Origin of the sequence: Bacillus sp. BD48 (assembly GCF_046566805.1) — a bacterium.
Lineage (GTDB): Bacteria > Bacillota > Bacilli > Bacillales > Bacillaceae > Bacillus > Bacillus safensis.
The window spans coordinates 225,536-283,002 of record NZ_JANGFM010000006.1; the positions used below are offsets into that span (position 1 = coordinate 225,536).

General features: G+C 40.9%; 58 protein-coding genes and 2 other annotated features (2 of these 60 running past the window's edge). Of the genes, 41 read left to right on the forward strand and 17 right to left on the reverse strand.

What is annotated here, in order from left to right:
* Positions 1–3,608, reverse strand: the 5' portion of a protein-coding gene (locus ACLGGR_RS17640; RefSeq protein ID WP_410973597.1) for a multifunctional 2',3'-cyclic-nucleotide 2'-phosphodiesterase/3'-nucleotidase/5'-nucleotidase. It extends 685 nt beyond the left edge of the window; the window shows 3,608 of its 4,293 coding nt (coding positions 1–3,608); the start codon lies at positions 3,606–3,608; its stop codon lies off the left edge, out of view.
* 254 nt (positions 3,609–3,862) lie between these two features.
* Here ACLGGR_RS17640 and ACLGGR_RS17645 point away from each other — a divergent pair, with 254 nt between their 5' ends.
* Complete coding sequence (locus ACLGGR_RS17645) at positions 3,863–4,381, forward strand: type 1 glutamine amidotransferase domain-containing protein (protein ID WP_024425275.1); 519 nt, start codon at positions 3,863–3,865, stop codon at positions 4,379–4,381.
* 96 nt (positions 4,382–4,477) lie between these two features.
* On the opposite strand, the gene ACLGGR_RS17650 is transcribed toward ACLGGR_RS17645, so the two are convergent.
* Positions 4,478–4,693, reverse strand: a complete 216-nt coding sequence (locus tag ACLGGR_RS17650) for a DUF1128 domain-containing protein (RefSeq protein ID WP_034323493.1) — start codon at positions 4,691–4,693, stop codon at positions 4,478–4,480.
* Positions 4,694–4,770: 77 nt separating this feature from the next.
* On the reverse strand, positions 4,771–6,126 hold the full coding sequence (locus ACLGGR_RS17655) for an alanine/glycine:cation symporter family protein (protein ID WP_251217077.1): 1,356 nt from the start codon (positions 6,124–6,126) through the stop codon (positions 4,771–4,773).
* A gap of 173 nt (positions 6,127–6,299) precedes the next feature.
* On the opposite strand from ACLGGR_RS17655, the gene ACLGGR_RS17660 reads away from it, so the two are divergent.
* From ACLGGR_RS17660 to ACLGGR_RS17670, 3 genes are read left to right on the forward strand one after another with little or no spacing between them, the layout of a single operon-like run.
* The gene (locus ACLGGR_RS17660; RefSeq protein ID WP_048240118.1) at positions 6,300–6,770 is read left to right on the forward strand and encodes a low molecular weight protein-tyrosine-phosphatase; all 471 of its coding nucleotides are present in this window, start codon (positions 6,300–6,302) and stop codon (positions 6,768–6,770) included.
* Between the two features lie 20 nt (positions 6,771–6,790).
* The gene (locus ACLGGR_RS17665; RefSeq protein ID WP_267587990.1) at positions 6,791–7,114 is read left to right on the forward strand and encodes a YtxH domain-containing protein; all 324 of its coding nucleotides are present in this window, start codon (positions 6,791–6,793) and stop codon (positions 7,112–7,114) included.
* A 27-nt stretch (positions 7,115–7,141) separates the two neighbouring features.
* Positions 7,142–7,960, forward strand: coding sequence for a YihY/virulence factor BrkB family protein (locus ACLGGR_RS17670; RefSeq protein ID WP_269773007.1), 819 nt, complete (start codon positions 7,142–7,144; stop codon positions 7,958–7,960).
* 207 nt (positions 7,961–8,167) lie between these two features.
* On the opposite strand, the gene ACLGGR_RS17675 is transcribed toward ACLGGR_RS17670, so the two are convergent.
* Entirely contained in the window at positions 8,168–8,674 is a 507-nt protein-coding gene (locus tag ACLGGR_RS17675; protein WP_410973598.1) for a GNAT family N-acetyltransferase, read from the reverse strand.
* Between the two features lie 16 nt (positions 8,675–8,690).
* A complete protein-coding gene (locus ACLGGR_RS17680) occupies positions 8,691–9,854 on the reverse strand; it encodes an MFS transporter (RefSeq protein WP_268464828.1) in 1,164 nt (387 codons plus the stop codon).
* 75 nt (positions 9,855–9,929) lie between these two features.
* On the opposite strand from ACLGGR_RS17680, the gene ACLGGR_RS17685 reads away from it, so the two are divergent.
* The 3 genes from ACLGGR_RS17685 to ACLGGR_RS17695 all read left to right on the forward strand — a co-directional run bounded on the left by ACLGGR_RS17685 (position 9,930) and on the right by ACLGGR_RS17695 (position 12,290).
* The gene (locus tag ACLGGR_RS17685) at positions 9,930–10,307 is read left to right on the forward strand and encodes an OsmC family protein (RefSeq protein ID WP_323649703.1); all 378 of its coding nucleotides are present in this window, start codon (positions 9,930–9,932) and stop codon (positions 10,305–10,307) included.
* 65 nt (positions 10,308–10,372) lie between these two features.
* On the forward strand, positions 10,373–11,440 hold the full coding sequence (gene cax, locus ACLGGR_RS17690) for a calcium/proton exchanger (protein ID WP_142946347.1): 1,068 nt from the start codon (positions 10,373–10,375) through the stop codon (positions 11,438–11,440).
* Positions 11,441–11,507: 67 nt separating this feature from the next.
* On the forward strand, positions 11,508–12,290 hold the full coding sequence (locus tag ACLGGR_RS17695) for a YfkD family protein (RefSeq protein WP_410973599.1): 783 nt from the start codon (positions 11,508–11,510) through the stop codon (positions 12,288–12,290).
* Between the two features lie 357 nt (positions 12,291–12,647).
* Here ACLGGR_RS17695 and ACLGGR_RS17700 read toward each other — a convergent pair whose 3' ends face one another.
* From ACLGGR_RS17700 to yfkAB, 3 genes are all read right to left on the reverse strand, one after another.
* Complete coding sequence (locus ACLGGR_RS17700; RefSeq protein ID WP_410973600.1) at positions 12,648–13,367, reverse strand: YebC/PmpR family DNA-binding transcriptional regulator; 720 nt, start codon at positions 13,365–13,367, stop codon at positions 12,648–12,650.
* A gap of 222 nt (positions 13,368–13,589) precedes the next feature.
* A complete protein-coding gene (locus ACLGGR_RS17705; protein WP_410973601.1) occupies positions 13,590–14,426 on the reverse strand; it encodes a mechanosensitive ion channel family protein in 837 nt (278 codons plus the stop codon).
* A 7-nt stretch (positions 14,427–14,433) separates the two neighbouring features.
* A complete protein-coding gene (yfkAB, locus tag ACLGGR_RS17710; RefSeq protein ID WP_251217084.1) occupies positions 14,434–15,555 on the reverse strand; it encodes a radical SAM/CxCxxxxC motif protein YfkAB in 1,122 nt (373 codons plus the stop codon).
* Positions 15,556–15,701: 146 nt separating this feature from the next.
* On the opposite strand from yfkAB, the gene ACLGGR_RS17715 reads away from it, so the two are divergent.
* Together ACLGGR_RS17715 and pdaA are read left to right on the forward strand one after the other, a co-directional pair.
* The gene (locus ACLGGR_RS17715) at positions 15,702–15,893 is read left to right on the forward strand and encodes an SE1561 family protein (protein ID WP_003218031.1); all 192 of its coding nucleotides are present in this window, start codon (positions 15,702–15,704) and stop codon (positions 15,891–15,893) included.
* 101 nt (positions 15,894–15,994) lie between these two features.
* A complete protein-coding gene (gene pdaA, locus ACLGGR_RS17720) occupies positions 15,995–16,786 on the forward strand; it encodes a delta-lactam-biosynthetic de-N-acetylase (protein WP_340867753.1) in 792 nt (263 codons plus the stop codon).
* A gap of 45 nt (positions 16,787–16,831) precedes the next feature.
* Here pdaA and corA read toward each other — a convergent pair whose 3' ends face one another.
* Both corA and ACLGGR_RS17730 read right to left on the reverse strand, forming a co-directional pair.
* Positions 16,832–17,791 (reverse strand): magnesium/cobalt transporter CorA, encoded by a 960-nt coding sequence (gene corA / locus ACLGGR_RS17725; protein ID WP_410973602.1) that lies wholly within the window; start codon positions 17,789–17,791, stop codon positions 16,832–16,834.
* A gap of 133 nt (positions 17,792–17,924) precedes the next feature.
* The gene (locus ACLGGR_RS17730) at positions 17,925–18,434 is read right to left on the reverse strand and encodes a stress protein (protein WP_410973603.1); all 510 of its coding nucleotides are present in this window, start codon (positions 18,432–18,434) and stop codon (positions 17,925–17,927) included.
* Between the two features lie 434 nt (positions 18,435–18,868).
* Between ACLGGR_RS17730 and ACLGGR_RS17735 the strand changes: the two genes are divergently transcribed.
* From ACLGGR_RS17735 to ACLGGR_RS17745, 3 genes are all read left to right on the forward strand, one after another.
* Positions 18,869–19,738, forward strand: a complete 870-nt coding sequence (locus ACLGGR_RS17735; RefSeq protein WP_410973604.1) for a DNA-3-methyladenine glycosylase family protein — start codon at positions 18,869–18,871, stop codon at positions 19,736–19,738.
* Positions 19,739–19,840: 102 nt separating this feature from the next.
* Entirely contained in the window at positions 19,841–21,226 is a 1,386-nt protein-coding gene (rlmD, locus tag ACLGGR_RS17740) for a 23S rRNA (uracil(1939)-C(5))-methyltransferase RlmD (RefSeq protein WP_410973605.1), read from the forward strand.
* Positions 21,227–21,361: 135 nt separating this feature from the next.
* Positions 21,362–21,775, forward strand: coding sequence for a DUF6508 domain-containing protein (locus tag ACLGGR_RS17745; RefSeq protein ID WP_410973606.1), 414 nt, complete (start codon positions 21,362–21,364; stop codon positions 21,773–21,775).
* Positions 21,776–21,804: 29 nt separating this feature from the next.
* Here ACLGGR_RS17745 and ACLGGR_RS17750 read toward each other — a convergent pair whose 3' ends face one another.
* Entirely contained in the window at positions 21,805–22,689 is an 885-nt protein-coding gene (locus ACLGGR_RS17750) for a LysR family transcriptional regulator (protein WP_410973607.1), read from the reverse strand.
* Between the two features lie 111 nt (positions 22,690–22,800).
* Here ACLGGR_RS17750 and ACLGGR_RS17755 point away from each other — a divergent pair, with 111 nt between their 5' ends.
* The 9 genes from ACLGGR_RS17755 to ACLGGR_RS17795 all read left to right on the forward strand — a co-directional run bounded on the left by ACLGGR_RS17755 (position 22,801) and on the right by ACLGGR_RS17795 (position 32,440).
* Positions 22,801–23,190 (forward strand): tautomerase family protein, encoded by a 390-nt coding sequence (locus tag ACLGGR_RS17755; protein WP_410973608.1) that lies wholly within the window; start codon positions 22,801–22,803, stop codon positions 23,188–23,190.
* A 26-nt stretch (positions 23,191–23,216) separates the two neighbouring features.
* Positions 23,217–23,540: a carboxymuconolactone decarboxylase family protein gene (locus ACLGGR_RS17760; protein WP_075622573.1), complete on the forward strand. Its 324-nt coding sequence runs from the start codon at positions 23,217–23,219 to the stop codon at positions 23,538–23,540.
* 138 nt (positions 23,541–23,678) lie between these two features.
* Positions 23,679–24,494, forward strand: a complete 816-nt coding sequence (locus ACLGGR_RS17765; protein ID WP_410973609.1) for a MerR family transcriptional regulator — start codon at positions 23,679–23,681, stop codon at positions 24,492–24,494.
* Positions 24,495–24,527: 33 nt separating this feature from the next.
* Complete coding sequence (locus ACLGGR_RS17770) at positions 24,528–25,715, forward strand: MFS transporter (protein ID WP_410973610.1); 1,188 nt, start codon at positions 24,528–24,530, stop codon at positions 25,713–25,715.
* 188 nt (positions 25,716–25,903) lie between these two features.
* On the forward strand, positions 25,904–26,734 hold the full coding sequence (locus tag ACLGGR_RS17775; protein ID WP_410973611.1) for a DNA alkylation repair protein: 831 nt from the start codon (positions 25,904–25,906) through the stop codon (positions 26,732–26,734).
* A 253-nt stretch (positions 26,735–26,987) separates the two neighbouring features.
* Complete coding sequence (locus tag ACLGGR_RS17780; RefSeq protein WP_410973612.1) at positions 26,988–27,746, forward strand: HNH endonuclease; 759 nt, start codon at positions 26,988–26,990, stop codon at positions 27,744–27,746.
* 188 nt (positions 27,747–27,934) lie between these two features.
* Positions 27,935–28,157, forward strand: a binding site (T-box leader).
* Between the two features lie 37 nt (positions 28,158–28,194).
* Positions 28,195–28,418: a binding site (T-box leader), on the forward strand.
* 52 nt (positions 28,419–28,470) lie between these two features.
* The gene (thrS, locus tag ACLGGR_RS17785) at positions 28,471–30,393 is read left to right on the forward strand and encodes a threonine--tRNA ligase (RefSeq protein WP_410973613.1); all 1,923 of its coding nucleotides are present in this window, start codon (positions 28,471–28,473) and stop codon (positions 30,391–30,393) included.
* A gap of 173 nt (positions 30,394–30,566) precedes the next feature.
* The gene (locus tag ACLGGR_RS17790) at positions 30,567–31,136 is read left to right on the forward strand and encodes a hypothetical protein (RefSeq protein WP_264316056.1); all 570 of its coding nucleotides are present in this window, start codon (positions 30,567–30,569) and stop codon (positions 31,134–31,136) included.
* Positions 31,137–31,159: 23 nt separating this feature from the next.
* Complete coding sequence (locus ACLGGR_RS17795) at positions 31,160–32,440, forward strand: hypothetical protein (protein ID WP_410973614.1); 1,281 nt, start codon at positions 31,160–31,162, stop codon at positions 32,438–32,440.
* Positions 32,441–32,596: 156 nt separating this feature from the next.
* On the opposite strand, the gene ACLGGR_RS17800 is transcribed toward ACLGGR_RS17795, so the two are convergent.
* Entirely contained in the window at positions 32,597–34,105 is a 1,509-nt protein-coding gene (locus ACLGGR_RS17800) for an AcpB/EbpR/MafR family transcriptional regulator (RefSeq protein ID WP_410973615.1), read from the reverse strand.
* A gap of 379 nt (positions 34,106–34,484) precedes the next feature.
* Here ACLGGR_RS17800 and ACLGGR_RS17805 point away from each other — a divergent pair, with 379 nt between their 5' ends.
* The 7 genes from ACLGGR_RS17805 (at position 34,485) to ACLGGR_RS17835 (ending at position 42,391) form a co-directional block, all read left to right on the forward strand.
* Positions 34,485–38,273: a pectate lyase-like adhesive domain-containing protein gene (locus ACLGGR_RS17805; RefSeq protein ID WP_410973616.1), complete on the forward strand. Its 3,789-nt coding sequence runs from the start codon at positions 34,485–34,487 to the stop codon at positions 38,271–38,273.
* On the forward strand, positions 38,266–38,694 hold the full coding sequence (locus tag ACLGGR_RS17810; protein ID WP_410973617.1) for an EF2685/EF0750 family sortase-dependent surface protein: 429 nt from the start codon (positions 38,266–38,268) through the stop codon (positions 38,692–38,694). Before ACLGGR_RS17805 ends, ACLGGR_RS17810 begins: the two co-directional genes overlap by 8 nt.
* Entirely contained in the window at positions 38,675–39,436 is a 762-nt protein-coding gene (locus ACLGGR_RS17815; protein WP_410973618.1) for a WxL domain-containing protein, read from the forward strand. Before ACLGGR_RS17810 ends, ACLGGR_RS17815 begins: the two co-directional genes overlap by 20 nt.
* A 3-nt stretch (positions 39,437–39,439) precedes the next feature.
* Positions 39,440–40,192, forward strand: a complete 753-nt coding sequence (locus tag ACLGGR_RS17820; RefSeq protein WP_142946323.1) for a WxL domain-containing protein — start codon at positions 39,440–39,442, stop codon at positions 40,190–40,192.
* Between the two features lie 47 nt (positions 40,193–40,239).
* On the forward strand, positions 40,240–41,298 hold the full coding sequence (locus tag ACLGGR_RS17825) for a WxLIP family cell surface protein (protein ID WP_410973619.1): 1,059 nt from the start codon (positions 40,240–40,242) through the stop codon (positions 41,296–41,298).
* 129 nt (positions 41,299–41,427) lie between these two features.
* Complete coding sequence (locus ACLGGR_RS17830) at positions 41,428–42,096, forward strand: class A sortase (protein ID WP_410973620.1); 669 nt, start codon at positions 41,428–41,430, stop codon at positions 42,094–42,096.
* A gap of 7 nt (positions 42,097–42,103) precedes the next feature.
* A complete protein-coding gene (locus ACLGGR_RS17835) occupies positions 42,104–42,391 on the forward strand; it encodes a hypothetical protein (protein ID WP_142946320.1) in 288 nt (95 codons plus the stop codon).
* Between the two features lie 54 nt (positions 42,392–42,445).
* On the opposite strand, the gene ACLGGR_RS17840 is transcribed toward ACLGGR_RS17835, so the two are convergent.
* The 3 genes from ACLGGR_RS17840 to ACLGGR_RS17850 all read right to left on the reverse strand — a co-directional run bounded on the left by ACLGGR_RS17840 (position 42,446) and on the right by ACLGGR_RS17850 (position 43,764).
* A complete protein-coding gene (locus tag ACLGGR_RS17840; RefSeq protein ID WP_410973621.1) occupies positions 42,446–42,760 on the reverse strand; it encodes a DMT family transporter in 315 nt (104 codons plus the stop codon).
* Positions 42,761–43,105 (reverse strand): DMT family transporter, encoded by a 345-nt coding sequence (locus ACLGGR_RS17845; protein WP_410973622.1) that lies wholly within the window; start codon positions 43,103–43,105, stop codon positions 42,761–42,763.
* A gap of 80 nt (positions 43,106–43,185) precedes the next feature.
* A complete protein-coding gene (locus ACLGGR_RS17850) occupies positions 43,186–43,764 on the reverse strand; it encodes a TetR/AcrR family transcriptional regulator (RefSeq protein ID WP_024425822.1) in 579 nt (192 codons plus the stop codon).
* 177 nt (positions 43,765–43,941) lie between these two features.
* On the opposite strand from ACLGGR_RS17850, the gene ACLGGR_RS17855 reads away from it, so the two are divergent.
* From ACLGGR_RS17855 to ACLGGR_RS17885, 7 genes are all read left to right on the forward strand, one after another.
* A complete protein-coding gene (locus ACLGGR_RS17855) occupies positions 43,942–44,487 on the forward strand; it encodes a VanZ family protein (RefSeq protein WP_410973623.1) in 546 nt (181 codons plus the stop codon).
* Positions 44,488–44,952, forward strand: a complete 465-nt coding sequence (locus ACLGGR_RS17860; protein ID WP_410973624.1) for a DUF6884 domain-containing protein — start codon at positions 44,488–44,490, stop codon at positions 44,950–44,952.
* A gap of 152 nt (positions 44,953–45,104) precedes the next feature.
* Entirely contained in the window at positions 45,105–45,734 is a 630-nt protein-coding gene (locus tag ACLGGR_RS17865; RefSeq protein WP_081124113.1) for a rhamnogalacturonan acetylesterase, read from the forward strand.
* Between the two features lie 153 nt (positions 45,735–45,887).
* Positions 45,888–46,928, forward strand: a complete 1,041-nt coding sequence (locus ACLGGR_RS17870; RefSeq protein ID WP_024425818.1) for an NAD(P)/FAD-dependent oxidoreductase — start codon at positions 45,888–45,890, stop codon at positions 46,926–46,928.
* 68 nt (positions 46,929–46,996) lie between these two features.
* Entirely contained in the window at positions 46,997–48,601 is a 1,605-nt protein-coding gene (locus ACLGGR_RS17875) for a helix-turn-helix domain-containing protein (protein WP_251217110.1), read from the forward strand.
* Between the two features lie 110 nt (positions 48,602–48,711).
* Positions 48,712–49,638: an ABC transporter substrate-binding protein gene (locus ACLGGR_RS17880; RefSeq protein WP_251217111.1), complete on the forward strand. Its 927-nt coding sequence runs from the start codon at positions 48,712–48,714 to the stop codon at positions 49,636–49,638.
* A 12-nt stretch (positions 49,639–49,650) separates the two neighbouring features.
* On the forward strand, positions 49,651–51,366 hold the full coding sequence (locus tag ACLGGR_RS17885) for an ABC transporter ATP-binding protein (protein WP_251217112.1): 1,716 nt from the start codon (positions 49,651–49,653) through the stop codon (positions 51,364–51,366).
* A 58-nt stretch (positions 51,367–51,424) separates the two neighbouring features.
* Here the strand turns inward: ACLGGR_RS17885 and ACLGGR_RS17890 are convergent, their stop codons facing one another.
* Positions 51,425–51,751, reverse strand: coding sequence for a YnfA family protein (locus ACLGGR_RS17890; RefSeq protein WP_251217113.1), 327 nt, complete (start codon positions 51,749–51,751; stop codon positions 51,425–51,427).
* Positions 51,752–52,107: 356 nt separating this feature from the next.
* Between ACLGGR_RS17890 and ACLGGR_RS17895 the strand changes: the two genes are divergently transcribed.
* The 5 genes from ACLGGR_RS17895 (at position 52,108) to ACLGGR_RS17915 (ending at position 55,662) form a co-directional block, all read left to right on the forward strand.
* A complete protein-coding gene (locus ACLGGR_RS17895) occupies positions 52,108–52,674 on the forward strand; it encodes an RNA polymerase sigma factor (RefSeq protein ID WP_410973625.1) in 567 nt (188 codons plus the stop codon).
* Positions 52,671–53,417 carry an anti-sigma factor gene (locus ACLGGR_RS17900; protein WP_323649778.1) on the forward strand — a complete coding sequence of 249 codons (747 nt, stop codon included), beginning with the start codon at positions 52,671–52,673 and terminating at the stop codon, positions 53,415–53,417. Before ACLGGR_RS17895 ends, ACLGGR_RS17900 begins: the two co-directional genes overlap by 4 nt.
* 101 nt (positions 53,418–53,518) lie before the next feature.
* The gene (locus ACLGGR_RS17905) at positions 53,519–54,022 is read left to right on the forward strand and encodes a hypothetical protein (protein WP_251217115.1); all 504 of its coding nucleotides are present in this window, start codon (positions 53,519–53,521) and stop codon (positions 54,020–54,022) included.
* A 90-nt stretch (positions 54,023–54,112) separates the two neighbouring features.
* Positions 54,113–55,138, forward strand: a complete 1,026-nt coding sequence (locus tag ACLGGR_RS17910; protein WP_142946308.1) for a zinc-binding alcohol dehydrogenase family protein — start codon at positions 54,113–54,115, stop codon at positions 55,136–55,138.
* Positions 55,135–55,662, forward strand: a complete 528-nt coding sequence (locus tag ACLGGR_RS17915; RefSeq protein ID WP_142946307.1) for a YfiT family bacillithiol transferase — start codon at positions 55,135–55,137, stop codon at positions 55,660–55,662. Before ACLGGR_RS17910 ends, ACLGGR_RS17915 begins: the two co-directional genes overlap by 4 nt.
* Before the next feature lie 51 nt (positions 55,663–55,713).
* Here the strand turns inward: ACLGGR_RS17915 and ACLGGR_RS17920 are convergent, their stop codons facing one another.
* A complete protein-coding gene (locus ACLGGR_RS17920; RefSeq protein ID WP_024425228.1) occupies positions 55,714–56,193 on the reverse strand; it encodes a MarR family transcriptional regulator in 480 nt (159 codons plus the stop codon).
* Between the two features lie 168 nt (positions 56,194–56,361).
* On the opposite strand from ACLGGR_RS17920, the gene mprF reads away from it, so the two are divergent.
* Positions 56,362–57,467 carry the 5' end (the start) of a bifunctional lysylphosphatidylglycerol flippase/synthetase MprF gene (gene mprF, locus ACLGGR_RS17925; protein WP_410973626.1) on the forward strand. It continues 1,465 nt past the right edge of the window, so 1,106 of the gene's 2,571 nt are visible here — the first part of the coding sequence; it begins with the start codon at positions 56,362–56,364; the stop codon falls past the right edge of the window.

Genomic DNA, 57,467 nt, shown 5'->3' on the forward strand with positions numbered 1-57,467 from the left:
GTATGCTGCACATACGTTTGGAATTTCTCATCATCTTGAATATCATAAGCGCCTTTTCCTTTCGCACGCGGAAGGAACACTTCTTTCACTCGATGATCGATGACAGGAGAAATATGCCCGCCGTCAGCCTGTTCAATTTGCTCTTTGAAGATTTCATAGTCAACATAGCCTAAGTCTTCGCCGTGAGAAGCTTCTGTAAAGACGCTATAGCCATCGCCGCCTGTACCGACAAATGCGTTTGTTGCCACGCGGTATGTTTTCTTATCATCAATGTCTGTTAGTTTGCCGTTTTGGTCTTTCAGTTTGACATCAATGAGCCTGCTGCCAGCTGGTTTACTCAGTGTAAACGTATATTCAATGCCGGCTACATGAGGGAATGCGCCGCCGCCTTCCTCAATGCCTGAAAGTCCTTGTTCGAGTGCTTTCTTAATCTGGCTGCCTTTTAGATCTGCGACATATAGTGTGTTTCCAAATGGCATGACCGTTAATATGTCACCTAAAGTGATATCTCCTTTTTCAATGCTGCCTCGAATACCGCCGCCGTTGGTGATGGCAAGATCAGCACCAGCAGATTCTTGTGCTTTCTTCAGCATACCGTCAGCAATAAAGTTCCCAAGGTTCGTTTCCTTCGCACGGACGTGCTCTCGTTGTCCGTCTAAGAGGACATCGGTAGACCCGACTTTTTCCGTTTTTAAATCTTGAATATCTGCCTTGTACTGATCAAGGATTGCTTTTGCATCGGCATCTTCTTTGACAGAGTCATCGATGGTGATGAGGTCAAAAGAAGATGCCTTTGGCTGTACGACTCCTTTTTGATTAAAGGCCACGTCTACTTTTCCTAAGAATTGTCCGTAGTCCTTCACCTGTGCGACAATCGTTGGTTCTTTCTTATTGACGACCTTTAATTTTTCAACAAGGGTGTGCGTGTGACCGCCAATGATTAAATCAATCCCGTCTACTTTTTGAGCAAGCTCAAGGTCACGGTTATAGCCAATGTGTGTTAAAGCAATGATTTTGTTGATTTTTTCTTTTGTTTGAATGGTGTTGACTGTTTCTTTTGCTTTCTTGTATGCATCCTTGAATTGAATGTTAGGACCGCTGCTGGATGTAATGGCGGTGTCTTCAGTTGTTAAGCCGAATACAGCAACCTTCTCACCGTTTACATCAAGCAGGATGTATGGGTAAATCCCAGCTTCTTTTTTCTCACCAGCTTTAAATGTGGCTGGCTTTTTCACTAAGCCGCTCAATTGTTTTTCCTTAGAGACATCAACGTTTGCTGACACAATCGGGAATGCAGGCTTTTCAAATTGGTGACGATTTTTCGCATCTACATCTGAAGCATCGCCCGTCAGGAATTGACGAAGAACAGAAGGACCTTTGTCAAATTCATGATTACCAAACGTCATGGCATCATATTTCATTAAGTTCATCAGTTTTAGGTCGGCAAGTCCTTGCCATTTTGTAAAATATAGGTCACCAGAGAAGACATCTCCAGCATCTAATAAAATGTTGTTCTTGCTTTCGGCTCGAACTTCTTTAATCTTTGTTGCACGTCTTGCCGCATCATCAAGGTGGGCGTGTGTATCGTTTGTATGCATCACCGTTAAATTCCAATTGTCTGATGAAGGCGGTTCTGTTGTGCCATCCTCTTTAAAGGCTAGCTTGTACACACCAAGACCATCTGTGCTGGCGTTACGAACAAAGTCTACGCTGCTTGATTTTTCAGCAAACGGCTTAGCCAAAAGAGAAGATTCGAATGTGACTGTTGCGCCCTTGACTGGTGCAATGGACCAGTTTTGATCCGCACTTGGGTTGATGGTCTTTTGTTCGATAATATAATCCATCAGCACTTGGCGGTTCTCATCTGCTGAGGCAAGCACCACTTTATCTTGCGTTAGATGCGGGAAGCCACCGCCGCCAGAAGCTCTATAGTTGTTCGTTACGACTAAAAATTCTTGATTGTCAGAGACTGGTTTCCCGTTGTAGGACAGGTTTTTGATGCGGTTTGCATTCGCATTGACAAGAGTGCCTGTTGTGCTGTACTTAGCAGGCTGCGTCACATCGACTTGATAGGTGACACCATCGATCACATCAAAGTTATACGAGCGGTATTCTTCGTTTAAAATAGGCTGTTCATTTGAATCGTTTGGTTTGATCTGATTAAATTGTCCGGCAGACATCTCGAGCCAGTCTTTCACTTCACTGCCTCTCAGTTTAACAATCTGCACGGTGTTATCGTAAAGGTAGAGATCGCCGATGTTTTTAATCGCTAAATCTCCTTTTGCGATATTCGTATAATAATTCACACCGTTTCGGCCGCCGGCTTTAAACGGAGCGCCTGCAGATAAAATCGGTAAGTTTTTGTATGACGTGTCCTTCATTTTTTCTTGTGCATACCATTTTTGTGCATCTGTCACAATTTGAATAGAAGGGTCATCCATCACTTGAGCAAAAAAGCTGTTAATGTCTGCTTCTGTTTTACCGACAGGTTTTCTCACATAATCAAGTGTGTTTTGATGCGTCGTTTGAATGGCATCTTTCACAGTGCTGTTTTGAGAGGTGACTCCTGCAACAGATTCAATCTTTCCTGTTCCGTCTGTGACCTTCCATTTGCTGCCGTCAGGCTCTAATGTTAAATCAATGACTCCGAGGTAGCTTCCCCAGTTTTTTGACATGACGACTGGAATGCCGTTGATCGTTCCTTTTGAGACATCGAATTTGTCGACGCCGCTATATTCTGCGCTTGGGAATGTGCCGTGCTGGTGGCCGGACACGATCGCATCGATGCCTTTCGTTTTCGTGGCAAGGTCAAAGATCATATTTTCTGATCCTTTAGGCGAAGCGGTTTTTTCAATTCCTGTATGGGCAAGAGCGACGATGATATCTGCCCCTTTTTCCTTCATTTCAGGGATGGTTTCATTGGCAGATTCGACGATATCCTGCACTTGAACTTGTCCATCTAAATTCTTCTTATCCCACGTCATAATTTGTGGTGGAACGAATCCTATGTAACCGACTTTCACAGTTTGTGAAGCTCCGTTTGCATCTTTAAATGTTTTTTCTTGGATCACATAAGGCGTAAAACGGTGTTCTCCATTTAACTTTTTAACGTTCGCATTGACAATCGGGAAGTTAGCGCCGGCAATGGTACCATCAAGGAATGATAATCCGTAGTTAAATTCATGATTGCCAAGTGTTCCTGCATCGTATTTTAGTTTGTTGAGTGTATGAATAATGGGGTGAACCTTTGTTTGATTGATGATACTGTCTTTCTCATTTTTGTAAACGTATTCTCCAAGAGGGGTTCCTTGAATCAGGTCTCCGTTATCAACAAGGAGTGTATTTGGATTTTGTGACCGGTGCTTTTCAATCAACTCGGCTGTTTTTGCTAAGCCAAACTCATTTGTTTCTTTGTCGCTGTAATAATCATAATTCATCATGTTCGCATGAACATCCGTTGTGGCTAAGATGCTGACTTTTACGGCATCGCCATTTTCTATTGCTGCATGAGTAGGTACTGCTGGGAGAATGAGACTAATCATCATAATGGAAGTGAGCAGAATAGACAGGTTTTTCCTTCGTTTAGACCTATGTGCTTGCTTCTTCACCTGATCTCCGCCTTTCAAATTTTTTTGACCACAATACCTATTGTAGAAATGTTTCGTTAACTTTTGTAGTTATTTTTTGCAGATTATTGTAAAGATAACATAAATCATACGAATTACCTTGTTGAGGAAATATAAATAAGTCTAAATGCTTATTTTTATCATAAGGGGTTTTCTGATCGGGATAGGATGTTTGATTTCAATGTACCCGGGTATAGTGTGTAGTGTAAACGATAATCAAGCAGGAGGGTTTCTACATGGGTAAGAAAATTGCAGTTGTATTAACAGATTACTTTGAGGATGTTGAATTCACCGAGCCTGCAAAAGCCTTTAAAGATGCAGGCCATGAGATCACAGTGATTGAAAACGAAAAAGGAAAAACAGTGAAAGGGAAGCAAGGAGAAGCAGAAGTGAGGGTGGATGCGTCCATTGATAACGTGAAGCCTGAAGACTTCGATGCACTGCTGATTCCTGGCGGGTTCTCACCAGACATTCTGCGTGCAGATGATCGCTATGTCCAATTCACAAGAGCATTTATGGACGAGAAAAAACCAGTCTTTGCGATTTGTCACGGACCGCAATTGCTCATTACAGCGAAGACGCTGGAAGGCAGAGGCGCGACTGGCTATACATCCATTCAAGTAGATATGGAAAACGCAGGCGCAAAATTCAAAGATGAAGAAGTTGTTGTTTGTCAGGATCAGCTTGTGACAAGCCGTACACCTGATGACATTCCAGCATTTAACCGTGAATCATTAAAACTGCTCGCAAAATAAGCAGTTTTGACAGGATAAACAAAGCCAGCACCTTGAGGGGTGCTGGCTTTTTCTGTGCATGAATGTAAGAAAGCGGCGTAAACCGCAATCCAGTGATTATTTTCTTAAGCTTTTTAGCTCGCTTGCGATGGCTTGCATTTCACTTGGGCTGAATGAAGATTTTTTCATCACCATTTGGTGTAGAAATTCAATATCTTCGTACTTGTCTGGACTGAAGTCCTCGGCTTTGATGACTCCAATGTTCAGCATATTTAACTTTTGCGAAATGTCTTCAATCAGCTGATTGACTTCAGCCGCTTTTTGCTCTGACAAGGGCGGCACGTCCTTTCCTGCATATGTGTTGAATAATATGTCTATTTTAACAGAAATGCAAAAGAATAAAAGGGCTATTAAGACGACACCGAGATGTTTTTCTCCTTTTTCTCCTGCTTGATCTTATCAATGATTCGTTTAGATTCAAACACGACAACTCCTGATAAACCGATGAGGCCGATTAAGTTAGGAACAGCCATCAGTCCATTTAGCATATCCGCTACGCCCCAGACGAAATCATTCTTAAACACGGCACCGAAAAAGACAGCAATAACAAACACAACACGATAATACATCACATACGAATCTTTCGCCAAATATGTAAAGCATTTTTCGCCATAATAGGACCAGCCAATAATGGTGGAATAGGCGAATAAAAGTAAGCCGATTGCAACAATGATTGAGCCCGTTGGTCCGAGGAAATGAGCAAAGGATAACGAGGTGAGTGCATCACTTTTTTCTGTGACGTACATATCGGCCATGACAATTGTGATCCCTGTAATGGAACAAACAATCATCGTATCAATGAATACTTGCGTCATTGACACAAGCGCTTGACGAGCAGGCATATCTGTTTTGGCAGCAGCTGCAGCGATTGGTGCAGAACCAAGACCCGCTTCATTGGAAAATACCCCTCTCGCCACACCCCAGCGGATTACGGTACCGATCGCACCGCCTGCAACGGCTTGACCTGTAAATGCATCCGTAAAAATGAGCCCGACTGCACTTGGGACAAGATCCGCATTCATGACAAGAATGATCAGTCCGCAAATGACGTAGAATAAAGCCATAACCGGTACAAAAATAGCCGTCACACGGCCAATGCTTTTAATCCCGCCTAAAATCACGAGGGCAGTAAATACCGTAATAATAATGCCGGTGATCCATGTTGGAATCTGAAAGGTTGAATTCATGACACCAGAAATCGAGTTTGACTGCACGAGATTCCCAATCCCAAAGGCAGCCGTGGCGCCAAAAATAGCAAACAATACCCCTAGCCATTTTTGCTTCAAGCCATGCTCCAAATAGTACATCGGCCCGCCGGACATTTCACCTTTTTCATTCTTGACACGGTATTTCACTGCGAGAACAGCTTCAGCATATTTAGTCGCCATTCCAAAGAAAGCTGCAAACCACATCCAAAACACAGCGCCTGGTCCGCCTGCAATGACAGCAGAGGCGACCCCTACAATATTTCCCGTTCCAACCGTTGCAGCAAGAGCTGTCATTAATGCTTGGAAGTGAGAAATATCACCTTCTGATGTCTTGTCTTGCTTTGAAAATGCCAGCTTGAGTGAATAGGGGAGCAGCCTAATTTGAATGAAGAGCACGCGAAAGGTAAGGTAAATCCCTGTCCCCACGATCAAAAACAAAAGCGGCGGTCCCCATAATACATCATTGATATTGCTGACAATCTGTTCTACCCATCCCATATGTATCCCCCTTTATTTGTTTATTTCTCCTAAAGTGTCACCTTTTTTTGTATAATGTGTCAATGCCGATGGGAGTTTTTCTTGCAAAGTTTTCAAAAGAAAAAGGGCTTGATATGATAGAGAAAAGGTTTTCGAAAGCAGCTCTTAGGGAAAAGATAGGAGGAGAATGAAGGATGATTCATGTATTATTCGTATGTCTTGGCAATATTTGCAGATCACCGATGGCAGAGGCCATGTTCAGAAAACGAGTGGAAGATGAAGGACTAAGCGAGCACTTTGTCATTGATTCAGCAGGCATTGGCGGCTGGCATCAAGGAAGTCCACCGCATGAAGGAACACGAAAGTTGCTTGATGAAAAAGGGATCAGCTATGAAGGGATGTCCGCAAGACAAATCATGGATGAGGACATCACAGCATACGACTATATCATTGCGATGGACGCTGAAAATGTAGGGGCACTTCGCAGTATAGCCGGCTATGGGAAACATCACTTTATTGGCCGTCTTCTTGACTTTGTTGAAGACGATGATCGAGATGATGTGCCAGACCCTTATTACACTGGAAACTTCGAGGAAGTACATGATTTAATTGAAACAGGAATTGATCGTTTTTTGACGTATGTAAAGAAAGAGAAACACCTTTAACTGAAAGGAGATCAGATGAGATGGAAGAGAAAAATCAAATCATGCTTCGAGGAGCTGTGATAGGAGCAGCTTGCGGCGCACTGCTGACATTATTTCATCGGCCAACGAGAATCGCGCTCAAAGACAAATGGGATGACTGTCAGGAAAAGCTGGCGGAATACCGTCAGGAGCCAGCCAGAATTTCTGCTTGCGTGAAAGAAAAAATGGAAGAAACGAAGCAGCTGATGCGAACAGTCTCAGATGACTTGTCATTTTTAAATGAACAAGTCAATCAGTTAAAGGAAACAACCCCAAAAGTATTAGAGATTATTGAAGAAACAAAAGATCACTTTCGAACGAAATAGAAAGATTGATCATTGGAGATGAGGCGTATGGGTTTTGTTAAAGCGTTAATTGGACGCTTTTTGCTGCATGAAGGACCGGCAAAATCTGCTGAGCTTGCTTACTTCTTTTTGCTTTCATTATTTCCGTTTCTCATCTTCGTGCTGACACTCGTTGGATATTTGCCGCTGACGTCGAAGGATGTTCTAAGCGTCATCTCTGGTTATGCGCCAGAAGGAGCGCTTTCGATGATTGAATCCATCGCCGAAGAGACACTGAACAGCCGTAACGGCGGATTGCTGTCATTCGGGATTATTGCCGCCCTTTGGTCTGCATCTAACGGGATTAATGCCGTCGTCAGAGCATTTAACCATGCTTACGAAGTTGAGGAAAATCGTTCCTTCGTTCTCGTACGTTTAACATCCATCATCTTAACCATCGCAATGGTTCTTACCATTATTTTTGCCTTAATGCTGCCTGTCTTTGGAAAAGAACTTGGCTTATTTCTCGCTAAATTAGTCGGGCAGTCTGATGCCTTTCTCACCATTTGGACGGCTATGAGGTGGATCATTAGCCCGCTGATTTTATTGATTGTGTTTACAGCCTTGTACTATTTCGCTCCAAACATCAGGCTGAAATTGAAATTTGTTCTGCCGGGCGCCATTTTTGCATCGATTGGATGGATCTTGGTGAGTATGCTGTTCTCATTTTACGTAGGCGAGTTTGCTAATTACAGCGCAATGTACGGAAGTATTGGGGGAATCATTATTTTGATGATTTGGTTTTATTTAACCGGCATCATGATTATCCTTGGCGGCGAGCTCAATGCGCTTTTACATAAGCGTAAAATCGTACCAGGCAAGGTATGAAGAAATTCGGGCATCCTAAAGAAGAACGAACAAGTTCAATCTTGATGGATGGGGGAATCACATATGTCCAAACAATCGAAAAAAGGCGGAAGCAATACGAAACAAAACAAAGGCCATCAGCCAAAGCACAAAACAAGCGGCAGTGCGAACGGGCAAAATGGTTATCATTAAATGAAAAAACTCCTCTGCATAGGTGCAGGGGAGTTTTTATTTCGACAATCGTATATATCGCTTAAGGATAAAAGCTGTATCAGGTTTTGACTGGTAATGAGGATCATGCTGAAACCCTGCGTTTATCGCTACACGTTCACTTCTGACATGGCCAACAGGGCAAAAAATTTCAAATCCATTGACTTTAGGAGCAAAGGTATCTGTCATATATTTCACGATGGTTGTCACAATTCCCTGTCCTTGCGCATCTTCATCAATCCAATAACCGATATTGCCTAATTGTTGATCAAATGTCAGCCGGAACACACCGATTAATTGCTCGTTCAGCTGAATGCCAGCTTCCAACCCTTTTTGTTCATCGTAAGTGGTTTGAGTTGATTGAATAAACGTTTTGATCGCTTCTATGTTTTTGCAGTGATGAACCCAAGGGAGCCACTCTCCTAAATGGGCTTTATTCTTTTGAATAAGGCTAAATAGTATGTCCGCATCATCTAATTGTAGAGATGCCAAAGTTAACTCATTTGTGATGTGATATGTAAACAACGATTGACCCTCCATTTTAGTGACTTTCCACCACCGCCATCGTTCTTCCAAATCGAACGCAGCAAAACACAAATAATATCACGATGCTGACAAGATAAAGTAAATTCATTCCTTCAAACGTTTGGACAAAGAATCCTCCGAGTACCGGCCCGAGAATACTGCCCGCACTAAACGCCATCCCGCACATCAAATTTCCGGCGGGAAGCAAATGCTTTGGCAATAAGTCGGTCATATAACTGATGCCAAGTGAGAAAGTAGAGCCTACAGCCATTCCAGCAATAAAGAAACAGATGGCCACAGCCAATACGGATTGAATGAAAATCCCTGCCAAAAGGAAAAAGAATGATCCAGCGAGTGTGACACATAAAATGATGCGTCGTCTACCAAACCGGTCGCTGAGCATCCCAAGAGGAAGCTGAAAGACAATGCTCCCAATGGCAAACGCAGGTAAAATAAACGCAACTGCATCTACTGTCACACCGCTTCTGAGTGCATACACAGGGAAGTTACTATTAAGCGTCGTTTCTAAAAATCCGTAGCAAAATGGCATCATAAAGGCGACCCAGCCAAATTGAAAGGCCTTTTTGAAGCGCTTCAAACTGTTTGTCTGCTCTGACGTTTGCACTTCGCCCGTATCTGGATATGTATTTTTTAAAACAAACACAAGCAGCCAAATACATAAACTAACGGCACCAGAAACAATAAAAGGCAAAGCTGGATTGATCTCAATGAGCGGCGTTAAAAAAGGCCCGGCGGCAAAACCGAGTCCAAACGATAATCCATACAGTGAAATATTTCGTCCGCGATTTCTTGATGATGAAGCATAGGTCACCCACGTCTGTGTAGAGAAATGCAGCATATGGTCACCAATCCCGATCATAAGCCGGAGGAAGAACCAGACGACATAAGATTCAAAAAACACAAAGCTAAATAAGCTTAAAAAGACAGCAGCGCCGCCAATCACGATTAACGGCTTAAATCCAAACCTTCGAAGCGGTGCTTCCATAAAAGGAGACGCAAGCAGTACACCGAGATATAAGCCTGTGGCATGCAGCCCGTTTAATGTAGGAGAAGTGCCGGCATGTTCAAAAATAATTGAAATGACAGGAAGTAATGCACCCTGTGAAAAACCAGATACGGATACAAGTAAAATTAAAATCATAAAGTGAATTCTCGACATAAGATGCTCCTTACAAGTTCATGCTTTCATCGTACAATGGAACCATAGGGGTTTCAATAGAAAGGTGGAAAAGGAATGACGCTGACATACGAAAAGGATCATTGGATCGCACATATTGAGGACAGGCAGCTGCCTATTTCAGGAAAAGAAGAAACGGGGTATCGCCCATCTCAATTGTTCACCTCAGCCATTGCAGGCTGCTTTGGAGAAATGCTCACTCATGTATGCCGGAAAAAGCGAATATCCTATGAAGGGCTGACGATCACACCTGAAACAACGAGGGCAGGAGCTGTAAACAAGATTTCCCGCATTCATTTACATATCTTATTTGAAGACATCAAGACATCTGATGAACAAATCGATAAAGTGATCACCCTTGCATTGAAGCATTGCTCTATGGTGCAGTCTGTGAAAGGAAGTATGGATATCACCTTCTCACACGCGCGAATCTAAAATGTATATGATGCCGGTACTCACGAAAGAATAACAGTCAGACATATGTAAAGGAGAATGGCTGTATGAATCGTTTGTTTCTTGTGATTGTCGCAATCGGTGTTCCGTTATCGGTGATTGGCAGTTTTCTTCATTTCCCGCAGGTCGTCATGTTTGCCGTTTATTGTATCGCCATTATTGGTCTTGCTAGTTTTATGGGAAGAGCCACAGAAAGTCTTGCTATCATTGCGGGACCTAGAATTGGCGGACTTTTAAACGCCACATTTGGAAATGCAGTGGAGTTAATCATTTCGTTTTTTGCCTTAAAGCAAGGACTGACGGCCATCGTACTTGCTTCATTAACAGGATCGGTCATCGGAAATTTACTGCTTGTGGCGGGGCTGTCTTTTTTCGTTGGCGGATTAAAATATAAGCGTCAAGTGTTCAATGTCCATGATGCAAGGCATAACTCCGGCTTGCTCATGTTTGCCATTATTGTAGCGTTTGTCGTTCCAGAAGTGTTTTCGATGGAGATGGAAGAGAATAAGCAGTTTGTTTTAAGCATTGGGATCAGCATCGTCATGATTTTGCTTTATGTCGCGGCGCTCTATTTCAAACTGGTCAGCCACCGCGGTGTCTATGTTGCCAAGCAGGAGAGCATGGAAGGTGAGGGAGAGACGGAAGAAGAAACACCTGAATGGTCTGGGAAGTTTGCCACTGTGATTTTGCTGCTTGCGACGATCGCAGTTGCATACATTTCAGAGCGCCTTGTTCATACATTTGATACGGTAGGAGAACAGTTTGGCTGGAGTGAGCTGTTTATCGGTGTCATTATTGTAGCCATCGTCGGCAACGCCGCAGAACATGCCTCAGCTGTCATCATGGCTTATAAAAACAAAATGGATGTGGCAGTGGAAATTGCCTTTGGCTCCACGCTTCAAGTTGCCATGATGGTCGCGCCAATCCTTGTCATCAGCTCGCTATTTTTTGAGAAGCAGATGCCGCTCATTTTCTCCTTGCCAGAACTCATCGCGATGGCATCCTCTGTGCTGCTCACGGTCATTTTATCAAATGATGGTGATACAAACTGGTTTGAAGGCGCCACATTACTTGCTGCCTATTTTATTATGGCGATTGGATTTTTCCTTTTATAATCTTTTGTGGATAAGGGACGCCTTTGCGGAAAATACTATGGAAAAATGAATGAGAAAGAGTGATGATATGAAAAAGATGCTCCGCATCATGTTTGTTGTTCTCTTATCCTTAAGTTTTCTATACAGCTTTCCAGCGGAGGCGGCAAAGCCATTTAAAGTGCCATCCTCTGTCGCCAGTATCTCGAAGGAGAATACGTATCCGAACGCGTCACAGGATCAGCCGCTGCTCCAGCCGAGCGAGCTGACTGCTGAATTGTTCAAAACAACAAGTGTACCGATTGAGAATACTCATTTAATTAAAATGCTGAATGAATCCAGCATTTCAGGGACGCCATTAGCTGTTGGATACCGTGCGACCATTTTCCTTGGGAGATGGGCGCTGAGCTACGATTCAAACGAAACGGTCGCCAACTGGGAATACAAAAAAGTGAATACGAACCACATTGATAACAGAGGCGGCAACAAAACAGCCATTGGAAAATACGTTCAAAAGCAGCAAGTGAAAGTAAGCGGCGGCCTCACAGCAAAAGTGCCAAACCCAGAAGATGTGAAAACATTGATGATGCAAAAAGCGATTCAAAAAACAAAGCTGCCCCTCGCTTTTGACACCGTGATTGGTGCAGGAACAAAACGAGATCAGTCCTACCACGTCTCTCCGAAAAAAGCAGCAGCGCTACATGCCTATGCACCAGCGATTAACGAAAAAGGAAAGGTCACATACGGAGAAGTGTACCTTGTGCTAAAAGGAAATAAACGAAAACTCATCGTAAAAAACGTGACCTCACAAGGAATCGGCGCTTGGATTCCTGTTCAGGATCACCTGACGTTTGGGTTTCAAGGGATGAATTAAAACAGTCATCTCCTCTTATCAATAGGGGAGATGACTGTTTTTTTTGCTAATCGGGTTTCTCTTTTTTTCTTTTTAGCTCATTCATGTAAAAGTCAAAGGCGTTATATAAATACCATACGATAAAAAGAAAGAAGATCACTTTAGTGAATATCGTTAAGTTGTTGAAAATGAAACATAGGCCAAGATAAGGGATGATCATAAATCCATAATAAGAAAACCACCATGTTTTAAAAATGAAACTCAGCTCCTTGGAAATTGTAGACATTAACACCTTATCCATATATTACATTTTTTCAGAGAAATAAAAAAGCCATAGTAGAAGTTGAATGAACCTAACGACTACTATGGCTTAAGTTTTTATTCCCCTAAATCCACATTATGATAAACCTGCTGCACGTCTTCAAGCTCTTCTAATACATCGATCAGCTTTTCAAATTGTGCTTTCGATTCATCGTATAATGTCACTTCGTTTTGCGGAAGCATTGTGATTTCAGCGACAGTGAATTCTTCTACGCCGGCTTGTTTGAATGCTTCTTGTACTTGATGGAATTGATCTGGTTCAGCGTACACAATCACCGTTTCATCTTCTTCCATGATGTCACGTACATCAACGTCTGCTTCCATTAAAAGCTCAAGCGTTTCTTCTTCACTTTTTCCTTCGACACCGATGACAGCTGTTTCGTCAAACATGTAGGCAACAGAGCCGCTTACGCCCATGTTTCCGCCGTTTTTCCCAAATGCTGCTCGAACATCTGAAGCTGTACGGTTCACATTATTGGTGAGGGCGTCAACGATGACCATTGATCCGTTTGGACCAAATCCTTCGTAGCGCAGCTCATCGAAATTCTCTTCCGCACCGCCTTTGGCTTTTTCAATGGCACGGTCCACAATGTGTTTAGGGACACTATATGTTTTTGCACGTTCTAGGACAAAACGAAGTGCTTGGTTTGATTCTGGGTTTGGCTCACCTTGTTTGGCAGCCACATAGATTTCACGCCCGAATTTTGCGTAAATACGACTTGTGCTGGCATCCTTTGATGCTTTCTTTTCTTTAATGTTGTTCCACTTACGACCCATCTTATTCACTCTCTTTCACTTAGAAAATACACAGTATGAGGGTCCCCATGCTGCATGAAATCATTCTGCTATCTATTATACATGAATCAGTCAAGAGGATAGAAGTTAGAGGGGCTGAATTGAAGAGAATTGTTAGCGAATGTTCAAGTGTTCCATGTTTCTCACAAGCCCGAGTCAGCCCGGCATCATGTATATAAAAAAATAACCCCATCATAAATGAGGTTATTTTGCAGGCTGGGGATAAGCGAGATCCTCAAGCAATTTGACATCATGCTGATGAAGTTGCTTGATCATTTCTTTTCGCACAGCGAGGGCAGCGTCGAAGTATTTTTCGTCTTCGACCATTCCCTTTACTGTGATTTCAATCCCACGATTCAGCTTATTCAAGCCCATAATTCCATGAACCTGAAAGGGTTCAATGGCGTTTTGAAATTCGTCTTTTTTAAGAAACTCATGATGCATTTGATTTAAATTGTCACATGCTGATTCAAGTGCTTGAAAGGCGATATCTGGGTTTTGATTCGCGCTAATTAACACAGATTCCGTAATTCGCATGTAGTGCATGTTATAGTTTTGGATTTGACGGATATCCCCGTTAGAAATGGTTAACAGCTTGCCGCTCCATTCTCTAATTTGCAGAGAGCGGAGACCAATCTCTTCAATGGTTCCATTAAAGAGGTTATTCACTGTCACATAATCCCCTTTATGAATCTGGCGTTCATAGATGATAAAAACGCCTGCTAAAATATCACGAATCAGCGTCTGAGCGCCAAAACCGATGACGATCCCAGCAACACCAGCACCCGCAAGAATTTTCCCAAAGTCATGAAAGAAAAGAGAAATGACATAGAGCACAAAGCAAATCGAAGCGGTGTACTGCGTGACCGATTTGACCAAGCTCTCGATCGTTTTCTTCTTTTTGTCCTCTATAAACTCAGTTCGTTTAAAGAAAATTTGAAGGGCTTTGTTAATCATAAAGACAGCAAGCCAAAGAACGAGTCCAACAAGGAGAATTTCAATGTATTTGTTTTTGACCACTGTCAGAAATGTATCGTCCATCTATCGGTTACCCCCTGGCTGTACGAGAAGTAAAATCAACATCTTGATAATAGCTATTTTTCACTAGAACATTCGGACCGAGGCACTGCACGCTCGGGCAATGACAATTCAGCTCTTTTGCTAATTTCGTGTCCATCCAGCGTGTATAGGCTGATTGCAATGTATCAGTTGCAATGTTTCCAAGCGGTGGTGTATCGCCAAAGTCTGTTACAATAATATTCCCATCAAAAATATTCACATTCAACCGTGAGCGTCCATCAGGATCATTTCGTACCGTGACATTTTTCTCCTGGCGCAATCGGTTGAGGAGACGCTGGTCTTCTTCATCTGTACTGCATGAATAAAATGGCAGGGTGCCAAACAGCATCCATGTGTTTTGATCACGAATATCAAGCAGCTGATGAATCGCATCCCGCATTTGCGGAAGCGTCAATGATTCAAGGGCGCTGGCGAAATCACTTGGGTACATCGGGTGAACTTCGTGGCGCTGACATTTCATTTCCTCGACGATTTGCCGATGGATGTGTTCGATATATGGAAGCGTGCGCTTATTCAGCATGGTTTCAGCGGATACGGTTACGCCCGCTTTGACAAGTGCCTGACTATTTTCAATCATGCGGTTAAATAATTTCTCGCGCTGCTCAAAGGTTGGTTTTCGATCCATCATGGCAAAACCGACTGTTGCAAACTCTTCGACAGTGCCCCAGTTATGTGAAATGTGAAGGACATCTAAGTATGGAATAATTTCTTCATATCGCGCCAAATCAAGGGTTAAATTTGAATTGATTTGTGTACGGACACCGCGTTCATGGGCATACTTTAATAAAGGAACGACATATTCCCGTACAGATTTAAGAGAAAGCATCGGCTCTCCGCCTGTAATACTGATGGAGCGCAGAAGCGGAACTTCATCTAAACGGCGAAGCAGTAAATCAAGCGGCAGTGCATTCGGGTCTTTAGGCTGCAAGGTATAGCCGACCGCACAATGCTCGCATCTCATGTTACACAACGTTGTTGTCGTAAATTCAATATTTGTCAGCTTCATTTCTCCGTAATCCTGCACATCGAGATAGGCTTCCCAAGGGTCGTATGCAGGTGTGATCGGACGAAGTGCTGTTTTTTGGTTCATGGTATCTATCTCCTTTTCATTCGGGCAAACGTGGACCCGCCAACAGTTAATTTTAAGCCTCATCACGGTTATACGCAAGGGGGACGCAATTGATTTACAAGGGAAAAAAAGATAAGCTAAAAACAAAAGCTAAAGGGAGTGTATCGATGGGTAAGGCAGCAGACAGCAAAGAGCAGCAGGTTGATTATTTAAAGAACCGATTAGATATGTTTATGAATGTGATTGATTCATTAGATCCCGAATCAACAGACGTTGAGGATATAGACAGACTGATCCAGATGATTGATGACCTAGAAGCGAAATATGAACGGTTTAAAACCGATTGGAAGGAAGAATAGCTCGCGCGATGCGGGCTTTTTTCTTTAAATTGGCAGGTGAATCGGTGTATGAGTCTCGGTCTTATTCTGCACAATAGAAGAAAAACCGGGAAGTGACGTAAATGAAAAAATACATGCTGATCTGTTTATGTGCGCTTTTTGTTTCCATGCCTCTCTCAGAAGCAGGAGCCGTGTCTAACAAGCCCATCCACTGGGGATTTGCGAAAAGTAAAGAGCACAGGCCGCCGGATGCGGGCAAAGAATTGACGGCACTCTTAAAAAAGTATGATGCGTTCTATTTAGGCAACACGAAAAAGAAAGAGATTTATTTTACCTTCGACAATGGCTATGAAAATGGGTACACACCCAAGATCTTAGACGTGCTGAAAAAACATCAAGTACCAGGCACCTTTTTTGTGACAGGTCACTTTGTAAAAGACCAGCCGGGGCTTGTCAAACGTATGGCAGAGGAAGGTCATATCATTGGCAACCATTCTTATCACCATCCTGATTTAACAACAAAGAGTACAAAAGAAATCAAAGAAGAACTGGACCGTGTCAATGAAGCTGTGTACAAAATCACAGGAAAACAAGATAACCTCTATCTTCGTCCGCCGCGCGGTGTGTTCAGTGAACGGGTATTAAATGAAACAAAACAGCTCGGCTACCAAACCGTTTTCTGGTCAGTGGCGTTTGTGGACTGGCATATCCATCATCAAAAAGGAAAACAGTATGCATACGATCAAATGATGAAGCAGGCACACCCAGGTGCCATTTACTTACTTCATACCGTCTCAAGAGACAATGCCGAAGCGCTGGATGATGCCATCACCGCTCTGAAAAAACAAGGATATTCCTTTAAAAGTCTAGACGATCTCATGCTTGAAAAAGTATGGCATCTTCCTCAGCTATAGAATTAAGCCTGCAGAAAACCTGCAGGCTTTTTAATTATCAGGGTACTATTTAAAAATCCTAAACCACCCTTTATGTTTAAACCACAAAAGCATCCCCGTGACGAGGAGACCCATGAAAATCAGCACGCCAAAATAGCCGTATTTCCAGTGTAATTCTGGCATGTTGTCAAAGTTCATTCCGTATACCCCTACAATAAAGGTTAGTGGAATAAAAATGGTCGATACAATGGTCAATGTCATCATGATCGCATTCATCCGGTTGGAATTCAGCGTCTGATAGCTGTCTCGTAAATCGGCTGTCATATCACGGTTTGACTCAACGATCTCGGTTAACTTCAAAAGATGATCATAAATATCATTAAAATACACATGGCGGTTTGGATCGCTTTTCATCATATTCGTGTTCACAATACGATATAAAAGGTCCCTCATTGGGATAATCGTTCTTCGCAGTTTGAGCAAATCTGATCGAATCCCAAATACTTCGTTCATCAGCGTGCCATACGTTTTATGCCCTTCTTCATCCTCAATTTCATTCAGTCTGTCTTCAATTTGATAAATAATAGGGAAATAATCATCAACAAGCTCATCAATCAGCATGTAGGCAATATGCTCAGGTCCGCTGTTTCTCGCTTTATTAGAGCCTTTGAGCTTTCGGATCACACGTTCAACGTACGGCGCTTCCTTCAAATGAAAGGTCACGATATAGTTTTCACCAACAAACAGATCGACTTCCTCAGATCGAAGCGTTTTTTGATTCAGGGCATGCAGCACGAAAAATAAATACCCCTCATAAAAATCAAGCTTCGGCCGCTGTAAATAATGGAAGCAATCTTCAATCGCAAGCGGATGGAACTGAAAATATTCCTTTAGAAGCGCTGCTTCCTTTTCCGTTGGTGCATGAAAATCAATCCAATACCAGGCGATATCGGGGCTTGAAAGCTGCTGCAATGTTGCATGTTCAATCAAGTCGCCGTTTTTTGTCACTGCAAGTTTTCTCAGCATGTGCACCCCTCCAGACTTGCATTATATCATGAAGCAGCGCCGGTGAACTTATACGTTTTCTTCATAAAAAAAGCCGATCTCATTTTTGAGATCGGTTCAATGTGCGTGTATGATTGATGGATAAAACCGAGAATTAAGGACGACGGAAGTTGACGAAACCACCATCACGGTCGAACCAGCCTCTAAATGCCCAGTTGATGTAGCCGCCGTCACCTTTGTTTGTGAAAGATCCATTTTCAAATACCCAGACTCCGTACGTAATGCTTCCATATTTCACAGTAGCAAACGTTTTGACGCCGTTGAAACGAGTCTCATAACCTTGGCTTAAGTTAAATACCATGACATTGTATTTTGCGCCAGCAGCATAGAAAGCAGACTCCATTAATCCTTTGACAAAGCCTTCACGATTTGTGTTAGCATTTGCAGCATTGATTAATGCATTTGCAATGCCAAGTACGTCAAAGTTAATGTTTACATTTGTTGCATTTGTTGAAGCTTTACCTTCAGCAGCTTTGTTTAAAACAGTTTGCTGAAGTGTAGTAGAAACAGGTGTTGAAGTTTTTGGCTCAGCAGCGTCAGCGAATACTGGTAGTGTCGAAGAAACAGCAGTGGCAAGGGCAACAGAAAGAATTGTTTTTTTCATTGGTCGGATCTCCTTTGTTTTTAAATTTTGGGTCTTCTTTTTCGTAAAATGTGAAACTAAGTGAAGCCGGTCATCAATGAGGTAAAAATGTTCCTGCAAGATAAAACAAATGATTGCCTAATCCGCTAATTTCTTTGTTCACCTCCTTGATATGTCATAATTATACAAATGTTTTCAGAATGGAAGATATCACCCAGAGGTTCTATTTCTAATTTAAGGAAAATGAGCCTAAAATGTTGAAGGATGCTGTCGAATTTTAGCTGAATTCGACTAAAAACTTTCGTCTATCCAAAAGGAGAATGACCTCAAATAAGGAAGATATAACTGATAAATTCTTGTACTCTTTATGTTTAAAAGTATTCAATCTAGAGAATCATTCATGCAAAATGAAACAATCACATCTGCGTATGTTTGCAGAAAGGAAGAGGACATGTATGTGGGAAAAACAGTTGGTGGTAGAGCCGCCGTATCATTTCGATCAAGTGCTTAGACGCTTATCAAGTGATCCATTAAAAGCAGTCGATTTGAGTCAAAGAGAAATAAAAGTGCCGATCAGATTAGAGAAAAAACCGTACGTGGTCATCGTTCAAGCTACTGGAACAAAAGATGCGCCTCTGTTCCGGGTGCGAGCAAACGGCCCAGAGGAACCCCTTCTTTCTGAGGTGAAACGGATATTTGGCATGGAGCATCAATTACACATGATTCAAGACCATTTTTCTCAAACCAATCTAGCGCCCATTTTTGAGCAGCATATCGGAACGCCGCTCATGCTGGATTTTCATTTATATCATTGTTTAATGAAATGCATCATTCATCAGCAGCTTAATCTTTCGTTTGCTTACGAGCTCACGAAACGATTTGTCCATACGTACGGCGAGCAAATAGAAGGTGTATGGTTTGATCCTTTACCAGAAACCATTGCTTCTCTTGAAACAGAGGATTTGAGAAAGCTTCAATTTAGTCAGCGAAAAGCAGAATATGTCATCGATGTATCGAAACGAATTGTGAGCGGCTCACTTTGTTTGGAGGACTTACACGATTTATCTGATCTGGAGGTAGAAGAGCGATTGCTTCCGATTAGAGGGATTGGACCTTGGACGGTTCAAAATGTGCTCATGAATGGGCTTGGAAGACCAAATCTTTTTCCGATGGCAGATATCGGCATTCAAAACGCAATCAAACGGCACTTCGACCTGCCTGAAAAACCGACAAAAGAAGAGATGACAGCGCTAAGCAAGGAATGGATACCATATTTAAGCTACGCTTCTTTATATTTATGGAGAAGTATTGAGGCAGATAAATAACGGAAAGGAATTTTCTCTCTTTGTCTAAGACGTGATATACTAATGAGATGGAATAAAATGAAGACAACCTATCAAGGTTTCAAATAGAACGGAGAGAATGAAGTGAAAGAAAAACAGCAAGGTGCCCTTTTACAAAAGGGACAGCAGTTCCCGCTTACCATTAAACGCCTTGGCATTAATGGGGAAGGGGTCGGTTATTTTAAAAAACAAGTGGTCTTTGTCCCAGGCGCGTTACCAGGTGAAGAAGTGGTGGTTGAAGCCACGAATGTCCAAGCAAAATTTTCAGAAGGTACGGTCAGGAAAGTGCGAAAGCGCTCTGAGCATCGAGTCAAACCGCCATGCCCAGTATATGAGCAGTGCGGCGGCTGTCAGCTTCAGCATTTGGCGTACGAGCAGCAGCTAAATGAAAAGCGTGATATTGTCATTCAATCAATGGAGCGTCATACAAAGCTATCGGTTGAAAAGCTTGATATCAGGCCAACGATCGGTATGGAAGATCCGTGGCATTACCGAAACAAAAGTCAGTTCCAAGTAGGTCGTTCTCACAGCGGAGACATCATTGCAGGGCTTTACGGACTGAATTCTCATAAGCTTGTACCGATCAAGGAATGTATCGTGCAGCATCCAAAAACGAACAAAACAACGGGCGTTGTCCGCAAAATTTTAGAGAAATTCGGCGTATCGGTCTACAATGAACGGACAAGAAAAGGCGACGTACGCTCAATTGTTGTGCGTGTCGGCTTTGAAACAGGTGAAGTACAGGTCGTTCTAGTCACATCAAAGCCTGAATTTCCAAAGAAAAAAGAAATCGCCGAAGCCATTCAAAAACGTCTGCCAGAAGTGACGTCCATTATGCACAACATCAATGGTGAAAAAACGTCGGTCATCTTTGGTCATAAGACATCTCACCTAGCTGGCAATATGGTCATTCAAGAATTTTTGGGAGACGTCTCCTTTGAATTGAGTGCACGTGCTTTCTTCCAATTGAATCCGAAGCAGACGCTAAAGCTTTACGATGAAGCGAAAAAAGCGGCCAAGCTGACTGGCAAAGAAAAGGTTGTCGATGCATATTGCGGCGTTGGGACCATTGGGATGTGGCTTTCAGATGGTGCCAAAGAAGTACGAGGAATGGATGTCATCAAAGAATCGATTGATGATGCTAAGAAAAATGCCAAAAAACACGGCATGAAAAACGCGACCTATGTGACAGGAACAGCTGAACATTGGCTGCCAAAATGGGTCAAAGAAGGCTTCCGTCCTGACGTCATCGTCGTCGACCCGCCAAGAACAGGCTGCGAGCGCACCTTCTTAGACACCGTCAAACAAGTCAAACCAAAACGCTTTGTCTACGTCTCTTGCAACCCATCTACACTAGCAAAAGACCTTGAATACATGTCAAAAGACTACAAAATCGAATACATGCAGCCAGTTGATATGTTTCCGCATACGGCGCATGTCGAGACCGTTGTATCAATGGCTAGAGTGTAAAAAAGTGAAGTAAATAAAACTGTCCGTGATTTGAATACTGGTGTCTAGCTGGTAGGATGATCACGGATTTTTTTATATACTGTTCCATAGGTGTCGATCAGAGTAAACCATATGAATGAATAGAGGAGGATAACGATGAGCCAATTCGAGAGTTTAACAAAATACATACCGATGCTTCACGAGGACCATATCGGAGAATGGGTGATCGATCAAGAAAATGATGGAACAGCTGAACGCCCAATCCAGATGCCTTTTGTGAATTATTCCGAAACGGTCCAACGCTTTATCAAAAATGTCTATACCTTTGCAGAACAACATCAAGAGCTGGAGCTTACCCGCTACAGAGAAATCCTCAAAGAAAATGGCATTGAAGGTGAATTGAACGATATTGAGAATCTGGACATTTCAAATTTAAATGTGCAGTGTGTACTTGCACTCATCATGGGAGTGGTGAGAGCTGAGCGGTTTTGCGAGGGTGCCATATTGGGTTCTTTTAAAAGTGGAGCCATCTTAAAATGGCTTGAAAGATTGAAAAACCTAGATGTATGAAATCTAGGTTTTTTGTTTTTGATACGAGATTACGAGCATGTGAATTGCTCCACTTCTTGACGAAATAGATCAAGCATCAGCTGCTTGGTCTTTTCCAAAGAGAGATGGGGTTCTTTATGAGTTAAGATTCCTATTGGGATAAAAGGGTCCTCCATTTCAATTGGAACTTTCACAAATTCGTCTGACAATGCGGTAGAGGAAAGGACAACTCCGACAGAGGGGAATTTCTTTAGAAATGATGGAATTGCTGAAATCTGGCTGATGGTGTAAGTGAACGGCTCCACATTTATTCTGGAGAGTTCCTTTTGTAATTTCATGTGATATAAACAACTTTCCCCGCCAATAATCAAAGGCTGTTCATAAAGATCCTTGATCAATGAAATCGGTCCAAATTGATCTGCCTGCTGTTTTGCGATAATAAAAGACATTTCCTCCTTGTACAACTCCTCAAACGGAAGTGTATTCATCACTGGTTCCCCTGCAATGGCAAAATCAATCTCACCCTTGAGCAGCTGCTTGTGAAGGAAATCTGTATTACCGATGATAAAGTGGCATGTGATATTTGGTTTTTGGCTCCTGAATGTTTGAAGGACGGAAGGAAGAATAGAGGCAGCAATTGGTTCTATGACGCCTATATTCAAGGTTCCGATTTCTTCTTTTTGGAGTTTTTGTGATTGCTCTAATACAAAATGCCAATGGAGAATCAGCTGATCAATCTCTTTGGCAAACAATTGTCCTGAAGGGGTTAATTCAGCCTCCCATCCTCTTACAAACAATTGAAATCCTAACTCCTTTTCTAATCGTTTAATCTGATTCGTTATGGTTGACTGTGCATAATTCAATTTTTGAGCGGCTTTTGAGAATGTCCCTTCCTGAATGATGGCTTGAAATGCTTTTAACTCTTTTAAGTCCATTTCTAATAATCTCCATTCAATTTATGAATACAATTTTATATATTATTCAATTATACAAAACAAGAATTGCGACGTAAAATGAAGTGAGACAGAAAAAGGGAGATGACATTCATGCCATTTGTAAAAATCAGCTATATGGAAAATGCGTACGATACTGAAAGCTTAGCTTCTATTAGCCAAACGATCATGAAGGCTCTGATGAAAGAATTTCAAGTTCCTAAAAAAGACTACTTTCAGGTATTCAGTTCACATAAGAAAGAAGAATTTTTTTATGATTCCCATTATCTTCTTCGTCATGAAAGAGATCATCGTCTTTTATATATCCAAATTACATGTGGTGCAGGAAGAACCGAGGAGCAGAAGCAGTCTTTATATAAGGAAGTAGCTGACCAGTTGTATTGCCAGCTTCATATCCCGAAAGAAAATGTATTCATTATGCTGATTGAGACAGGCTTGGAAAATTGGTCCTTTGGAGAAGGACTTGCGCAGATGATCAAGTAACAGAACGAATGGAAGGGGAAATAACTATGCATCAGCCAATCAAGCCAACTGTAAAATTCACTCTCGGAGATTTTGCCCCAGCATTTGTTGAGTACTCAGAAAAAGTTCTCTTTGGAGATTTGTGGAGGAGAGAGGAACTTTCTCTTAGAGATCGCAGTATGATTACGGTCTCAGCCTTAGTAAGTACGGGCAGCCTGAATCAGCTGGAATATCATTTACATCTTGCCAAAGAAAATGGTGTCACGAAGAACGAATTGATTGAAGTCATCACTCATCTTAGTTTTTATATCGGATGGCCTAAAGCAGCTTCTGCACTAGAAGCGGCTAAACATATTCTTGAGGATAAATAAAGTTCATCAAACAACGAGCCCTATTTGAAATAGGGCTTTTTATATGCAATAAATTGTATTCTAAATTCTTCTGTTGACTTTCCCCTTTACTGAAAGGTTTATACTTTGATCAGATCAACAAAACGGAGGAGATGCAGGATGTTCAAAATCGGTGATTTTTCTATGTTAAGTAAAGTGCCTGTCAAAACCTTAAGGTATTATGACCAAATTGATTTATTAAAGCCTAAGCAGATCGATCAAGATTCGGGATATCGGTATTATTCAGCTGAGCAGCTGCTTGAGGTCAATCGAATTTTTCTGTATAAAGAATTGGGCTTTACGTTAAAGCAAATGGGTCAGCTTCTTCGTGAAGATATTTCGGTAGAGCAGATTCAGGGCATGTTTCTCTTGAAAGAGAGTGAGATTCAGCAATTGATTGAAAGAGAACAACAGAAATTAGCGCGTATTAAGGAACGGATGCACCTCATCAAACGAGAGGGGTGTGTGGAAAAAGAGCAGGAGGTCATCATCAAATCGGTTGAAAGTAAACGCATCATGTCTTTTCAATCCAACGGAACTGTTGAGGAAATTCCAACATTCTTTCAAACGTTTCATCATTTGTTACATAAACATCAGCAAGAATTGAACTCTGAGCCACAAATCGTGCTGTGGAGGGAATCACCTGCTAAAGAAAGTGAGTTCGAATTTGAGGTTGGGTATTCCGCGAAAGTGTTAAGGGGCTCTCTGCCTCAGGGTATCACGATGCGTACGTTACCAGCTGAAGAAACCATGGCGACGCTCTTATTTCATTCAGATTCTCCATTTGCGCAATCTGCTTGTGTTGACCTGGCGACATGGATCGAACATAACGGATACCACGTGAAAGAAGATCAGCCGGGCCGAGAGATTTATTACCCGTTGTCTGAAAATGAAGAAGGCAGACTCATTGAAATTCAAATTCCCATTCAAGAATAAATCGTCTACATTGTCCAAAGGAGAAAAGCGACTATGAAAAATAAAGCCGTTGTCTATTTACTTGCATTAGCAGCCTTTTTAATTGGAACGATCGAATATATCATTACAGGAATTATTCAAATGGTCGCAGATGATTTACAGGTCACGACGTCAGCTGCTGGTTTATTGGTCACATCATTAGCGCTCTCAGCAGCAATTGGCGCGCCGATTGTCATTGCACTGACCATCAATATCGACCGCAGAAAAATATTATCATGGATGCTGATCATTTTTATTTTAAGTAATATCATCACAAGTGTGAGCCATTCGTTTGAAATGGTGCTGATGACTAGGGTTTTACAAGGAATTAGTGGGGGAACGGCTATTGTGGTGGCAATGGCTGTGGCCACTCGTCTTGTCGAACGAGAAAAAAGAGGAACAGCGATTGGCATCATTTTAATGGGATTAAGCAGTTCCTTGGTTTTAGGTGTGCCCATCGGGACATTTCTCAGCAGCATGATTGGATGGAAAGCATTATTTGCAGCCATTGGATTGATCACGCTCATTCCGCTGATAGTTGTGTATAGGCGCATCCCTTCTATGAAAGAACAAGAACCGGTGACGCTAGGTATGCAATTATCGATATTAAAAGATAAGAGAATTTTGCTGGCAGTGGCAGTGACGCTGTTCTATGTAGGAGGATACTCCACCTTATTTACCTATTTAACGCCCTTCCTGCAAGAATCAGCTAACCTTAGCATCACAGAAATCAGCGGCATTTTGTTACTAGCGGGAATATGCAGCTTTTTGGGCTCCAGCCTTGGAGGGGTTGCAGCAGATAAAAAAGGCCCAATATTCACGATTTTCTCCGGAATTATTCTACAAATCATCATGCTGATGCTGCTGGCATTTGTGACAGGGGATCTCGTGGTCATGGTGGCGGTTATCATGATATGGATGATTGCTACATGGAGCACATCGCCAGCTCAGCAGCTGTATCTCGTCACACTTGTACCCAAATCTCCTGATATCGCATTAAGTGTCAATACATCATTTATTCAATTCGGATTTGCTTTAGGCTCGGGGTTAGGAGGTCTTGTATTGAGCAGGACATCTATACTGCACCTAAGCTGGATCAGTGCAGGAACGGTTCTTCTTGCTTTACTCATGACCATCTTGATGGTGGCGTTTGACCGAATCTCTCAGCAGAGGAGTTTGAAGGTGATGGAGCAAGGAGGGTAACATATTCAGTTTTTTATTGAGGGAACTACTTATTTCGGGTAGTTCCTTTTTTTGATTTGAAGAATGCACCAGTTAAGGAAGTTTATTTGCTACAATAGGAGTAAATATCCAAAGGTTTTTAAAGGTTAATAACAAATTACTCCAAAAATGAATGCCGAAAAAGTACTGCTAGACAGGAGAGATACATCATGCCAATAAGTGAGGAGATCATCAATCGGAAAGGCGCTCGAAAAGGGAGTGACATTCCTCATAACGTCTTGATCCTTTTGAATCAAGGGGAGATAGAGAGTGTAAATTTAACTGAATGGCTGGCGGTCAATCATATGACGCTATTACAGCATGTCTTGCTGTCCCTTGGCTTAGACGATCATTTGGACTATGTTTCATCTGAAGTTGCCAAACAAAAATCTGAGTCAGGCATGAAAGCAATTCGTCTCATAGGTCATTTGTTAGATGAAGTGCTGCAGGAAGAAAATGAGGAAAAACGAGTGGAAGTCATACAGGCATGCAGTCGTCACATATCTGATAGCGTTCGCTGCTGGGCTGCTTATATGAACAAGCAGCATTCATCCTCTTTGGAAGAGAAACTAGCGTACATTCAGCCATTTGCAGCTGATCATCATTTTGGTGTTCGCGAAATTGCTTGGATGTCAGTGAGAGAAAGTCTAAGTCATCAGCTCGATCAAAGTATAGAATATTTAACAGAATGGGCAAAAAGCGAGGATGAAAATATTCGCCGGTTCTCTGTAGAATCGATCCGTCCAAGAGGTGTATGGACAAAGCATATTGAGTTATTAAAACAGGAACCAGAGAGGGCACTGCCTATACTAGATCACCTCAAATCTGATCCATCAACATATGTTCAAGATTCTGTAGGAAACTGGCTGAATGACGCTAGTAAAACACAGCCGAATTGGGTAAGAAACCTGTGTGAACAGTGGTCAAAGGATTCTGATACAAAAGCGACTAGCAGAATTGTTAAAAAAGCCAAGAGAACGATTGTGAAGGGGAATTTGTGAAAAAGAACATGAACTCAATTTCCTTTTTTGAGGGATTTTTATCTAAATGATTCTGGAGAAATTCTTAGAGATTTGCAGGTTTATTATTCAGAAGTACTATTCTTCAGAATGGTACAAATTTCGTTTTGTTTGAGTCAAATATTGCTTTTGTAATACATAATTCAATAGAGCATATTAATTCTTCTGACTAACACTAGAAATAATATCTATCTATAAAGAAAACAATATACAGAGAGAGTGAGTAGTACCATTGATGAATCAAGATACTTTTGCTGAATGGTTGAAAACTTATGCAAATATAAAACCATACTCTATTGGAAGATACTCTAAAGCGATCGGCACAATATCCTCAGAATTAGAAGACTATGGATTACAGAGTATTAATTTATTTAATTTAACTGATGCTGCCTTTATTGATGAAATTCTTAGTAATTCTGAGTTTAAAAAGAAAAATGAAAAAGGACACAGGATGTATAGTGTAGCTTTAAAGCATTTAAAAAAATACATTGAGTATTATTATGATTCTGAGTTACAGGCAGAGCTGTTCAAAGAGGAGCAGCAGTTTGAAAAGTACCTAATAGGAAATCCTGCTGATGTCAGCAGAGCTGATATTGAGGATAAACCAAATGATAAGCCTAAACATAGGTTAGTGAAAAATAGAAAGGTATGGAGTAGAAATCCTAAATATGCAGTTGGGGCTGTAGCTGATGCACATTATTTATGTGAGTTTGATAATCAGCATAAGCACTTTATTTCTAAGTTTAATGGAGAGAATTATGTAGAGGCTCACCATTTGATACCAATGCAATATCAGGATCAATTTGATCATAGTTTAGACATCCATGCTAATATTGTTTCAATTTGTTTAGTCTGTCATAAGAAAATCCATTATGGACGATTTGAGGACAAGAAAGAAATATTAGATAAGCTATTTCACAGTAGGAGAGATAGACTACTTAAAGGCGGAATTGATATAGAAATATCACAGCTATACACGTATTATCAGGATTGAGAAATCTAAGGGAATTAAGGTTGGCTCAAGATTACTATCCAAATTAGGATGCTAATTGAGTATTTAATACAAATTGATTATAGCCTAAGTAAAATCACTCAAAATGTCATTTAAAGAATGAATTACGTTATCACTGCACAAAATAAAGCTTTACACAATCCATCATCATCATGTAAGATATGGAGAAATTAAAAGCGAAGAAAAGGACATGAGCCATTTTTACTGGTTACCAGAGAGGGAAGTGACGCTGAAATCTTCCTAACACAGAAAAATTGTCTTACCACCTTTGAGCTGTATTGGGGAAATGATAGTATCCAATATCGTCTACGCCACGTTACGGCACCAGAGCCATAAAGCGAATGCGCTTATGGGAATTTGGGTGGAACCACGAATTACACATTCGTCCCTCTATGAGGGATGGGTGTGTTTTTTTGTACACTCATATAGGATCATTGCTTTGAAAAGGACATGAGCAGCTTTTACGGTTACCAGAGAGGGAAGTGACGCTGAAATCTTCCTAACGCAGAAAAGCTGTCTTACCACCTTTGAGCTGTATTGGGGAAAATCGCAGTATCCAATACCGTCAATGCCACGTTACGGCACCAGAGCCATAAAGCGAATACGCATTATGGGAATTTGGGTGGAACCACGGATATCACATTCGTCCCTTTACGCGGGATGGGTGTGTTTTTTTATTTCAAAAAATATGAAAGGTGTGTCAGGTATGAGAGAAAACATGGTGAAGATTCAATTTCCCGATGGAAAGATAAAGGAGTTTCCCGCAGGTACGACTGTCGCAGATGTTGCCTCCCATATTAGTCTGAGCTTAAGAAAAAAAGCAGTGGCGGGTAAAATCAATGATCAAATGGTTGATTTAAGTGAAAAGCTATACAGCGATGCTCGGTTGTCTATTGTCACACTTGATTCAAAAGAAGGGCTTGAAGTGATGCGCCATACATCTGCACACGTATTAGCCCAGGCTGTGAAAAGGTTATATGACAATGTCACTCTGGGGATCGGTCCTGTCATTGAAAATGGATTTTACTATGATATGAAGCTCAATCAAACATTAAGCGTAGAGGATTTGGCGGAAATTGAAAAAGAGATGAAAAACATCATAAATGAGAATCATCCCATCCAAAGAAAGGAGGTCTCTTACAAAGAAGCTGAAGCGCTGTTTGCACATGATCCATATAAGCTGGATATTTTAAAAGATTTACCCTCTCAAGAAGCCATCACAGTTTATCAGCAAGGAGAATTTATCGACTTGTGCCGCGGACCGCATGTACCTTCTACTGGGTACGTAAAGTCATTTAAACTAACACGTGTTGCAGGGGCTTATTGGCGGGGAGATAGTCATCAGGATGTCTTGCAGCGAGTGTACGGTGTGGCGTTTCAACATCCAAATCATCTCGCTGATTATCTTCATTTCATGGAAGAAGCAAATAAACGTGATCACCGGAAATTAGGGAAACAGTTATCCCTCTTTATGTTTTCAGAAGAAGCGCCAGGTATGCCGTTTTATTTACCAAAAGGTCAGATTGTCAGAAATGAATTAATGGCCTTTTCAAGAGAAGTGCGAGGCAAAGCGCAATACGAAGAAGTGAGTACACCGTTTATGATGAACCAAGAGCTTTGGGAAAAGTCAGGGCACTGGGATCATTATCATGAAAATATGTATTTCTCAGAGGTAGATCATACAAGCTTTGCTTTAAAACCGATGAATTGTCCAGGGCATATGCTGATGTTCAAAAACAGCTTATATTCATATAGAGACCTTCCGATCAGAATGGCTGAGTTTGGTCAGGTGCATCGTCATGAATTTAGCGGAGCGTTAAATGGATTGTTCAGGGTCAGAACATTTTGCCAAGATGATGCCCATATTTTTTTAAGAGAAGATCAAATCGAAGCTGAAATCAAACGGATTTTTCAATTAGTTGATCATGTGTATCGGACATTTGGGTTTGAGTATTCCGTCGAGCTATCCACTCGTCCAGAAAAAGCCTTAGGGGATGATGCCATTTGGGATATATCCGAAACAGCGCTAAAAAATGTCCTTGATCGTCTAAAGGTTGACTACCAGCTAAACGAAGGAGATGGGGCATTTTATGGTCCAAAGATCGATTTTCATATCAAAGATGCCTTACAGCGAAGCCATCAGTGCGCCACAATTCAGCTGGATTTCCAAATGCCTGAGAAATTTGATTTAACATATATTAACGAAAAAAATGAAAAGGTACGGCCAGTTGTGATTCACAGTGCCATTTTTGGTTCTCTAGATCGTTTCCTAGGCATTCTCATCGAGCATTTTGCGGGCGCTTTCCCATTATGGCTAGCACCAGTACAAGTACAAATTATCCCTGTTTCAACTGTACATCTTGATCACTGCTTAGAGGTGCAGCAGCAATTAAGAAGTATCGGAATAAGAGCCACAATCGATGAGCGGGATGAAAAACTTGGCTATAAAATGAGAGAAGCACAAATGCAAAAAATCCCTTATATCGCGGTCATCGGCGATACAGAAATGCAAGACAACACACTAAATATCAGACAGCACGGAGCAAAGACGTCAAAGCATCTGTCGATTGAGGACTTTAAACACATGGCAGCTGAGCAAATAAAAGACAGATCGGCTGCTCAAATATGATGTGATGATTTTATAAAGAAGGAAAAGACGTTCATTGAATGATGGGTGTCTTTTCATTTGCGAAAAAAGCCGAATTGACAGTAGAAAGGGAAAATATTGAAACATTTTTTCGTTAAAACCGTAGTAAAGATAGAGCGTTCAACAGAAACATTTAAAACGGAGAGGAGTATTACATGGAACAAGCTGCACTGAAAAAGATGAGGACAAAACAAATAGCTGTCTCTAATTTATTAGTCGGTCTTATGATTATCGTTTTTTTTATGTTGATTCAAATCTTTAAAATTCAACTTACACATTTCCTTTTTTGTTTAGGATTATTAATTCTTCTCCAAGGCATTTTAGGCTTTATCAGAAAAGGAACAACGAAGTCTTTCATACCTATTTTAGAGCAGGTAGCTATTTATGAAAAAAAGAAATTAGGGAAAGAGTGGGAGAAAGAAAAATGGTTAGATAATGTTTGGAAAGTCGTATTGAGTGGCATTATGTTTATTCAATCATTCACTTTTCAAAATGTAGATAATACATTCAGCGACGTCGAGCCTGCATTGATCATTTTCTTGTTTTTGATGGTTCTAGCCATTTTAAATATAAGCATGCTTTTTCGCTTTAGAAAAATTGATCGATCTACTGAAGAACAAGAATTACAAGGTTATACAAAGGAATCAAATATGATGGGATTGGTTTTAGGTCTTTTGTCTGCGATCATCATATTCGGTTTTATCGTTATCTTTGTTCTTCCATAAAACTTAATTTTGAGGTGAAACAAATGAATGCAAACATTCAACAATTGATCGATCAGACAAAGACGAAATTTGGTTTAGATCTTTACTATCTAAAAAGACACAGTTTTTATCGCTACGTCAATATGTTCAATGAAACGGTTTATACATTGAATATGGAATGGTTTCCCTCTCATGAAGCTGAACCCGAGGAAGATGATCTAAACCCAGAGGGAACAGCCGTGATTGAGGTGAATTTGAATACAGGCCAGGTTGAAACGGTCATTTTTGTCATGGACAAAACCTTCGCGAAGAATGGTGTCACATTTAAGAGACCATATCCAGCTCATGCCATTCAGTGGATTGAACAAGAAACAGGATTGATCTATGGCGAGCATTTTCATATGCATCAGAAGGAAAAAGGGGAGCTTTTTTTGGAAGAAGCAATAGATGGTGTGAAAGTGACACCTTCAGGCAGAATCGAAGTGAAATGGGATGAACATGGGCAGCTCATTCACTTTATACATCGAGGGCCATTTATGGCAAAGAAACTATTAAGAGCTGATGAATATGTGCTCTCTATTAATAGGATCGAGAATTTAGCCAAGCAGCAAGTGCAGCGGTTTGATTGGCCTGCCTTTGAGCAGAATCGAATCCGCCCGATTTATGCGTTAGAAGAAATCTATGTAAAAAACGATGAAACAGGAACGATACCGTTTGAAATTGGGCGTGAAGAAACGAATAGTATACACATGCACCAGGTCATGGAGTGGAATGAACCGTTAAACAAAGCCTTTGAAAAAAAGGAAATTGATATAAACGAGGTCATTACTGCTGAACAAGCCTTCTCACTGGAGCCTTCATCAGATACATTCCCGATCTCAAAAGAAGAGCAGGATGAGTGTATAAAAGCGGTTCGAACCTTTTTGGCGCAAAACTATTCAAAGGATACAGGGAAGTGGGTGCTAAAAACACTCCACCGTGATCATGGCTACATCCAAGCGATATTAAAAACGAATGAGCAAGAAGGCTGTGGATTTATGGATAAGATCAAAGTCTTCATTGATGCCAGCACTTTTGAAGCCATTAATTACATAGATAAAAAAGAGATGTTTCAAGTGTGCGGGATACTCAATCCATCTCAAACAGCTAGTGAAATCACCATATCTCAGAAAGAAGCCTTTGAAAAATTGAGAGAACGCCTCGAACTTACAACCATCTATGTCTATGACGATGTGCAAAAACGATATGTTTTATGCGGCAAGCTTGATTGCCATTATGGCGTTGATGCAGTGAGCGGCGAAGTGATTCTATTGGAAGACCTCTAGTTTTAAAGATTTTGATAAACAAAAACCACGGTTGAAAGTAACACACTGGAAATGAAGATATTTAAATAAAACGAAGCAGTGAATATACTGCTTCGTTTTATTTTTATCAATATAAAGGCTTTTCAAATGTATCAAGTTGTATAAGTGATGACCATATCATGATGGACTCATGTTAACTAAGAGATGATGAATCGATTCAAGTTCTGTATGTGTAGGAAAAGAATCGATCTTTATGATCGGTAAATGAACCTCTTTAGGTAATTCGATATCGGTGATAATCAAATCAATTTTTTGCTCAGATAAGAACTGTTTATCTACTGATTGGATGTTACTCGTAATGATTTGAAAGTGGTGAGGAATGTGATCTCTCATGATCTCTCCAATAAACAACGTGTGATTATAACCTAAAGTGGAGATGATATACACATTGATAGGACACTTTTTCTGTAATTCTAATGACATGAGTCCCCTCCAATTAGAAGTAATAAGACATATGAGTTCCTCTTGATTGTTTACAAAAGAAGCTAACAGATCGTCTGAATGCAATTGCTGAATTACATAAGTCATTCGTTCATAAAAATAGGGGAGATGCCGTTGAATATGTTCAAGATATTTATTAGTTTTTTTAAATATGAAATCACTAGTTCCTTTTAAATCCTTCGTTTTTAAGTAAAATTGCACTAAAATAACAGCGAGTTCTTGACGATTTCCAATTTTTTGTGAATAAAAGTTATCTAATTGTTGGATAAAACATTGAATTCTATTATAAAGATCGGAAAAAAACAATTTCAATAAATTGGTCTTTTCTTGAATAGAGTAATTGGATTTGAAGTTCCCTACTACTGGAAGCACAATTAAAAAATAAGTTAATTCCGAATGAGGAATCGTTATTTTAAATTGTTTAAAGGATTCTTCTTGTAAAATACTGTACCAATTCTCAAGATTGTCAAATGATTTTTTAAATTCGGCTGAAACTGGTTCTAAACGAATTGAATTAATTTTAGGAGGAATCGTTTTATTATCTTTCAAACGTTGAAGCAGGACGGCAATCCAAAAATAATATTTGTTTATTGATATTTCTGGTAAGTTGATATGAAAGAGTTCACAAAGTTTTGAAAGAAAAGCGGAGACAGATTGTTTTTCGATATGTAAAAATGGCCAATAATCATTTCCATAAATTTCAAAGGAGAATTCGACGTAAAAACGGCGAATTTCTTTTTCATTTCCATGAAATTGCATTGTATCGGACCTTAACTCTATATCATACTCTTTTAATTCTTCATTAATTTTTTTAATCGTTGAATATAAAGTAGAGCGGCTAACATTTAAATCATTCAACCAATCTCCAAACGACTTTGGTGGTTCAAAAATAATGCCAATCACTAATTGAATGATTGTATTTTCAAGCAAAATCTTTTTTATGTAGTAATCAACTCGAAGCCGATGAGAAAAGCTAATATTTATCCCTTTTCTTAATTTGAATTGTAAAAGCGGCTCATAATCCTCAGTTTGATAACTTTTCATGATTTCCAGGTCATGTTGTATGGCACGGAAGGATCCAATTTCTAAATCGACAAATTCTTGAATCGTCCACCATTTGTTTTGGGAAACGAGTAGTTTTAAAATGCTAATCATTCTCTTAGACTTAGTATCTATTAATTTCATTTAAATGAAGCCCCTCCAACGAATTCCATCAAAATAAGAATTGAAATTTGAATTATTGTATTGTTTTATCACTTCAAATTTGTTTTAAAAAATACAAAGAGTACAGCAATTTTTAAAACGAAAACAACAATTATTTACAAAAATGACGAGCGAAATCGCTCTTTTTTGTCTGATGTGTAGGCAATGAAGAAGAAATGCTGATTTATTATATAAAATTGTATAGAATTTTGCATGCAAATTTGAAAAATAAAAAATAGTGAACAAACAAAATTAAACTATGATAAATGAAAGGTGCTAGGTAATAAACTTTTCTAAGATTAAGCGTCAAAAGACTTAGATTGGAAGGCGGCACTTTTGAGAATACAAAGGAGAGGATGGAGTGAATAAAAGTAAGGCTATCAGCATTTTAATGATGATCATCATCATGATATTCGCCCAGAAGTTAATACCCGCAGCAGCAGCTGTTGAAGAAGATTCCATAAAAGGGGGCCTTACATGGGGGAGTGATTCAGTTCAGCTGAATGAAGGGGATTCATTTGATACAAAATTGGACATTCTCAATCCAATTTATCAAAAGATTCAAGTGAAAATACCTGATGGTTTATCTATTTCACTTCAACAAATGAAAGAGGATAAAAGGAATGAACATGTCCTATTTACTTGGGACGCTTCTTCTTCTACAGTGACAATTTCCTCCTTAGAAGGTGAAGGAGAAGAGAAAGCCATAGGGAAAGTCTTCATGGCTTTTAAATTGAGTAAAGTCTCAACCTACAGCTTAACGGCTGAAGCAGTAATAGAAAATACAATGTATCAATCACCCCCTTTGGTGATTAATGCCGAGAAGAAAAAAGAAGAGACCGTGTTAAAACAAGAGACAGCTGAACTCAAAATAAATGAGGAAACAAAGCTGGCACCAATTAAACAACAAATGGTGCAAAACTCATCGCTTAAAGCGTTCTCGACACAATCAGAGGATGCAGGAACGATTGTTTCAAGCTGGAGTGAATTTATACAAGCTCTTGATGATCCAGCTGTAAATGTGATATCGCTTAGCCAAAGTATTTCCAAAGGTTTTGGGATCAGCTTAGGCACTTACAGAAGGGACATTACAATTAACGGCAATGGTCATACGATTGATTTTGGGACACTAAGTGCTTTGACTTTAGGACAAGTATCAGATGCTACATTCACAATGAAAAATGTAAAGGTCAAAAAAACAGGATTGACTCCTATTTTGACATCATCGATTATTGGCAATGGTGCCGGCTGGAAGGTTGTTTTTCAAAACGTTGAAAGTATAGATGGATCGACTTCAGGACTGGCCGATCTTCCGCAGGGGACAATCCAATTTGATGGCGGGCAAAACACCTATAACACAACACATACAGCGTTTATTGCAAAGCATTTCATTATAAAGAATGGAGCCATTTTGAATGCAAGTGGTTCAAATGTGTTGTATTACACCGGTATTGATGGTTCTACTGTCCAAATCAGTGAAGGATCACAAGTTTCCTTATATAGCGAAGATGATGTGGCTATGCAGATGAACGCCAAAACAGATTTAAATGTAACGGGTCAAAACACCTTGCTAAAAGTAGAAGGAAATTCAAACCGAATTGGAGATGACGGGGCACTTATTTCATTGGTTGGTGATGGTGCTGTCATAAATATCACAGATCATGCCGAAATCAATGTACACAGTAAACGGACATCTGCAATGTTAATGAATAGTAGTGGCGGCGTTTTTAATGTCAGTGGTAACTCAAAGTTAAACTTACGTTCTGACGCCAATGCCAATGATTTAGGTGCTACATTAAGGTTTCGGTTGTCAGGTAATATGACCTTTAATGTAACTGATCATGCCGAAATCAATATCAATAAAACTGGTGGTAATGCGCCGGCAGTTCGAATGTACGGCGATCATAACAAATTTATTGTGAGGAGCGGTGGAAAGGTCAGTATTAAAAATAATGGTAATGGCACACCTGAAAATGGAGGAAGCGATGCAGCAAATCAAGGCATCCTATTCACCGCTGGAAATGATGCCATCTTTGACCTTCAAGATGAAGACTCTATCATGAATATTCAAGCGGAAAATGGTCCTGCTATTGATATGGAAAATTACAGAGGCAGCATTGAAGCCGGCCGAGGAACGACTTTCATCGCAGAAGGAAGAACAAGCGGTATTAATAATGGCATATTTAATGCTGGACTGGCGACAATCAAGGTAGATGAACCAAAATTCTATGATTTTAGAAATAATCGAAGTGGCGGCGGGGCTATTTTTCAGCTTAATAGCAGCTCAAGCTTTACATCAACAAATTCAGATCTTGCTGTATGGCCAAAAGGCAGTAATTTGGATGGGGATCCATCAAGGCATTGGTCAAACTTTAATTATCAATTAGGTGGTACGAATTTCTCGACAATTGTCACTACTAATATACCAAATGAATTTAATACGTTATCTAGTTCTTATGGTGTAAATGGGGCGACTCTCTATTCTCGAATGAGTGGGAATAATGCTAGGGCGATCGTTGATGAGCTAAGGGTACCAACAAATGCAGATCATTCCATCTATGGTCATGTCACTGTACCAGTTGAAAATTCAGCTAGTCGTGATGCTTGGACAAATGAAGCATATGTCAAAGTGGAAGTGACGAAAGCTGATGGTACAAAGCAGCAGCTGATTGGTAAAACCTATGGAAGTGAAAATATGCTAAGCGTTTATGGAGATGCAGAGCGGGCAGGCTTATTTAAAATTGAGCTTCCAGATCAGCAGCTGTTAAATGCAGGTGATCAGGTTGAAGTGATCAGTGCATGGCGTGGAAAGGAAGATCCCTCCTCACCACAAGCACGACTGAGTCAATCAGATGATCTGAAGGTATCAAAAACAACAGTCGTTGATGTGACGCCGCCAAATCCGGCTGTCATCACGAATGCCACCGATATAACGAATACAACAAAACAAATTTCTGGAACGAATGGTGAACCTGGGGCTTTCGTAACGATCAAGGTAAACGGTTCTTCCATCAAAGGCAGCGCTAAGGTAAACGACCAAGGAGAATGGCAGTTCGATTTACCGGCCTATTTACAGAAGAATGATGTTGTCCATGTATTTTTAACAGATGAAGCGGGAGAAGCAGCAAATATCAAAAACCCGCCGTCTACGAACAGCAGTCAGGGCAATATCAATCCGGCAGAAGACTTGAAATATCATGATACAACATTTAAAAAAGCAGCCAGCTTTCAGGTGAAGGATGTTCTGCCAGATGAAAACACTGTCACCAAGTCTGTATCTGTCAATAATGAGAATCAAGTGACAAGGGTTGGTTCTATCCTTACTTATTCATTAAATGTGAAGAACAACAAATCAGCAGCTGTTCAAACAAAATGGGAAAAAGTGATATTAGAAGATGTGTTGAATAATGGAATTGATTTCATTCCATCTTCCGTCCAGATAAATGGAGAAGCGATTGATTCCTCTCAGTTTTCATATGATGAAGGAACGAAAAAGCTTCAAATCAAGCTTGGCAATCTATCATCACAAGAAGAAATAAATGTGGTGTTTCAAGCAAAGGTGAACGATAGCGCAGTAGAGAAGACGATTAAAAATAAAGCTTCTGCTACAGGAGAAATACCGCAAGAAGCTGAATTTACACCCGGACCAATTGATCCAGAGAAAGAATTGAAAACAATCACAGTCGAATCAAATGAAGTGGAGAATCCAGGGGGTGAAATATTGGGGATATTAGATTTCGTATCAGCTCCTAAAATGCTCTCTTTTGGTGAACAATTAAAAATATCGCCAAAGAATGAAAGATATCCTCTTGTACATCAAGATGATGATTTAATTGTACAGGACACAAGAAAAGTGAAATCAGAGTGGCAAGTGACAGCTCGAATGATGAAAACGTTACAAAGCAGTAATGGAGATACTTTGCCAAGTGCACTAGTTTATCGACAAGCGGGACAAGACCAAGTATTAGGTGCGAGTGATGTGATCATTTATCGGCACAAGAGTGTGGATCATAACCCACTGAATATCTCGTCTGAATGGGAAGGAGTCAAGGAAGGACTTTTACTTGACGTTAAAGCCGGTGAAGCACGAAGTACGAATTATAGTGGAATCATCGAATGGACATTACAGGATGTTCCGGGAAATGGATAATAGATGGTTATTATTTAGAAATAGATTCGTTATTGTCATATTTATTGTGTGCTTTGCATTTGTGTTGAGTTCTCCGACCATTTATGCAGCAGATCAAAATTATAAATCAAATGGACAAGTGGATTTTTACGGGACATATGAACCGGAAAATGGAAAGAATCAGTCTAAAGATCAACACAACCAAACGGTTCAGGAGGAAGAGAAAGCACCTCAGAGCAATCGATCCAATCAAGATAATCAGGCCAATGGAGCTAATCAAGATCATCAAGCCAATCCAGTATTACCAAGAGCGGGAGACAAAACAGAGTCTATTTATCTCGTCGTTGGATGGGGATTCATCTTTATCTCGATCGTATTTTTAATCATTTTCAAAGTATCAAAACAAAAAGGGAGAAATGAACATGAAATATTTGAAAGCTAGTTCGATCACAGCAGCACTTTTATTATTTACAACTGGTACAACAACAGCTCTTGCCGCCGACGGTAGTGAATACAAATCAAACGGTGTTGTAGAGTTTGTGGCTAACCCAGAGCCTACATCCCCAATCGATCCAACGAATCCAGATCCAAACAATCCAGTAAAGCCGGTCGATCGGACGAATCCTAATGGCCCTAATCCAGGGACGGCAGGACCACTGAGTATAGATTTCGCATCTAGCTTAGACTTTGGAAAAAATAAAATCACAAATAAAGATGAAACTTATTTTGCAAATGCTCAAGAGTTAGAAGATGGCAGAAGTGTCCCAAACTATGTTCAAATTTCAGACCAGCGTGGAAGTAACGCAGGCTGGACTTTAACAGTTAAGCAGGAAGGGCAGCTCTCAAATGATGCGACACAGAACAAGGAGCTCACTGGTGCTGAAATTAAGCTGGTATCGGGGCAAGCAGTAAGTAACGCAGAAGCTATGGCAGAACCGACTACTTCAGACATTACTCTTGACCCAAGTGGAGCAGTATCTAACGTCATGACTGCGAAAGCTGGAGCAGGTGCAGGAACATGGGTTGATCGTTTTGGAACCGTTGAGACAGTAGATGTGAACGGAGAAAGCTTACAAAAAAATAAAGCTGTCACACTGACTGTTCCTGGGAAAACACCAAAGGATGCAGTGAAATATAAAACGGAACTTACTTGGACATTATCTGATGTTCCAGGAAATGAATAAAAGATGAAAAAAAATAGATTTGTTGTCATCACAGTGGCTATATTCAGTGGAATCCTACTGAATAGCCACCCAGTTTTTGCGGAAGTTCAAACATATGATTCTAATGCGATGGTCAATTTCGTACCAAATCAAGATGTCACGCCGCCTGTGAATCCAAGCAACCCAGATCCAGAGAATCCAGTGACACCAACTGATCCGACCAATCCCAATGGACCAAACTCAGGGACAGCTGGGCCTTTGAGTATTGATTATGCGTCCTCTCTTCATTTCGGAGAAAATAAAATTTCGACTAAAAATGAAGTGTATTATGCAAAAGCTCAAGCGTTTACTGGAGGATCAGAGGGACCGAACTATGTTCAAGTCACGGATAACCGAGGAACAGAAACGGGTTGGTCCCTTCAAGTAAAACAAAATGGACAATTTGTTTCAACATCGGGCCACGAGCTATCAGGCGCAAAAATAACATTTAAACAAGCTCAAATCAATACAATATCTACTTCACCAAAGCCATCCCAATTGAAAGATACATTCAGCCTCACGCCAGATGGTACTGGTGCAGCTGAGCAAGTGGTGAGTGCTGGAAATGGTGAGGGGGCCGGCACGTATGTTTATGCTTTTGGAACAGACCAGACAAAAAGTGAAAGCATTTCGCTAGAGGTTCCAGGTTCCACAACAAAGCTGGCAGAAGTTTATAAAACATCATTCACATGGACATTGACTGATGTCCCGGACAACGAAAACACAGGGCAATTCTAAGTTGTTCTGTGTATTTTTTATCAACAAAAGGAAAGAAGTGCACTGAGATGAAATCAATATGGAAAATCGTATTCATGTTAATGGCTATGTTCAGCATCATAAATGTCTCACAGACGAAACAAGTAAATGCGTCAGAACTTAATTTTTCTGTTACAACCGTCATCCCGCACAATCAAATAGATCAATCAAAGTCTTATTTTGATTTAAAAGTCAAACCTTCACAAAAACAAACACTTCAAATTTTATTGAGAAATGACACCAATCGACAAATTGTGATAGAGCCGCAGGTACATACAGCCACTACAAATGTAAATGGTGTAGTAGAATATGGGAAAACAGAAGGAAAAAAAGATCCGACATTGAAATATAAAATGGAAGATATAGTGAAAATAAATAAAGATGTGACCATTCCAGCAAAAGGGGAAAAAATACTAGCGTTACATTTAACTGCACCTGAGAAGCGTTTTGATGGATGGTTAGCTGGAGGGGTTACACTTCAAGAAAAAGAAAAAGAGCCGAAGGAAAACAAAAAAGAAGCTGGCCTGTCAATTGAAAATAAATATTCATATGTCGTTGCCATTTTACTAAGTGGGAACAGCACAAAGATTGCACCAAAGTTACAGTTAAACAAGATTGAGCCAAGCCAGCTTAATGCACGCAATGTCATTCAAGCAGAGATTCAAAATGTGAAGCCAATGTATATGAACAAAATGAGTGTGAAGGCAAAAATTATGGAAAAAGGGAGTCGTGAGGTACTTTATCAAGCAGATAAGAAAGAAATGCAAATGGCACCGAATTCACACTTTCGCTTCCCGATTCCATTGAATGGACAGAAATTAGAGGCGGGGACATATACACTCGATATGACGACACAGTCGATGAATAAAACATGGCATTGGACGAAGGACTTTACAATAGATGCGGATATTGCAAAAGAACTAAATCAAAAAGATGTCACGATCGAAACAGATTACACATGGATGTATGTTCTTCTTGGAATCGGTCTGCTCATGATTGCACTTGGGATTCTGCTATTATTTATTCGAAAAAAGAGAAAACGTAATAAATATTCTGAAGAAGAGAATCAGACGTCGTTTCATGCGTAGCGGATTATGAGAGTCAAGAAGTGGAAAGATCATTTCATTATTTTTATTATTGTTGTCCTTGTAATAGCAGGTATCACTTTGATCAATGCACCAAAAATAAAAAATCTTTTGATCAGCAAGAATGTGTTGATGTTTCATATCAATCATTATTCTGCTAAGCAGCTAAAAGTAAACGAGCAGAAAAAAGCTTCCTTTCATTTTGAAGCTGTCGAAACTCCATCACTGTTAGATGTCATGAAGTATGGCAATCAAGTGAAAAAGAGTGCTGTCATCGGTCAAATAGAAATTGAGCGCCTCCAAGTCACATTGCCAATCCTTAAAGGAGTCAATCAATCTAACCTGCTCGCAGGTGCAGCGACTATGAGAGAAGATCAGCAAATGGGAAAAGGAAATTATCCTTTAGTTGGCCATCATATGAGAGATGAAGACCTCTTGTTTGGTCCTCTTTTAAAACTAAAAAAACAGGACAAGATCAAAATAACAAATAAGGAACAAGTATTTACTTATGAAGTCACAGACATCAACACCATAGATGAATCTCAAATTGATGTGATACAAGAGACGGCAGATGCTCGGTTAACCTTAATAACCTGTGACCTTCCAACTGCAACTACACATCGTTTCATGGTTACAGCGAAGCTAGTGAAGCAATCCAAGGTGATGAATGAAGAATTTAAACAAGAAGAAACCGAGTTACAAATGAAAGAAACGCTAGCAGACAATCAAATACTTTTACTAGTCTTTGTACTGATTTTTGTCTTTTTAATCCTTAGTTATTTCCTGTATAAAAGGAGCTGAATGAGGTTTGTGTTCAAAGGATATTGATATTTTTCAACATTTTATCAACGAATATTATCCTGCTCTTCGTCATGATGAGTGGTTGGTAGATAAAGAGGTACTAAGAATATCATCAAAGCTACATCCTTTTATTAAAGATAAGTTGCCAAAAGACATTGAATCATTTGTTTGTGTGTTGTTCATCCAAAAAAATATGAACAAACAAAATCCCATTGTGATTTATTTGCTTCTAGATCATCAAGAGTGTGTTCCTTACGCGATTGAAATGTTACAAGAAGAAGTTGTGTATCATTGATTTGAAGTGAGCAAAAGGCTGTGGACGAATCCACAGCCTTTTTGATTTCACACATCAAGCAAACAACTTCAGCCCAACCACACCAATCACAATCAGCAGCAAGCTCAGTATACGAATCATGTTTTTCGGCTCTTTAAATAGAATCATATTAAACAAGACAGAGCCCGCCGTTCCAAGTCCGATCCAGACCGTATAGGCAACGGATACTTGAACAGAAGAAAACGAGGCGTACAAAAACAAAAAGGATAAGGCAAACCCACCGGCAAATAAAATGCCTGTCGTGATTTGCTTTTTCTTACTAAACATATTGAGGCCAATGGTCCCGCCGATTTCGCAGGCAGAGGCTAACAGTACAAAAAACCAGCCCATTTATACCGCTTCTCCTTTCTGCTCATGTTCATCTCCATCAGATACTTTCAGTCCAATAATCCCGAGAATTAAAATGCCCATAAATAAGAGCTTTTCTAATGAAAACGAACCGCCAAACAGCGCATAATCCATTAAAGATGTACCAATCGTTCCAACTCCGGCAAACACGGCGTACACGGTCCCTGTCGGCAGCTTCTCGCAGGCCTTCATTAAAAAATAAAAATCAACTGGGATCAGGCAGATAATGACCGCCCATTCCCACACAGCATCAGCTCTATTTAAACCAAACACCCAAAGTAATTCGAATAAACAAGTGAGTGCAACATACATCCAGCTTTTTTTCATCGTATTTCCTCCTAAAACTTAAAAATGACGATTCGTCATTTTGAAACCAAAAAAGAGCGTACAGCAAGTGCTGTACTAAATTAAGGTGTCTCTATGCCAAGTGCGTAAAGAAGAAATTGCTTCACCTCTCGCTTTTGAATCAGAACCTCTTCTGTATCTGTTTCGGTAAATAAGTACATTTGCTCAGCAGACGATTCAAGTAAACCGATAATGAATTTGGCTGCATATTGACAGTTCAAATTCGCACGGACCCTTTTGTCCTGCTTTGCTTTTTCTAGAAAAGCAGCCACCCATTTGTAAATTGGCTCATAAATATCTTCCCATTCCTTTAAATGCTCGGTGGCGGCTAAGCCTGAGTAGGTCAGGGCAAGGACATCACGGTATTGCCTTGTAAAAGCGAAAATGAATTCAACAAGCGCATCTGCTTGATCGAGGACATCTGCATGCTGAGTTAATTCCTTTTCGATCGCAGGCACCATCTGTGCGATCAGATGTTCTGCGATAGCAGGCATGACGGAAAGCTTTGAAGGAAAATATAAATAAAACGTTCCTTGCGCTACTCCTGCTGCTTTCACAATATCCGAAATGGTCGTCTTTTCAATTCCTTTTTCTTTAAACGCATCAATCGCAGCAAGCATAATCTTTTCTCGTTTCGACATATCATCACCGGCCTTAAATGACTGAATGTCATTCAGTTTAGCGAGAAAATGACGATTTGTCAATATGGTTTTTCTCTTCATTGAATGTGAGAATAAGTGATGAATAGATGCGGTCAAGCCTGAATAAGCTGTAAATATGGTCAAGCATCATCATGTGAGAAAGGGGCAGCTCTCTGTATGACATCCAGTGCTATGTTTTCCATTGTTTATTTTCTCCTGCTCGTCCCGCTCTATTTACATATGAGATACAGGCAGGCAAAAAAGCACAATCGTTTTATCTATTTGCGGGTAGAATTGGTCCTTGCCTGTCTGTTTATTTATACGAATGTTTTACTATATTTGACGGTCTTTCCAAATCGTTTTTCCGCCCCAAGGGATCAGGTGAGTGTTAACCTCATGCCTTTGCAGTCCATTTATCAAAACCTTCACGCCTACCATCACGGCTATCCAAATCTTGTCTTTTTAAATTTAGCAGGCAACATATTGTTATTTGTGCCACTCGGTTTTTTTCTATATCAAGCCTTTCGAACCATGCGCTGGCAAAAGGCGGTTCTTGGGGGCTTTCTCCTGTCAACCATGATTGAATTGCTCCAATGGATGTTCTCGCAATCTGGTATCATTACAAGAAGCAGCGATATTGATGATATTCTCTTAAATACACTTGGCACAGCGTTAGGCTGTATCATGTATCAGATATATCGAAAAAGGAAGGAGAAAACCTGAGTGAAGCGAGTTTGTATCATTCCATGTGGCGCAAAGAAAATTTGGGACGTCGATCCACAAGCAGGGAGCCAGCCGGCGAACCTCGTTTATTTAAGTCCGCTGCATCAGCGTACGAAAAGCTATGCCCAAACGTTTTTTTCAGACTGGATGATCGTATCAGCGAAGCACGGATTCTTAAAGGCAGATGATATCATACATGAAAATTATGATGTGGCTTTTGGTACACCGCATGCTGAACAGATCACACGAGAAGAACTGAGCCAGCAATTTCATCAAAAAAATCTTTTCGCATATGATGAACTGGTGGTACTAGGTGGAAAGAAATATCGAAAAGTAATCGACCCTTTATTACAACCTCATCAAAAAGCGAATTATCCGCTGGCTCCATATAAAGGAATTGGCTACATGCTTCAGGCGTTACATCAAGCAGTGGAATCAAAAATAGAACTTCCGCCGCATATTTAACACATTCACATCTACCAGTAAGCAGGGTTTTGATCATTAAAAAGAGAATAATTGAAATAGCGATGCTGATTGTTTCATATCTTTTCAGCAGCCATTAGGATGCCCGTATCGCTCGGGTGAAGTGGCTCAATGAAAAAGGGAGGCGTATGAACATGACAACCATCTATTTAGCTGGTGATTCGACCGTTTCATCTTATCCAGATCGTCCTGTTCAAGGAGGATGGGGAGAGTTTTTACACCGCTATACAGCGCATGGGGTGAACGTCGAGAACCGTGCCATTGGTGGAAGAAGCTCAAAAACATTCATTGAAGAAGGACGCCTTGATGACATATTGGCTGACATTCAGCCAGGAGACTGGCTTTTCACACAAATGGGGCACAATGATGCTTCCAAGGAAAAGCCTGAGCGGCATACAGATCCTTTCACGACGTATAAAAGCTACCTGTCTCAATATATTCATGGAGCAAGAGCAAAGGGGGCAACACCACTTTTACTCACGCCAGTCGGCCGTTTTCATGAAAAAGACGGAGAATTTATCAATGATTTTCCTGATTACTGTGCCGCTATGAAAGAGCTAGCTGATGAAGAAGAAGTTCTTCTTGTTGATTTAAATACAGTAAGCCTTCAGTTTTATCAAATTTCCGGTATAGAGAAAACAACTTCTTACTTTATGCTGTCAACAGGAATTGAGGATCGCACACACTTTACAAAAGAAGGCGCAGATGCGATTGCAAGACTTGTTTCTCTTGAATTAAAAGACCTTGGTTTAACCATTGTGTGATGGATGACAGGACGAGTGAGTGCTCGTCCTGTTCTTTTTTTGCAGAAAGCTATTGATTCCCTTCACTAGAGTAGACTACAATAGGTACATATGATAATGAGAATCAATATCACTGAAAAATAGATCATTCGATGGAAAACTGGAGGGACTCAAATGACAGATCAGCTTGAATTGTTTGACGTCACCATTATTGGCGGCGGTCCAGCAGGCATGTACACCGCCTTTTATAGTGGGATGCGGGACTTAAAGACGAAGGTACTTGAGTACAACGAAAGCCTTGGCGGGAAAATCCTTCTGTATCCTGAAAAGGTCATTTGGGATGTCGGCGGTTTGCCGCCAACAAGAGGAGAACAGCTGATACAGCAGCTGGAAACACAGGCGAAAACATTTGAACCAGAGATTGCACTGAATCAAAAAATCACGTCATTCGAGCGAGATGAACATAATCATATCCTGCTGACGGCTGAAAATGGTGATCGTCATTTGACAAAGACCCTCATTTTAGCGATGGGTCACGGCATTCCAGTTCAGCGGAAACTTGAAATCGAGCATGCTGACCGCTATGAAGTGACAAACCTTTATTACACTGTCCAGGAGCTCAAGACATTTGCAGGGAAGCGGGTTGTTATTTCTGGAGGCGGCGATTCAGCGGTTGACTGGGCAAATGCCCTTGCTCCGATTGCTGAAAGTGTCACCGTCGTGCATCGCCGTGACATGTTTGGCGGACATGAGAAAAACGTCGCCAATATGAAGGCAACTTGCAAACGAATTTTAACCCCGCATGAACTGACAGAGCTGCATGGTCAAGGCGACAAAATTGATGCGGTCACCATTCAAAACATAGAGACAGGTGAAAAAGAACGAATAGAAACAGATGCTGTGATCGTCAATCACGGGATGAAAGGCGATTTAAGCGTGCTGTCAGAATGGGGCCTCAAGCAAGGTGAATGGGGACTGATCGAGGTCAATGAAAAAATGGAAACCAATTTACCGGGCGTCTATGCGGTAGGCGACTTGTGTACACATAAAAGCAAGGTCCGCTTAATTGCCGGTACGTTTGTTGATGGAGTCAATGCACTGAATAGCGCGAAGCTTTACATCGAACCAGAAGCTGAAAAAGTGGCGTACGTTTCTTCTCATAACGAACGCTTTAAAGAGAAAAACAAAGAATTACAAACGGCTGGAGCTCGTTAATGAATATCCAGTCAACCAATGAGTGCTAAAATTTTAGCACTTTTTTTATATGGAAGGAGAAAGAGAAAATGACAACCCGTACTCATACCATTCTGCGCATAAAAGAAAGTGGAGAGCGATCACTTTCTGTCAAACAAGCAGTTTCCTGGCAGACATCTTTCCCGATGTTCTTGACATGCGATGGATCTGTGAGAATTGAAATGGAAGGATTGCAATATCAGCTAAACGCAAAAGACAGTATGTTGATCCGCTCAGGTATAAATGTAATGCTCCAATCTTTATCCAACGAACAGGTGGCCATTTATACGGTCACATTTGATCAGTTTATCCTGGCAAATGATGCGCAAAATGAATTGGTTTTTAAGATGAGCTATGATGATCTGCCGGATAATGGAGCAATGGTCAAAGGCTCTGCCATGCTTTTTTCCTACATCAAACAAATGAAGAGGAGTCAGTGCATCCAAGAACAGGAGAAAAGGCTGGAGGACATCATGCTCATTTTTCACCGTCAATCCAAGCCATACACTGAGAAGGTGCATTATTCTATTGAAATGATTTTGCAGTATATGGCGCAGCATTATGAAAAAAAGCTAACGAGAAAAGACTTAGCCCATAAGATGGGTTTTCATGAGAGTTATTTTTCGACCTTTTTCAAACAAAGTATGGGACTGAGTGTGACTGACTATCTTGCACAAATTCGAATAGATGAAGCAAAAAAACGTCTTTTGCAAACAGATGATCAAATTCAAATGATTGCGCGGCAAGTGGGCTATACAGACAGTTTATATTTCAGCAGGATATTCAGGCAGAAGACAGGAAGGTCCCCTAGTCAGTTCCGAAACAATCGAAGACCAGAGCGAATTGCTGCTTTTCAATTTGCCGGGTCATTGGCCGCACTAGGCATTCGGCCTGTCTGCATTGATCAAGAAACCTTTCTCCATTCAGATATACTCAAAGATCAGCTGGCCGGTGCGCTGGTCATAGATGAACACACGCCTGATGACGTATTCAAATCACTTCAACTAGATTTAATCATTATTCCGAACTATTTTTATTCGAAGCCTGCGTTGATTAAGCGGTTGGAGCGGATTGCCCCTGTCCTTGTTCTGCCATATGCCGGTGGTCATGTGGTACAAGAAGTCTTATCTACAGGCCGCCTGTTAGGAAGAGAGAAAGAGGCAGATGATTGGGTGAAACGCTTCGAACATCTGAGTCAAAAGGCAAGAAATGATCTATCTTCCTTTAGGGAAAAAGGAGAGACAGTGGCGATTTATGAAATGAGAGGACATGACAAAGTGTATATGTGGTCCTATGATGCTAGAGGCGCCTTCTATCTTTACGACACGCTGGGCTTAAAGCCTCCGAAGGCCATTCAAGAAGAAGTCCTTCTCCCCAATCGACATACAGTCATTCCTTTAGAGAGGCTTGGAGAATACGAGGCGGATCACATGTTTTTTATCGTCGGAGTTCAACATGGGTGGTATGAGCTCATGGACAAGCGCTTGGAAGAAAGTGATGTTCTCCGGCAATTATCGGCAGTGAAAAACGGTACCTTTTATCCATTAAAACTGGAAGAGTTTCGCTTTGATGAAGGAGAGCGTGCACTTCTTTTAATGGATCGGTTTGTCTCTACATTGACAAAGCCAGCCTATCCAACAATTGTCCATATGTAAGTTGCGAGAATCCTCCATAGACCACTTCGGATGAGGTTGATAAAATACATGAGACTAGTAATTGATAACTATTCTCATTTGTATCAGGGAAATCAAGGAGGAATACTCATATGAAAAAAACATATTGGATATGTGCTGTCATCTTCATGCTGGTATTGTCAGCCTGCGGTAATAAAGAACAAGCCAAAACGGCAGAATCAAAGAAGCAAACGAAAACAGTTGAAACAGTAAAAGGGAACATAGAAATTCCAGCTGAACCAAAACGAATTCTCGTAGATGGATATTTAGGGAGTGTGATTGCACTTGACGTTCATCCTGTGGGATCAACCACGCAGGATTTAAAGAATGTTCACTTAAAAGACAAGATCAAAGGTATAGAAGATATTAGTGACGAGCGTTCAGCTGAAAAAGCACTGAGCTTAAAGCCTGATCTGATTATCACCGCAGTACAGGATGAAAAAGTCTATGATGTGTACAAAAAAATAGCGCCTACCATCGTGTATCCTTACGGTTCTTTCAAAGATGCACATGAAGAATTGACGACGCTGGCAAAAATTTTAAATAAAGAAGAGGAAGGAAAAGCATTCCTCACCGCCTTCGATCAACGAATTGAGGCTGCTAGGAAAAAAGTGAAGTCAGCTTTAAAAGAGAATGAAACAGTCTCGATCATGGGTGCTTTTAAAAATGATGTCTATGTATATGGTAACGGAATTTACCGAGGCGGACAGGCGCTATATCAACAATTGAAAGTGAACCCGCCAAAAGAGGTTGAAGATACAATTTTAAACAGTAAGACAGGCTATGAGGTACTCTCCTATGAAACCCTTCCGAAATATGCAGGGGATTATATATTCATTGATGAATCCAATGGCGGGACATTTGATAAAAATAATTCCATCTGGAAGAGTTTAAAAGCTGTCAAAAAAGAGCAGACCTATCAACTGGATACAGAATTCTTTTGGCCTTATGATCCCATTGCAGTCATGAATCAAGCTGAAAAGTTTGCTGATTTATTGACAGATTTATCTAATCATTAGGAGGTCTGTCAATTGTTCAAACGCTTTTTTTCATACTATAAACCCTATATGGGGCTGTTTATATTAGATTTTTCTTGTGCTGTACTGGCGGCCTTACTCGAACTATCCTTTCCACTAGCCATCAGTAAAGTGATGGACGATTTATTGCCAAATGGTAATTGGGATGCCATTTGGTTCTGGGGCAGTTTGCTGCTCATTTTATATGTCATCAGCTCCACCATGCATTACGTTGTGACTTATTTTGGCCATAAGTTGGGGATCAATATTGAGACCGATATGAGGAATCAACTATTCTCTCATGTACAGAGAATGTCATTCCGTTTCTTTGACCAAAAGAAAACAGGAAAACTCGTTTCCCGTATGACCAATGATTTAATGGATATTGGAGAGATGGCACATCACGGCCCAGAGGATTTATTTATTGCTGTGATGACATTAACGGGCGCGTTTGGTTTGATGCTATCGATTAACTGGCAGCTTGCGGTTCTCACATTTATTGTCGTTCCATTCCTGATCGGCTTATCTGTCTACTTTACGAAAAAAATGTCTGCTGCTTTTGATAAAATGTTTTCAAGCATTGGACAATTCCATTCCCGTGTGGAAAACAATATTAGCGGCATTCGTGTGGTGAAAGCCTTCGGGAATGAGTCACATGAAATGGATCGTTTTATCGAGCATAACGAGCAGTTTAGAAAAACAAAACTGACAACGTATCAAATGATGGCACTGCATACAGCAGTGAGTCATTTACTCATTAAAAGTGTCACCGTATTTGGGCTGGTGTGCGGTGCATGGTTTGTGCTGCAAAAAAATATGACATATGGGGAATTTGTTTCATTCGTGCTATTAACAGGTATTTTCTTAGGACCCATTCAACAAATCAATGCAGTCATTGAAATGTATCCAAAAGGTGCAGCAGGCTTTAAACGATTCGCATCACTGATCGACCAAACACCAGATGAAAAGGATGATGAGGATGCAATCGAAGTCCATCAGTTAAAAGGGAATATCATTTTTGATCATGTATCTTTTCAATATGAATCAAATAAACCTGTGCTGCATGACATCAATTTTGAGGTCAAACAAGGAGAGAAAATTGCCATTGTCGGTCCATCCGGTGCTGGAAAATCGACGCTTTGCAATCTGCTTCCCCGGTTTTATGAATGGCAGGAGGGGAGTATTACAATTGATGGCATAGACACGCGAAAGATGACACTTGCATCGCTGCGCGCACAAATTGGTGTCGTTCAGCAGGAGATTTATTTATTCCATGGGACGATACGTGAAAACATCCTTTACGGGAAACTGAATGCATCTGAAGAGGAAATTTGGCAGGCAGTAGAGAAGGCTCAGCTAATGGACTTAGTCAATAGTTTGCCAAAAGGGCTTGATACGGTCATTGGTGAGCGCGGGATGATGTTATCTGGAGGACAAAAACAGCGTATCTCCATAGCACGTATTTTCTTGAAAAATCCGCCCATTTTCATTTTAGATGAGGCGACCTCTTCGCTTGATACCGAGACAGAGTCTTTTATCCAAGCATCACTAGAAGAGCTGGCTGAAGGACGAACGACCTTTATCATTGCGCATCGTTTAGCGACAATTCAGCATGCCGACCGCATTATCGTTCTCACAAAAGAAGGCGTAAAAGAGCAGGGAAAACATGATGAGTTACTCAAAATGAATGGACTTTACCGTCGTTTATACGAAACACAATTTAGAATGTAACATTTCAAAAAGGGCTAAAAATCATTTTAGCCCTTTTTGATGTATAGAAAATGAGAAATTAACTACGAGGCGCAAATAACATCACACTGACTCCAGCCAAACAGATCAAAGCCCCCATCCAGTCATATAGATCAGGTGTTTTTCGATCGACCCACCAGCCCCAAAACACAGCAAGAATGACAAAAACACCGCCATAGGCAGCATAAACCCGTCCGAAAGTCGGGAACTGCTGGAAGGTCGGAATGATGCCATATGCAACCAAGATGAGGCTGCCGGCGATGCCGAAGCTGACAGGTTTTGCTTCACGCAGCCAAAGCCATACCAAATAGCCGCCGCCAATTTCTGCTAAACCTGCTAATAAAAAAAGAACAATTGTCACTATCATATAAGGACACTCCAATTTCTCCAATTTACACCCTATTATGACATGAGGAAAGAATGCGTTCTACCTCAATTGAATTGAGAGGGAGACGAGAGTTTGCTAAAATCAGCTGATCAGAGAGTGGTCACACATGGATTCTTGACTTTTGTACTAGGAGTGATCCAAATGGTCTGTTATGCCGTAAAGTAAGTACATTCTCATGAGGAGCACACTTCCTTTTTCAGCGCTCTTTTTTTCTCCTTGAAAAAAGAGTAAAGTACAAGGTAGGCTTATTTCAGTAAATCGAGTGATAAGCAATACGTGAAGGATTTCATGATGAATACGCATGCTCTTTCTCATGAAAAAGGAAGGAGATGACCATGGACACATTGCAAGATTTTGAGCTGTATCACAAGATCAAATATGATCGTCACAAGCCCTCGCTTGAAGTGCTGTACGATCGCTATGAACGTGTATTATATTCGTTTATTTATAAAATGACTGGCAACCGTGAGCTCGCGGAGGAAGTGCTTCAAGAGGTCTTTATCAAGCTCTGGCGCGGCATAGGAGAATATCATACGGATAAAGGGAAATTCTCCTCGTGGTTATTCATGATGTCACGCAACACAGCCATAGATCTCATAAGAAAGAACCGGAATGAAACGGCTTTGGAAGACGAGCATATTGAATATTTAGCCGATCATCAAGAAGATGTATCAAAAGAAGTGGAATGGAACGAGGAAAAACAAATCATTCGTGAAGCAGTATCTACACTGTCAAAAGAACAGCAAAACATCATAGAAGATGTCTATTTTAAAGGGATGACACAAAAGAGCATCGCGGAAAAACTGGGCATCCCTATTGGTACGGTAAAGGGAAGGGTTCGATTGTCATTGAAGCATTTGCGATCAAAACTGTCTCGCGGAGGAAAGGAGGAAGAGGCATGACTCAGTGTAAACATCAAGTGATTGATTATTTCAACGGGCATTTACAAGGAGAAGAAAAAACGCAATTTGAAGAGCACATCAAGCACTGCTCAGCTTGCAAAGAAGAGCTTGAAGAATTGACATCGCTCATGTCTGACATTCCATTTCTAGCAGGTGACCAAACACCTCCGGCAGGGATGAAAGATCGTATTTTATCCCAGGTGTTTGAAGAAGAGACAGTCGAAGAAAAGAACAGCCATAAAAAAGAGCTCAAGGCTGCACCTGAGCCAAACGAAATCAAACCGCTGCAAAAGAAACGAAACCAGTGGCTCTTACCGCTCGTTGCGGCACTGCTTCTCATTTCAGCAGCTGGAAATGTGTATTTCTTATCGAATGGAAAAGAACAAGCAGAAGAACCTGTCAGGGTTGTTGCCACAAAATCGCTGACATCGGCCGCATCACCAAAAACGACGGGTGCTTTTTCAGTGATAGAGCATAACGGCAAAAAAGAACTTGTGGTGAGTGCAGACGGCTTAAAGGGTCAACTTGATTCATCTGCTGTTTATCAAGTGTGGCTCATTAAAGGAGATCAGCCGGTACCAGCCGGTGCTTTTAAAACAGATAACAAAGGGGAAGGAACTGTCACCTATGCGTTATCTGAAAAAGAAGCAGGCGAATCATGGGATACCGTGGCTGTTACCCTTGAACCAAAAAAGGATAACAAGCTTCCGCAAGGTCCTGTCGTACTAAGCGCTGCTTTTTAAGATTGATTCATGAAAAGGATGCCTTCTTGGGGCATCCTTTTTTGATAGCGAAGGGGGAACATTTAGGTAAATGAAACGTAGTACATATGGAGGTGAAATACATGAAAACATCAATAGAAAAAGACCTATTTCTCTTATCAGTCAGACATGCATTGATTGCCTGTTATTTTTTAGTGTTTCCGTTCGCTGCACAAATCCTTTATACCCCATCACCTTTATTCATCGTCCTCATCGCTCTTTTTATGATTCATAACCTAACAGAAAGTATCATTTGGTTCTACAAATCGAGAAAGATTAGAAAGCACCAGTCTGGTGATTTATCAAAACGCGGACAAGTCTTTAGCCAGCTCATGCAAAGAGTTGAACAGCTCTTTATCTTCGGTTTTGTGATTCTATTGATCAATGAATGGATACAAGGAAGGGCGGATCTATCTACACTCTCATTCACTCTTTTTCTATTGATCATCGTTTTTCTACAGCACGTCCAGTTTTATTACGTTCAGCTGTTTTTTAAATCGAACAGCTGGTTCACTTATGTTCCTTCTTTGCAAAAGGCTCGACCTTCATACATGGCGAGGGAGCGAAAGGCCCTGAAAAGGTCATAAATGTGCCATCACTCGTTTGATCCAGCCATAAACATCAGAAAATTATGATAAAATGTGGAAAGAAAGAATGGAGAAAGGGAGTGCGAGCGAGTGAAAGCAGTTGGACTATTGGAGTATTTGCCGATTGAGCATGAGCAAAGCCTGATGGATCAGGAGGTCGAAAAGCCTAAAGCGTCTGGCAGAGATGTACTCGTGAAGATAGAGGCTGTGTCTGTGAACCCAGTTGATACAAAGGTGAGATCACCGAAGGATCAGAAGGAAGAAAAACTGAAAATTCTAGGCTATGATGCAAGCGGTACGGTTGTTGAAGTGGGCGAAGCGTGTACATTGTTTCAGCCAGGTGATCACGTATACTATGCGGGAGATATTACACGTCAAGGCTCGAATAGTGAATACCAGCTTGTGGATGAGCGTATTGTGGCGAAAAAACCTGCCAATCTATCCTTTGCAGAAGCAGCCGCAATGCCCCTTACAACAATTACGGCTTATGAGGCTTTATTTGACCGGATGCATATGAAGCGGAATGCTGAAGGCTCAACCTTGCTGATCATTGGTGGTGCAGGCGGTGTTGGTTCTATCGCCATTCAACTAGCTAAATTAGCGAAGGCCACTGTGATCGCTACCGCATCAAGACCAGAAACAAAAGAGTGGTGTCTGTCATTAGGTGCCGATCATATCATTGATCATCATCAGCCGCTTTTAGCGCAGCTCGAGGAAAAAGGAATCGGCGAAGTGGATTTTATTTTATGCTTAAATGATACAGATGGACATTTCAAAGGCATGGCAGAAGCCATCAAACCTCAAGGCACGATCTGTACCATTGTCGAAAACCAGCACAACCTAGACATTCAATTACTCAAAAATAAAAGTGCGGCATTTGTATGGGAATTCATGTTTACACGTCCTATGTATGAAACAGCGGACATGATCAAACAGCATGAGCTTTTGACAGAGGCGAGTGAGTTATTTGAGCAGGGAGAAATAACGCATACCTTAACAAAGGTTCTCAGTCCAATCAATGCTGCTAACTTGAAGCAGGCACATCAAACGCTTGAGCAAGGAAAGATGATTGGAAAGTTTGTGCTTGAAGGATTTGAGGGAGGGGAGAGCGTATGACGTCATTACAGTATCCGATTGGCTTATATGAACCGGTTGAAACAAAAACGAATGCACAGCTTGAAGCCTGGATTGATCAGCTGGCTGCAATCCCCGAAGAGTATGAAGCGGTGACCGCGCCGCTTACAGATGCTCAGCTTGATACACCTTATCGGCCGGGTGGATGGACTGTTCGTCAGCTTATTCACCACGTAGCAGACAGCCATCTAAATGCATACTTACGATTCAAACTTGCTTTGACAGAAGATACACCGGACATACGTCCATATGATCAGGAGGGATTTGCCTCACTTCCTGACAGCAAGGCGCCCATAAGTTTATCCCTGCCTTTGATCAGCAGTCTGCATCGCAGGTGGGTCACTTTACTGCGGGGAATGTCAGAGGAAGACTTCAACGCTTCTTATTATCACCCTGCCGATCAACAAACGGTGTCCTTATATGATGCAGCTGGAATGTACGTCTGGCATTCCAAGCATCACCTTGCTCATATCACGGAATTAATCAAAAGAAATCAGTGGAATTAAAGGAGTAAAAAAGACGGACCCCAAGTGACCGTCTTTTTTCCTTTTCTTTTGTTAACCGCGTTCAGGACGCAGTGCTTTTTCTAAGATAGCAAGGCCTTCATTGACTTTTTCTTTTTCCTCGTCATTGAGCCGCTGCAGGGAATTTTTGATTTTTTCGTGTCCTTTTTGATAAATACTTCTGAAAATATTTTTCGCTTCCTCTGTCAGCTCTACGACAATGATTCTCCGGTCACGCTCAGAGTGCTTTCGCACGACAAAGTTAGACTGTTCTAACCGGTCAAGCAGACCTGTCATATTGGACAAAGAAGCGCCCATTTTTTCAGCGATTTCAGATACTTTGAGAGAGCCATGGTTATTGAGCAGCATGAGAACCTTCATTTGAGGCATACTCATATCAAGCTTCATCCATTCAGAAACATCTCCAAGACCTGCAGCTGTGAGCACTTTCATATAAAGAACCCATGTCTTTTTTTCCTCTGGAGATAGAATCTCTTCTTTTAATACGGTGGTGTCATGAATATTATATTCCACGCTTGTTCACTTCCTTTAAGCGGCTCTTATTCTTTATATTACTGATTTTTACTTCTAATTGAAAGGATCGTCAAGCTTTTGAATGTTAAACTGCATGAATCAAGTGGTATTTGTTGTATAATAATGTTCAGTTGAAATAATTGAAGCAACCTAGAAAGTTGGGAAAACATGTGGAACAAAAAAACGGGTATGACGGTCTTAAAAATGCTATTTCCGATCGTGATTATCCTTGTCTTGATCTTTGTCGCGAAGCAGGAGCTGAGCGGACTTTCCATTAAAAAGACGTTTTATATTATTGACAGCTTGAACAGAATGGACTTGTTTATTCTTGTCTTTCTTGGACTTGTCGCGGTTTTATCGATGTCCTTATATGATTTTATTTTACGAAAAAGCCTGAATATGCCGATCAGCGGCTGGAAAACGATACGTATTTCCTGGATTGCGAACTCCTTTAACAGTGTTCTTGGATTTGGCGGTCTATCAGGAGCAGGGCTTAGAACGCTTCTCTATAAGGAGTACATAACAGATACGAAAAAACTGCTGAAAGGCATTGCCCTTTTGACTTCCTCTGTCCTTTTGGGTTTATCTATTTTCAGTGATTTGATCTTGGTCAGGGTGCTTCCTGTTGAAAGTATTATCAGCCAAGAGCCGTGGCTATGGGCATTTGTCATTATCTTTGCCTGTATTGTACCGATATATATCATCATGGCATCCATTCGAAAAAGCTCGATTGAGAGCGGTGAAAATGGACTGAAGCATCCAATTTACGCTTATATCGGTGCATCGTTTTTAGAATGGCTGGCAGCTGGTCTTGTCATGTACATGGCTGTCGTCTCTATGGGGATGAATGTCGATGTCCGAATTGTCTTAGGTGTATTTGCGATTGCGTCAATCGGCGGTTTAATCAGTATGGTTCCGGGCGGCTTTGGTTCGTTTGACCTCATCTTTTTACTGAGCATGCAGTACATTGGTTTTGATAAAGAGATGGTGCTGACGGCGCTCGTCTTGTACCGCTTCGTGTACTCGATCTTCCCGTTTATCCTAGGGCTTTGTCTAGCTGCTTACGATTTAACGGGAACGACGCTTAGACGTCTTGAAGGCAATCCGAGAATGGCGCCTGCCATTGAAACAACGAACGTCTTAATTGTTTTGCACCGTGCTTTATTAATCCGTTTATTGTACGGATCTTTATCGATTTTAACCTTTGGAAGCGGCCTTCTCATCATGGCGTCTGTTGTGCTTCCAGTCGATCGATTAGGTGTGATTACCAGCAT

What these genes read in the sequence shown, in the direction of transcription:
- ACLGGR_RS17760 (WP_075622573.1), top strand. Translation starts at nt 23,217, where the DNA reads ATGCATCAGCCAATCAAGCCAACTGTAAAATTCACTCTCGGAGATTTT.
- ACLGGR_RS17825 (WP_410973619.1), top strand. Translation starts at nt 40,240, where the DNA reads ATGAAATCAATATGGAAAATCGTATTCATGTTAATGGCTATGTTCAGC.
- ACLGGR_RS17870 (WP_024425818.1), top strand. Translation starts at nt 45,888, where the DNA reads ATGACAGATCAGCTTGAATTGTTTGACGTCACCATTATTGGCGGCGGT.
- ACLGGR_RS17685 (WP_323649703.1), top strand. Translation starts at nt 9,930, where the DNA reads ATGACGCTGACATACGAAAAGGATCATTGGATCGCACATATTGAGGAC.
- ACLGGR_RS17880 (WP_251217111.1), top strand. Translation starts at nt 48,712, where the DNA reads ATGAAAAAAACATATTGGATATGTGCTGTCATCTTCATGCTGGTATTG.
- ACLGGR_RS17750 (WP_410973607.1), bottom strand. Translation starts at nt 22,689, where the DNA reads ATGGACTTAAAAGAGTTAAAAGCATTTCAAGCCATCATTCAGGAAGGG.
- ACLGGR_RS17850 (WP_024425822.1), bottom strand. Translation starts at nt 43,764, where the DNA reads ATGTCGAAACGAGAAAAGATTATGCTTGCTGCGATTGATGCGTTTAAA.
- ACLGGR_RS17780 (WP_410973612.1), top strand. Translation starts at nt 26,988, where the DNA reads ATGAATCAAGATACTTTTGCTGAATGGTTGAAAACTTATGCAAATATA.
- pdaA (WP_340867753.1), top strand. Translation starts at nt 15,995, where the DNA reads ATGAAAAAATACATGCTGATCTGTTTATGTGCGCTTTTTGTTTCCATG.
- ACLGGR_RS17645 (WP_024425275.1), top strand. Translation starts at nt 3,863, where the DNA reads ATGGGTAAGAAAATTGCAGTTGTATTAACAGATTACTTTGAGGATGTT.
- ACLGGR_RS17735 (WP_410973604.1), top strand. Translation starts at nt 18,869, where the DNA reads ATGTGGGAAAAACAGTTGGTGGTAGAGCCGCCGTATCATTTCGATCAA.
- ACLGGR_RS17890 (WP_251217113.1), bottom strand. Translation starts at nt 51,751, where the DNA reads ATGATAGTGACAATTGTTCTTTTTTTATTAGCAGGTTTAGCAGAAATT.
- ACLGGR_RS17840 (WP_410973621.1), bottom strand. Translation starts at nt 42,760, where the DNA reads ATGGGCTGGTTTTTTGTACTGTTAGCCTCTGCCTGCGAAATCGGCGGG.
- ACLGGR_RS17815 (WP_410973618.1), top strand. Translation starts at nt 38,675, where the DNA reads ATGAAATATTTGAAAGCTAGTTCGATCACAGCAGCACTTTTATTATTT.
- ACLGGR_RS17810 (WP_410973617.1), top strand. Translation starts at nt 38,266, where the DNA reads ATGGATAATAGATGGTTATTATTTAGAAATAGATTCGTTATTGTCATA.
- ACLGGR_RS17875 (WP_251217110.1), top strand. Translation starts at nt 46,997, where the DNA reads ATGACAACCCGTACTCATACCATTCTGCGCATAAAAGAAAGTGGAGAG.
- ACLGGR_RS17770 (WP_410973610.1), top strand. Translation starts at nt 24,528, where the DNA reads ATGAAAAATAAAGCCGTTGTCTATTTACTTGCATTAGCAGCCTTTTTA.
- ACLGGR_RS17790 (WP_264316056.1), top strand. Translation starts at nt 30,567, where the DNA reads ATGGAACAAGCTGCACTGAAAAAGATGAGGACAAAACAAATAGCTGTC.
- ACLGGR_RS17695 (WP_410973599.1), top strand. Translation starts at nt 11,508, where the DNA reads ATGAAAAAGATGCTCCGCATCATGTTTGTTGTTCTCTTATCCTTAAGT.
- corA (WP_410973602.1), bottom strand. Translation starts at nt 17,791, where the DNA reads ATGCTGAGAAAACTTGCAGTGACAAAAAACGGCGACTTGATTGAACAT.
- ACLGGR_RS17895 (WP_410973625.1), top strand. Translation starts at nt 52,108, where the DNA reads ATGGACACATTGCAAGATTTTGAGCTGTATCACAAGATCAAATATGAT.
- ACLGGR_RS17820 (WP_142946323.1), top strand. Translation starts at nt 39,440, where the DNA reads ATGAAAAAAAATAGATTTGTTGTCATCACAGTGGCTATATTCAGTGGA.
- ACLGGR_RS17665 (WP_267587990.1), top strand. Translation starts at nt 6,791, where the DNA reads ATGGAAGAGAAAAATCAAATCATGCTTCGAGGAGCTGTGATAGGAGCA.
- ACLGGR_RS17800 (WP_410973615.1), bottom strand. Translation starts at nt 34,105, where the DNA reads ATGAAATTAATAGATACTAAGTCTAAGAGAATGATTAGCATTTTAAAA.
- ACLGGR_RS17915 (WP_142946307.1), top strand. Translation starts at nt 55,135, where the DNA reads ATGACGTCATTACAGTATCCGATTGGCTTATATGAACCGGTTGAAACA.
- ACLGGR_RS17700 (WP_410973600.1), bottom strand. Translation starts at nt 13,367, where the DNA reads ATGGGTCGTAAGTGGAACAACATTAAAGAAAAGAAAGCATCAAAGGAT.
- thrS (WP_410973613.1), top strand. Translation starts at nt 28,471, where the DNA reads ATGAGAGAAAACATGGTGAAGATTCAATTTCCCGATGGAAAGATAAAG.
- ACLGGR_RS17670 (WP_269773007.1), top strand. Translation starts at nt 7,142, where the DNA reads ATGGGTTTTGTTAAAGCGTTAATTGGACGCTTTTTGCTGCATGAAGGA.
- ACLGGR_RS17905 (WP_251217115.1), top strand. Translation starts at nt 53,519, where the DNA reads ATGAAAACATCAATAGAAAAAGACCTATTTCTCTTATCAGTCAGACAT.
- ACLGGR_RS17765 (WP_410973609.1), top strand. Translation starts at nt 23,679, where the DNA reads ATGTTCAAAATCGGTGATTTTTCTATGTTAAGTAAAGTGCCTGTCAAA.
- ACLGGR_RS17705 (WP_410973601.1), bottom strand. Translation starts at nt 14,426, where the DNA reads ATGGACGATACATTTCTGACAGTGGTCAAAAACAAATACATTGAAATT.
- ACLGGR_RS17775 (WP_410973611.1), top strand. Translation starts at nt 25,904, where the DNA reads ATGCCAATAAGTGAGGAGATCATCAATCGGAAAGGCGCTCGAAAAGGG.
- ACLGGR_RS17755 (WP_410973608.1), top strand. Translation starts at nt 22,801, where the DNA reads ATGCCATTTGTAAAAATCAGCTATATGGAAAATGCGTACGATACTGAA.
- ACLGGR_RS17855 (WP_410973623.1), top strand. Translation starts at nt 43,942, where the DNA reads ATGACATCCAGTGCTATGTTTTCCATTGTTTATTTTCTCCTGCTCGTC.
- ACLGGR_RS17900 (WP_323649778.1), top strand. Translation starts at nt 52,671, where the DNA reads ATGACTCAGTGTAAACATCAAGTGATTGATTATTTCAACGGGCATTTA.
- ACLGGR_RS17660 (WP_048240118.1), top strand. Translation starts at nt 6,300, where the DNA reads ATGATTCATGTATTATTCGTATGTCTTGGCAATATTTGCAGATCACCG.
- ACLGGR_RS17715 (WP_003218031.1), top strand. Translation starts at nt 15,702, where the DNA reads ATGGGTAAGGCAGCAGACAGCAAAGAGCAGCAGGTTGATTATTTAAAG.
- ACLGGR_RS17830 (WP_410973620.1), top strand. Translation starts at nt 41,428, where the DNA reads ATGTTTCATATCAATCATTATTCTGCTAAGCAGCTAAAAGTAAACGAG.
- ACLGGR_RS17745 (WP_410973606.1), top strand. Translation starts at nt 21,362, where the DNA reads ATGAGCCAATTCGAGAGTTTAACAAAATACATACCGATGCTTCACGAG.
- ACLGGR_RS17845 (WP_410973622.1), bottom strand. Translation starts at nt 43,105, where the DNA reads ATGAAAAAAAGCTGGATGTATGTTGCACTCACTTGTTTATTCGAATTA.
- yfkAB (WP_251217084.1), bottom strand. Translation starts at nt 15,555, where the DNA reads ATGAACCAAAAAACAGCACTTCGTCCGATCACACCTGCATACGACCCT.
- ACLGGR_RS17680 (WP_268464828.1), bottom strand. Translation starts at nt 9,854, where the DNA reads ATGTCGAGAATTCACTTTATGATTTTAATTTTACTTGTATCCGTATCT.
- ACLGGR_RS17795 (WP_410973614.1), top strand. Translation starts at nt 31,160, where the DNA reads ATGAATGCAAACATTCAACAATTGATCGATCAGACAAAGACGAAATTT.
- cax (WP_142946347.1), top strand. Translation starts at nt 10,373, where the DNA reads ATGAATCGTTTGTTTCTTGTGATTGTCGCAATCGGTGTTCCGTTATCG.
- ACLGGR_RS17655 (WP_251217077.1), bottom strand. Translation starts at nt 6,126, where the DNA reads ATGGGATGGGTAGAACAGATTGTCAGCAATATCAATGATGTATTATGG.
- ACLGGR_RS17865 (WP_081124113.1), top strand. Translation starts at nt 45,105, where the DNA reads ATGACAACCATCTATTTAGCTGGTGATTCGACCGTTTCATCTTATCCA.
- ACLGGR_RS17730 (WP_410973603.1), bottom strand. Translation starts at nt 18,434, where the DNA reads ATGAAAAAAACAATTCTTTCTGTTGCCCTTGCCACTGCTGTTTCTTCG.